Source organism: Streptomyces sp. NPDC048258 (genome assembly GCF_043201995.1).
Taxonomy (GTDB): Bacteria; Actinomycetota; Actinomycetes; order Streptomycetales; family Streptomycetaceae; genus Streptomyces.
In genome coordinates this window covers 230,086-275,019 of sequence record NZ_JBICZH010000013.1, presented here as the reverse complement: position 1 = coordinate 275,019, position 44,934 = coordinate 230,086, and the positions used below count along the sequence as shown (strand labels likewise).

The following is a 44,934-nucleotide window of genomic DNA, read 5'->3' as shown; positions in this document are numbered from 1 at the left end:
AGCGGAGCAGACGCACGCCGCGCGCATCGAGCACGTCTCGAAGTCCTTCTCCGGCCCGGCCGGATCGCAGCTCGTCCTGGACGACATCAGCCTCGCTGTCGCTCCCGGAGAGTTCGTCACCATCCTGGGGGCCTCGGGGTGCGGCAAGTCCACCCTGCTGAACCTGGTCGCGGGCCTGGACAAGCCGTCCGCGGGGTCCATCGAGACCCCCGGCGGCCGTCCGGCGCTCATGTTCCAGGAGCACGCCCTCTTCCCGTGGCTCACCGCGGGCAAGAACATCGAACTCGCCCTGCGCCTGCGCGGGGTGGCCAAGGCCGACCGCAAGCCGGAGGCCGAGCGGCTGCTGGAGCTGGTCCGGCTCGGCGGCGCGTACGGCAAGCGCGTGCACGAGCTGTCGGGCGGTATGCGCCAGCGCGTGGCCCTGGCCCGGGCGCTCGCCCAGGACAGCCAGCTGCTGCTGATGGACGAGCCGTTCGCCGCGCTCGACGCCATCACCCGGGACGTGCTGCACGGCGAGCTCACCCGCATCTGGGAGGAGACGTCGCTGTCCGTCCTCTTCGTCACGCACAACGTGCGCGAGGCCGTGCGCCTCGCGCAGCGCGTGGTCCTGCTCTCGTCGCGGCCCGGCCGGGTCGCGAAGGAATGGACCGTGGGCATCCCGCAGCCGCGCCGCATCGAGGACGCGGACGTCGCGGAGCTGTCCCTTGAGATCACTGAACACCTGCGTGGGGAGATCCGCCGCCATGGCCAGCACTGACACCGCCCCGAAGATCACGGCCAACGGCAAGCAGGACGACCTGGCGGGCCTGGAGGCCGGCCTGGACGCCCTGGACGCGGTCCAGACCCACCGCACGCCGGTCCGCGAGATCCTCGTCAAGAAGGTCCTGCCGCCGTTCCTGGCCGTCGGTCTCGTGCTCCTGGTCTGGCAGATCCTCGTCTCGGCGAAGGTCACCGAGGAGACCAAGCTCCCCGCCCTGTCCGCGGTGTGGGACAGCCTGGCCGACATGTGGCTCAAGGGCACGCTCCTGGAGGTCGTCTGGACCAGCGTGTCGCGCGGTCTGCTCGGCTTCCTTCTGGCCCTGGCCATCGGCACCCCGCTCGGCCTGCTCGTCGCCCGGGTGAAGTTCGTCCGCGCCGCGATCGGCCCGATCCTCCAGGGCCTGCAGTCCCTGCCGTCGGTCGCCTGGGTGCCCCCGGCGGTGCTCTGGTTCGGCCTCAACGACGCCATGATGTACACGGTGATCCTGCTGGGCGCGGTCCCGTCCATCGCCAACGGCCTCGTGTCCGGCATCGACCAGATCCCGCCCCTCTACCTGCGGGCCGGCCGCACCCTGGGCGCCACCGGCCTGAGCGGGGCGCGGCACGTCGTCATGCCGGCCGCGCTGCCGGGCTACCTGGCCGGCCTCAAGCAGGGCTGGGCCTTCTCCTGGCGCTCCCTGATGGCCGCCGAGATCATCGCCAGCTCCCCCGACCTGGGCCTGGGCCTGGGCCAGTTGCTGGAGAACGGCCGCAACAACATCGACCTGCCGGGCGTGTTCCTCGCGATCATCCTGATCCTGGTGGTCGGCATCGCCATCGACCTGCTGATCTTCAGCCCGGTCGAGCGCTGGGTGCTGCGCAGCCGCGGCCTGCTGGTCAAGTGAGTCCCGTGTCCCCCGCACCGGCCCTTCTGGTCATGGCCCACGGCAGCCGCGACCCGCGGCACGCGGCGACCGTGCACGCCCTCACCCGGCGGGCCCGGACGCTGCGGCCCGGGCTGCGGGTGGAGACGGCCTTCCTGGACTTCAACACGCCGTCGGTGGGGCAGGCCCTGTCCTCGCTGTACCTGTCGGGCGTACGGGACGTCGTGGCGCTCCCGCTCCTGCTGACGCGGGCGTTCCACGCGAAGTCCGACATCCCGGCGGCGCTGGCCGAGTCGACGGCCCGGCTGCCGGGGCTGTCGGTCCGGGTGTCCGATGTCCTCGGCCCGTCCCCGCTCCTCGTCTCGGCCCTCGAACGCCGGCTGGCCGAGGCCGGACTCACCCCGGCGGACCGCGCCACCACCGCGGTGGTGCTCGCGTCCGCCGGCTCCACAGACCCGGAGGCGATCGCAGCGATCGCTGAAACCGCGCGGGAGTGGCGGCACACCGGTTGGTGCGCCGTGCGGCCTGCGTTCGCCTCCGCTGCCCTTCCCCGTACGGAGGATGCCGTACGGGCCCTGCGCGCGGAGGGCTTCGCGCGGGTGGCGGTGGCGCCGTACGTCATCGCCCCGGGGCGCCTTCCGGACCGCATCGCGGCGGGCGCCGAGGCCGCGGGTGCGGACGTGATCGCCCCGGTCCTGGGCGCGGCCCCGGAACTGGCCCGCCTGCTGCTGCGCCGCTACGACACCGCCGCCGCCGCTCCGTCCAGGCTTCCGGCCCTGACGGCCTGACCCACCAGGCCCAGCTGCGGCGCCGCCTCCCGGGGCTCCGCCCCAGCCCCTCCCCCAGACTCCGTCCGGGGGGACCCCCCACGCCTCAAACGCCGGCGAGGCTGGAATTGCCCTGCGGGCAACCCAGCCCCAGCCAGGCACACGGCACCCAGCCCTACGACGTTCGAGCCGCACCCACCCACCCCGCCGAGCACCCCCAGCCCCACCGGCGTTCGAGGCGCACCCACCCAGCCCCGCCGGCGTTTGAGGCGCACCCACCCAGCCCCGCCGGCGTTTGAGGCGCGGGGCGCGGGGCAGAGCCCCGGTCCTTGAGCCGCGCCTCCCAAACCAGGCGCACCACCCCAGCCCCGCCGGCGTTTGAGGCGCGGGGCGCGGGGCGGAGCCCCGGGCTTTGGGCCGCGGCTCGCGAACCAGGGGGCCCACCCCAGCCCCGCCGGCGATTGAGGCGCGGGTTCGGGCAGCGCCCGGGGAGCCCCGCGCAGCGGCTCCGGCGGGCTACACCCGGGCCGCGGCCTCGTCCGCCAGGGACGTCAGGTCCGTGATGGACATCGCGCCCGGCGGCAGGGCCTCGCGGGCGAAGATGTTCGCCGCGTGCCGCAGGACGTCGTTGACCGGGGTGGGCACTCCGTGCAGACGGCCCAGCAGAGAGATCTCCCCGTTGAGATAGTCGGCCTCCACCGAGCCCGTGCCCCGCGCCAGGCTCTGCCACGACGACCCGCCCCGAACCCCCGGCGGCTGGTTCACCTTGCCGTCGCGCGCCTCCGCCTGCTCGGCCTCCGAGGCGTAGGCGATGCCCGCGGCCGCGAAGGCGGCCTTCGCCTCGGCGACGGCCCGCCCCAGCAGCGCCGTCTTCGCGGCGTCCGGCTCAGGCCCCGTCGTGGCCTGGATCGCGTTGCCCAGGTTCCCCAGCAGCTTCGCGTACTTCCACCGCATCACGTCCTCGACCACCGGCGCCTCGAAGCCGGCCTTCCCGAGGTCCGCCGCGACCGCGCGGGACACATCGTCCGTGCCGCCCGCCGCCAGGCCCACGTGCAGGATGCCGGTCAGCGGCGCGCACAGCGCCGAGACCACGCCCGGCTCCAGGAAGGTGGAGGGCAGCCATACGCACACCCCGTACACCCGCGCGAAGCGCCGTAGCGCCAGCCGCTCGCTCTCCACGCCGTTCTGCGCGCACAGCACCGGCAGCCGCTGCGCCGCCGTCCCGCCGCCCGCGACCTCCGCGTCGCCCCACGCGTCGAGCGCGGCGATGGCGTCCTGGGTCTTCACGGCCAGCAACAGCACGTCGTCCGGCCGCAGTTCGCCCAGTTCGGCCGGCCCGGTGACCACGGGCAGCCGGTGCACCCGGGCCCCGTCGGCCGTCGTGAGCCGCAGACCGTCCGCCCGCAGGGCCTCCGCGTGCGCGCCGCGCGCGACGAGGACGACCTCGCCGCCCGCCTCCGCGAGCCGTCCGCCGATGGTGGCGCCTACCGCGCCCGCGCCGATGATGATGTAACGCATGCCCCCGAGCCTGGCACATCCGGCGTCCCGCGTTACGGTCGGGGCATGGTGAACGAGGTATTCGCTCTCGGTGGGGACCTGCCCGTGCGGCGGCTCGGTTTCGGTACGGGCGGCCTGGTCGGCCCCGGCTACTGGGGCCCGCGCGGCGGACGCGCCGAGGCCCGGGAGCTGCTGCGCACGGCGGTGGAGCGCGGGGTCACCCTCATCGACACCGCCGACAACTACGGCCCCGACCTGGCCGAGGAGCTGATCGCCGAGGCCCTGCACCCGTACGGGGAGCAGCTCGTCGTCGCCACCAAGGGCGGGGTGGTGCGCACCGGCCCCGACCAGTGGCATGTGGCGGGCCGCCCCGAGCAGTTGCGGGCGATGTGCGAGGCGAGTCTGCGGCGGCTGCGCGTGGAGCGCATCGACCTGTACCAGCTGCACCGCTTCGACCCGGCGGTGCCGATGGCCGAACAGCTCGGCGCGCTGGCCCAGTTGCGGGCGGAGGGCAAGATCCGGCACATCGGACTGGACACGGTCACCGCCGAGCAGCTGCGCTCGGCCCTGGAGTCGGTCCCGGTCGCCTCGGTTCAGAACGCGTACAACCTGCTGGACCGCGGCTCGGCCGAGGTGCTCGCGCTGTGCGAGGCGCGCGGGATCGCCTTCCTCCCGTACTACCCCCTGGGCAGCGGCTCCCTGACCCGCGCCGGCGCGGCCGCCGTCGGCTCGGTGGCTTCCGCGCACGGCGCGACCCCGGGCCAGGTGGCGCTGGCGTGGCTGCTGCACCGCTCGCCCGTGCTGTGTCCCGCTCCGGGTACGGGTTCGCCCGTACACCTGGCGGAGAACCTGGACGCGGCGACGGTCCGGCTCACCGCGCGCGAGCTGGAGTTGCTGGACGCGCCGGCCGTCTGACGGCACCCCTAGGGTGTCGGGCACACCTGCCAGGCGAGGTGGTAGAGGGTGCTCACGCTGGCGTCCGTGGAGTCCATGGCCATGAAGCTGGTGGACGTCTGCGGGTTGGAAGTGCCCGCATTCACGCGCAGTTCGGTGTTGATGTTGAAGTTGCGTTTTTCTCCGCACGGCGCCCAGACCAGATCGGCGTACTCCGTCTTGTCGGTCGATTGCCAGTTGTCGTTGAGCGGCCCGTTGAACTGATGGGTCCGCTGGGAGGTCTGGGGCATTCCCTGGAAGTAGTAATTCGCCCGTTCCTGACCCCAGGCGCCGGGCTGCAGAAATGCGAATCCGCGGTAGTCCGCCTGGACGATGGCGTATGTGAAGCCCGAAGGTACGTGAACCCGGAGATTGAGCTGGCAGTTCTTGCGGAATGCCGTGGGCGGGGCGCCGGGGCCGACTTGCGCGAGGTATTCACTGTAGGTGACCGTGAAAGCGGTGTTGTCCGGTGCGACGGCGACCTCGGCGGTGCCTTCCGGGCAGCCGGATCCGTTCACCGTGGCGAGCTCGATCACGATCTTGTCCGGCGGCGCCGTGATCAGCGGGCCGTGGCCGGCGGCTCCGGCCGGCGTCGCCGTGGCGATCAGCGCGGCGGCCGCGCCGATGGTGAGCAGGGTACGAGACAGGGAATGAGACATCGTTGTCACTCCTGACCATGAGTCGGGTTCCTGCACTCAGTCGGTGGCGGACTGCCGGTGTCAGACCGCGGTGCATTCCTTCCACGCGAAGTGGTAGACCGTGCTGACGCTGCCGTCCGTCGAGTCCATGCTCATGAAGCTCAGGGCCTGCGGGTTCGACGTCCCCGCGTAGACGCGCAGTTCGGTGTTGACGTTGAGATTGCGCACCTCGCCGCACGGCGCCCAGACCAGGTCGGCGTACTCCGTCCGGTCGCTCGCCTGCCAGTTGTCCGTATACGGGCCGTCGAACCGGTGGGTGGTCCGGGCCGTCTGCGCGGAGCCCTGGAAGTAGTAGTTCGCGCGCTCCTGGCCGAAGGCCCCGCGCTGGAGGTGGGCGAAGCCGCGGTAGTCGGCGCGGGCGATGGCGTAGGTGAACCCCTGGGGCACGTGGATCTGGAGGGCGAGCTGGCAGTTCTTGCGGAACTCGGTACCGCCCGCGCCGGCTCCCGTCTGGGCGAGGTAGTTGCTGTACGTGACGGTGAAGGCGGTGTTGTCGGAGGCCGCGGCCACGTCCGCGGTCCCCTGCGGACATCCCGAGCCGTTGACTCCGACCACGTCGACCGTAATTACGCCGGGCGGCGTGTATGCGGCACCGGATGCGACATCGGCGTGCGCGGGTGCGGCCACGGCCGATAACGCCACCACCGCCGCACCGGCGGTCAGTCTGCGGAGCGACATTTCGAATTCTCCATTCGTGCGGACCGCCTTGAATTAGGCATGCACATGTCACCACGGACGGATGGGATCGGGAAGGGCGCGATACGGCCAACGGCCCCCGGCCGCATTCCCTGGCCGATTCCGCGCGCGGCGTCGCCCCCTCCCCGGCTCCCCCATCAGCCGCTCCCCCGCTACCGGCGGCCGCCGCCGACCGGCCGCGGACCGGGAGAATGACGAGAACCACCCGGTCGCGCCCCGGCCGTGCGGAGCGCCCCCGCTCAATCCCGCGTCAGCTCCACGAGCTTGGTGACGGTGTTCCAGTTGCGGCTGGTGGCGTCGATGCCCTTGAGGGCGGAGGGCTTGAGCAGGGCCGGGGCCAGTTCGGAGCGGCCCAGGCCGTTCGGGGCGTAGAGGTAGATGACACGGTCGCCGATCCGGTACTCCTCCGGGAGGTACGCCGCCTCGTCGATCGCGGCGAACCGTTCCGGGCCAGGCTGCGCCGAGAGGAAGGTGGCGTGCAGCTGCTTGCCCTCCAGCTCGGCGGCCGGGAAGGGGCAGGCCTCGGCCACGGCGCGCAGGTACGCGCCGTCCGTCACCAGGCACGGCACCGGGAAGCCGAAGTGGGCCTCGATGGCCGCCTCCAGCTCCCGGGCGAGCGCCGTCGGGTCCTTCTTCGCGCTGCTGAAGACGGCGTTCCCGCTCTGCAGGTACGTCTGCACGTCGCCGTGGCCGAGCCCCTCCAGCACGGAGCGCAGCTCCGCCATCGGGACCTTCTTGCTCCCGCCGACATTGATGCCGCGCAACAGTGCCGCGTATTTCTTCGCCATGAGGTCACCCTAGGGGCCCCCTACGACAGTTCGGCCTCGATGAGGTCGGCGGCCTGGCGCGTCCCGCCCTCGCCGGCCATCTTCGCGCGGACGGCTTCTGCGCGCCGGGCGACTTCGGGGTCGTTCTCGAGGGCGAGCACCGCCTCCCGCAGGGTCGTGGCGTCCGCCTGGTCCATCGGGACGTGCCGGGCCACGCCGAGTGCGGCCAGCATGTCGGCGTTGCCGAACTGGTCGACGGCCTGCGGGACGGCGACCATCGGGGTGCCGGTGGCGAGGCCCTCCTGGCTCCCGCCGGCGCCCGCGTGGGTGATGAAGGCGTCGGCCTGGCGCAGGATGTCGAGCTGGGGAACCCAGCGGTGGACCTCGACGTTGGCGGGGATCGAGCCGAGCTCGGCCTCGTCGGTGAACTTGCCGATCTGCAGGACGACGTGCCAGTCGGGCAGGTCCCCGAAGGCGTCCACGCAGGCGCGGTAGAAGGCGGGTTGCCTGGTGAAGGCGGAGCCGAGCGAGACCAGCAGCACCTTCTTGCCCTCGGCCGACTTCGGGCGCTGCCAGCGCCCCTGGCTCGCACGGTCCCCCTGGCAGGCCCCGACGAAGGTGTACACGGACTCGTCGACGCGGTCGGCGTTCGGCTGGAGCGCCCGGGGGATCAGGACGAGGCTGCGGCGCGGGCGGCCCTGGAACCGGTCGACATCGCCGCCGAGGCCGTTCTCGGTCAGCCAGGCGGCGAACCGGGCGTAGTACGCCTGTCCGCGCTCCGACGCCTTCAGCTCGGCGAACATCGGCTCGGCCACCTCCTCCTCGTACCCCTCCCAGGCGACCAGGTTCGGCGAGAGGGAGACGGCGGGGACTCCCCAGCGGTGGGCGAGCACCGGTGCCGGGTAGGCGGTGATGTCGTGGATGACGAGGTCCGGTTCGTCGCCCTCGAAGGCGGCCGCGAGCTGCGGGAGCGCCTGGACGGCGTCGTTCAGGAAGGGCTCCAGGTTGTCGATGAGCTCGGTGCCCCACGCCTCGGGATCGTCGTCGGTGGGGAGCGTGGAGGTCCAGATCACCGGCGTGGCACCGGTCTCCGCGATCTTCTCGGCGAAGGCGGCGGGGATCGCGTAGCTGACGCGGTGGCCCCTGGCGACGAGCTCCCGGATCACTTCGATGCTCGGGTTCACGTGCCCGTGGGCGGCGATGGAGAACATGGCGATGTGTGCGGGCTCGGCTGAAGTCATGCCCGCAACTGTAACGAGACGAGACGTCTCGTGCAATGTGAATTTATCTCTGGTACCTCGCGAGGACCCGGTTCCCCTCCCCCACCAGGCGTTTCTCCAGCTCCGCGAGGTCGATGGCCCCGCTGTAGAACTCCTGGAGCGCCGGGGTCGCGACCTTGTCCTTCCACTCGGGGTAGCCGCGCACCGACTGGGCGGGCGCGGGACGCAGCCCGCCCGCCAGAGCCGCGCCGGTGGCCCAGCCGAGCTCGGGTGTGCGCAGGGCGGGGTCGGCCAGCGCCTGCGTGCCGGTCGGCAGCATCCAGTCGCCGCGCGCGAGGCGGACCATGTTGGCCGGGCTCAGCAGGAAGTCGACGAAGGCCGCCGCCTCCTTCTTGTACGGGCTGTCCCGCGCGATGGACAGGGTCTGCGGGCTCACCCCCTGCATCGGCCCGCCGGCACCGTCCACCCCGGCCGGGGGCGGCAGCACCTGCCACGCGAAGCCGGGCGGCGCCTGCCGCGCGATCTGCTGGCGGTACGAGAACCCGAGCGGCACCATCGCGTACCGCCCGCCGAAGAACCCGGGCAGGGTGTCGGACCCGCCCATGCCGAGGGTGGCCCGGGAGGCGCTGTGGTCGGTCTCGGCCTGGGCTCGAATGGTGGCGGGGACGACGGCGTCGCCCTCGGCCCAGCGGAGGACGGCCTTCCCGTCGGCGTCGCGGTGGAAGAGCCGGCCGCCCGCGGACAGGCCGAGGTTGAGGGTGGCGGAGACCGGGTCCTTGAGCGGCCAGGCCACCCCGTACCGGCCCTCGCCGGTGAGCTGCCTCGCGGCCGTACGGAACTCCTCCCAGCTCCAGGGTTCTTCGGGGGTGGGGATGCGGACCCCCGACGCGCGCAGGAGCTCGGTGTTGGCCATCAGCACCCGGGGTTCCTGGAGGAAGGGGACCCCGTACACGCCGCCGTCGGCTCCGAACGTCACGGACTCCCAGGAGGCGGCCGGGATATCTGCCTTGAGCCGGTCGGAGAGCAGGGGCCGCAGGTCGGCGAGGTAGCCGCCGTAGGCGAAGTCGGCGAGGTCGTCGGAGGCGTCGTGGATGACGTCGGGGGCCTCGCCGCCCTCGAAGGAGGTCAGCAGCTGGTCGTGGACGCTGCTCCAGCTGCCCTGGACGTACCGGACCTGGACCTCGGGATGGGCGGCGTTCCACTCCGCGACCAGGGCCTTGTTGGCATCGACGGACTCCTTCTGCCAGGCGAGCGACTGGAAGCGCAGCCGTACCACCCCGTCGGGGCCGCCCCCTGGCGCGGAGCAGCCGCCGAGGAGCGCGGCCACCAGGGCGAGCGCGCCGGCCGCGGCCAGCCACCTGCGGATCCTCATCAGCTCTTCACCGCCCCGGCCAGCATGCCGCCGGTGATCCGCTTCTGGATGACGGCGAAGATCACCAGGGAGGGCAGGGTCGCGAGGAAGGCCGCGGCGGCGAGCGGGCCGAGGTCGGCGGTGCCCTCGGCGCCCAGGAAGTGGGTCAGGACGACCGGCAAGGTCTGCTTCTCCGGGGTCTTGAGGAGGACGAGGGCGAAGAAGAACTCGTTCCAGGCGGTGATGAAGGCGAAGAGCGCGGTGGCCACGATCCCCGGCGCCAGCAGGGGCGCGACCACCGAGACGAGCGTGCGCAGCCGCCCGGCCCCGTCCATCGCCGCCGCCTCCTCCAGCTCCGGCGGGACGGCCCGGACGTAGCCGACCAGCATCCACAGCGCGAACGGCAGCGACCAGACGACGTAGACGAGGATCAGGCCCGGCACGGAGTTGACCAGGTGCAGGTTCTTCAGCACCAGGAACAGCGGAATGATCACCAGTACGAAGGGGAACGCCTGGCTGACCACGACCCAGCCGGTGGCGGCGGTGGCCAGCCGCCCGCGCCGGCGGGCGAGGACGAAGGCCGTGGGGGTGGCGAGGACTACCGCGATCACGGCGGCGCACAGCGCGGCGATCAGGCTGTTCAGCGCGGCGTGCAGCAGGGGCTGTTCGGCGAAGGCCTGGCGGAAGTTGCCGAGGGTCGGCTCCTCGGGGATCCAGGTGGGGTGCAGACTGCCGAGCTCGCGCGCCGGCTTGAAGGCGGTGGAGACCAGCCACAGGAACGGGAAGGCGAGGAAGACCAGGTAGGCGGCGAGCGCTGCGTACTGGGCGGCGCGTGAAGCCCGGACGGCCCGGGAGGCCCGGGAGGCCGGGACGGCCCGGGAGGCCCGCACCCCGCGGCGCGGCCCCATCAGGCGTCCCCTCCCCTGAGCCGCCCGGCCAGGTACACGGCGAGCAGGACCGAGATCACCGCGACCATCACACAGCCCATGGCGGCGGCGTACCCGAACTGGCCGTAGCGGAAGGCCTCTTCGTACGCGAAGAGCATGGGCAGCCGGGTGCGGCCGCCGGGCCCGCCGTTGGTCAGTACGTAGACCAGGGCGAAGGAGTTGAAGTTCCAGATGAAGTTCAGCGCGGAGATGGACAGCGCCACCGGCCGGATCGCGGGCCAGGTCACCGTCAGGAAGCGGCGCCACGCCCCGGCGCCGTCGAGCGCGGCGGCCTCGTGGAGTTCGTGCGGGGTGTTCTGGAGCCCGGCCAGCAGCGCGACCGTGGTCTGCGGCATGCCCGCCCAGATGCCGACCACGACCACGGCGGGCAGGGCGGTGGCGAGGCCGCTGAGCCAGTCGGTGTCCCCGGCGAGGCCGAGGCCGGAGAGGGTCTCGTTGAGCACCCCCGCGTCGGGGTGGTAGACGAGCCGCCACATGATGCCGACGACCACCTCGGGCATGGCCCACGGAATGATCGCGAGCGAGCGCGCCAGCCAGCGGAACCGAAGGTTCTGGTTGAGCAGCAGGGCGAGGCCGAGGGCCAGCAGGAACTGCGGAACGGTGACTCCGACCGCCCACACCAGGCCGATCCGGAACGACTCCCAGAACAGCCGGTCGTGGAGCAGGTCCTGGAAGCCCCGGAGCCCGACCCACTGGGTGGGGGCGGTCCGGCCGGACTGGGAGTCGGTGAAGGCGAGGGCGATGCCGTAGAGCAGCGGGCCGACGCTGAGCAGCAGGATGGGTATGAGGGCGGGCAGGACCAGGAACCAGGCTCCGTGGTCGGCCCGGCGGCCCGTGCGTACGGGGGCGGCGGCGGTCACCTTCACCCCCTTCCCGGCGGATCGTCCGGGTCGTTCCCGTGCGGACGGCCGGGTTGCGGTCATCGTGCGCAGGGCCTGATGCCGCGTCAAGGCACCGCACACCCGGATGGGAGACTTGGCGCATTCACGACGATCCGGATCCGGAGAACGACATGGACGAGGCGCGGGCCAGGGACGTACTGGCGGCCGCCGGCCTGGGCGGTGACGCCGGCGCCGCACTGCTGGCCCTGGGCGAGAACGCGGTCTTCCAGGTCCGGGACCTGGTGGTGAAGGTGGGGCGCGCGGACCCGGCGCTGCTCGGCCGGGCCGAGCGCGAACTGGCCGTCGCGCACTGGCTGGCCGGGGCCGGGATCCCGGCGGTCCGCGCGGCCGAGCCGGAGCCCCGGCTGGTGGCCGGGCACCCGGTGACGCTGTGGCACCGGCTCCCGGACGCGGTGCGCCCCGCGGGCCCCGAGGACCTCGCCGTACTGCTGCGGCAGGTCCACGCCCTGCCCGCGCCGCCGTTCCCGCTGGCCGGGCGGGATCTGCTGGGCGGCGTCGAACGCTGGCTCCGGCTGGCCGCGGACGCCGTCGACCCGGCGGACGCGGCGTACCTGCGGGCCCGCCGCGACGCCTACGCCGGCGAGGTGGCCGGGCTCGCGCCGCACCTGCCCCCGGGCCCGATCCACGGCGACGCCCTGCCCCGCAACGTGCACGTCGGCCCCGACGGCCCGGTCCTGGTCGACCTGGAGACCGTATCGGCCGACCTGCGCGAACACGACCTGGTGGTGATGGCCCTCTCCCTCGACCGGTACGGCCTGCCCGCCGAGTCCTACGAGGCGTTCGTGCGGGCGTACGGCTGGGACGTCCGTGACTGGGAGGGCTGCGCGGTGCTGCGCGGGGCCCGTGAGACGGCCAGCTGCGCCTGGGTCGCCCAGCACGCCCCGGCCAACCCGAACGCCCTGGCCGAATTCCGCCGCCGCGTGGCGTCTCTGCGGGAGGGCGACCGGGAGGCGCGCTGGCGCGCGTTCTGATGACGCTGCCCCTGGCCGTCCACCGGGCGTGATCCGCCCCGGCCCGGCCGCCGGACTGTGGCGGGTGCGGCGCCGCTGCTGGGGCTTCGCCCCAGACCCCACGCCTCAAACGCCGGCGGGGCTGGTTTTGGCTGATGCCGACCGCCCGGAGTAGGCCCGCCGGACCCGGTCAGCCCGCGGAACCCGCGGCCCTTTCGCCCGCGCGCGACTGCCACTCGCGTCCGATCCCGCGGATCAGCGCCGGATAGACCCCCAGGTACCGGAAGGGCTTGATGCCCAACATGTACAGGGCGCCGAGCCGTCCGTTGGGCTTCACCAGGACGGTCATCTGGCCGCGGTAGCCGCCCGCCCCGTCCGGGACCCAGCCGATGTGCATCAGCCCGTGCACGGTCCGGTTGCCCATCTCCGCCACCCACTCGTCGTGCGTCTGGTAGACGGAGGTGAACGGAACGGCCGTCAGGTCCGGCCCACTGGGACCCTCGCGGAGGTCCGCCGGGAGCCGGTCCCGCAGCGTGGGCAGCCGCCCGCCTACGCCGTCCTCGGCCTTGTCCCAGCCGAGCAGTGCCCCGAGCTTCCAGCGGATCGCGAAGAGCGCGCGCCCCACCGGGGAGGGGACGGGATCCCCCTCGCCGTGCGCGAACTGGTCCACGAGTCGCGCGAGGTCGTCGGGACCGCCCGGTGTCGGCAGGGCCCACACGTCCTCGACCTGGAAGTCGCCTGCGATCTCGTGGATCCGCCAGGGACGGGAGGTGTGCGCGGTTACGGGGAGTCTCATCGGCAAGCCCCTATCTATACGATGCCGTATAGAAGAAGGCTAGCACCCGTCTATACGGCACCGTATAGACGGGTGGAGACGTGAGCGGAGACACATCATGGGCACGACCCGCACGCCTCGCGGCACATGGATCGAGGAGGGGCTGCGGGCGCTCGCCGCCGGGGGCCCGGAGGCCGTCCGGATCGAGTCGCTCGCGCAGGCGCTCGGTGTCAGCAAGGGCGGCTTCTACGGTTACTTCGGCAATCGGGGCGCGCTGCTCACCGAGATGCTCGACACCTGGGAGCGCGAGGTCACCGACGCGGTGATCGAGCTGGTCGAGAGCGGCGGCGGGGACGCGCGGGCCAAGCTGGACCGGCTGTTCACGATCGTCGCCTCGTACGGGGACAAGCCGATGACGGGCGTGGCGGTCGACCTCGCGATCCGCGACTGGGCCCGGCGCGACGAGGCCGTCGCGCAGCGGCTGCGGCGCGCCGACAACCGGCGGATGGACTACCTGCGTTCGCTGTTCGGCGAGTTCTGCCCCGACGAGGACGACGTCGAGGTCCGCTGCATGCTCACCTTCTCGGTGCGGATCGGCAGCTACGTCGTCGCAGCCGACCACGGCGGTCGCAGCCGCGCGGAGGTCATGGAGTTGACGCGGAACTGGCTCCTGCGCTAGGCCCTGGTCAGGCGCCCGCCGGGACCGGACCCCGCAGCGGCCAGGCCGTGTCGATCACCGCGTCCGGGGTGCCCTGGCGGCGCAGGTAGGACTGGAAGTCCCGGGCCCAGCGGGCGTGCCAGGTGCCCTGGCGGGCGTGCAGGTCGGCCGGGGTGAGCGCGGCCACCTCGGGATGGCGCGCGGCTATCGCGCGGGCCACCTCCACCGCGGCCAGCGCGTCCGCCCCGGCGTCGTGCGCGTCGTCGAGGGTGACCCCGTACACCCCGCAGACCGCCTCCAGCGTCCGCTTGCCGCGCCGGTAGCGGTCGACGGCCCGGTCGATGGTCAGCGGGTCCACCACCGGCCCGGTCTCCACCCCGCCCAGCCGGTCGGCCAGCGACGGCAGCCCGTGCCGCGCCAGTTCCGCGGAGAGCAGGCTGAGGTCGAAGGCCGCGTTGTACGCGACGACCACCGCCCCGCCGCGCCAGTGCCCGACCAGCGCCTGCGCAACCTCGTCCGCGACCTCCCGCACCGGCCGGCCCTCGGCGACCGCCCGCTCGGTGCTGATCCCGTGGATCGCCGCCGCCTCGTCCGGGATCGGTATCCCCGGGTCCGCGAGCCAGCCGCGCCGTCCGCGCACCTCACCGCCCCGCACCTCGACCACCGCCGCCGTCACGATCCGCGACTCCCCCGGCTCCGTGCCGGTCGTCTCCAGGTCGAACCCGATCAGCACGCCGCCGTACCAGTCCCCCATCACGCGCCCTTCCCCCCGTACACCTCGGTCAACGGCTTTCAGCCTGCCACGGGCCACTGACAAGCCGTCCGCCGGGGCCGCGGCCGGGGCGCGGACGCCCCCGCGTCACGACACCGGCCGGGAGTCCTCCCACACCGATTCGAATTCCTCCCGGTACGTCGTGAACAGCCCGTGATCGGCGTCCTTCGGGACGCCGCGGCCGCCGCCGCGCAGGACCAGGACCGGGGACTCCATGCCGCGCGCCCGGCGCAGGTAGGACTGGACGACCGCGATGCCCGAGGACTGCCCCTCCACCAGATAGGCGGTGAAGCGCGGGGTCTCGTCGAACACGTGGATCTCGAAGCGCGAGGGATCGCGCAGGCCCGCCCGGACCCGGCGGACGTGCAGGATGTTCATCTCCACCGAGCGGCTCAGCTCGCCCTTGCGCAGCCCGAGCTCCCGCTCGCGCCGCTTGACGGCGCTGCTCGCCGGGTTCAGGAACAGCAGCCGCACCCGGCAGCCGGCCTCCGTGAGCCGGACGAGTCTTCGGCCCGAGAAGTTCTGGACCAGCAGGTTGAGACCTATGCCGATGGCGTCGAGCCGCCGCGCGCCCCCGAAGAGGTCCTCCGCCGGCAGCTGGCGCTGCAGCCGCACCCGGTCGGGGTGGACCGAGATGACGTCCGCGTACCGGTCGCCCACCAGGTCCTCGACCGCGTCGATCGGCAGCCGGTCCGCCGACGGGCTGCCCGCGCCCCCGCCCAGCACCTCCAGCAGCCGCGCCGAGGCCCGCTCCGCCTGCTCCAGTACCGCCCGGGACAGCGCCCGGTTGCGGGAGACGACGTTGCGGGTGACCTCCAGCTCGTCCAGCGCCAGCTCGATCTCGCGCCGGTCGTCGAAGTACGGTTCGAAGCAGGGCCAGTGCTGGACCATCAGCTCCCGCAGCTGCGGCAGGGTCAGGAAGCTGAGCACGTTGTCGTCGGCCGAGTCGAGCAGATAGCCCTTGCGCCGGCTGACCTCGCGCACGGCCACGGCCCGCTGCACCCACTCCTGCCCGGCGGGCCCGGCGGCGGCGACGACCCAGTCGTCCCCGCCGTGCACCGGCTCGTAGACCGGCCGCAGCACCGCGCCGACCACCGACCGCAGCCGCTGTTCGATGAGATTCAGCCAGATGTACGCCCGACCCGCCCGCTGTGCCCGCGTACGGACCTCGCTCCAGGCCTCCGCGCTCCAGTCCAGCTCGGCGCCGGCCCGCACGCTCCCGGTCGCCTGCGGGGCCAGCGACACCGCCCCGGCCGGCACCCCTCCGGGTGCGGCGCCTGCGGCGTCCGCCGGGCCGCCCTCGTGACCGCTGTCACCAGGGGGCAGCTCCAGACCTCCCGAGCTCACCCGTGCACCGCCTTCTGCGTCTGGACGCCCGTCTCCAGTGATCACGGAAGGGTACTCCGCGCGCGCGGCCCGGTGCAGCCCGATGGCCCGTACACCGGCTGTCCGTTGACCCATTATCCGATGCCCACACAGTCCGCCGAGCCGGATATCAGCCCTTCGGGTCACCCGGAGGGACCAACCCAAGTCCACGCGTGAGGACCCTCTTTCGGGGAAGATCTGGCAGTGACGTGGTCCAGCCGGATCAGCCGGAGCAGGATGGGAAGAGTCGTTATCTATGCAGGTCTGGCCGGGACAGGCGTATCCGCTCGGCGCCACTTACGACGGCGTCGGCACCAACTTCGCGGTCTACTCCGAGGCCGCCCGACGCATCGAGCTGTGCCTCCTCCACGACGACGGCTCGGAGACCGCCGTCGAGCTGCGCGAGACGGACGCCTTCGTCCGGCACGCGTACCTGCCCGGCATCATGCCGGGCCAGCGCTACGGGTTCCGCGTGCACGGCCCGTACGCGCCGGAGCGCGGCCAGCGCTGCAACGCGGCGAAGCTGCTGCTGGACCCGTACGCGCGGGCGATCAGCGGCAGCGTGGACTGGGGCGAGGCGGTGTACGGCTACCACTTCGGCCGGCCCGACTCCCGCAACGACCTGGACTCGGCCCCGCACACCATGAGCTCGGTCGTGGTGAACCCGTACTTCGACTGGGCCAACGACCGGCCGCCGCGCCACGAGTACCACCACACCGTGCTGTACGAGGCCCACGTCAAGGGCCTGACGATGAACCATCCGGACCTCCCGGAGGAGCTGCGCGGCACGTACGGGGCGCTCGCGCACCCGGCGGTCATCGGGCACCTGACCAAGCTCGGGGTGACGGCGCTGGAGCTGATGCCGGTGCACCAGTTCGTCAACGACCACCGGCTGGTCAACGACGGGCTGAGCAACTACTGGGGCTACAACACCATCGGCTTCTTCGCCCCCCACAACGGCTACGCCTCGGGCGACCGCGGCCAGCAGGTGCTGGAGTTCAAGTCGGCGGTCCGGGCCCTGCACGAGGCGGGGATCGAGGTGATCCTGGACGTGGTCTACAACCACACCGCCGAGGGGAACCACCTGGGCCCGACCCTGTCCTTCCGCGGGCTGGACAACGCCTCGTACTACCGGCTGGCGGACGATCCCCGGCACTACACGGACACCACCGGGACCGGGAACTCGCTCCTGATGCGCTCCCCCCACGTGCTCCAGCTGATCATGGACTCGCTGCGGTACTGGGTCACCGAGATGCACGTGGACGGCTTCCGCTTCGACCTGGCGGCGACGCTGGCTCGCCAGTTCCACGAGGTGGACCGGCTGTCCTCGTTCTTCGACCTGGTCCAGCAGGATCCGGTGGTCAGCCAGGTGAAGCTGATCGCCGAGCCCTGGGACCTGGGCGAGGGCGGCTACCAGGTGGGCAACTTCCCGCCGCTGTGGACCGAGTGGAACGGCAAGTACCGGGACACCGTACGGGATTTGTGGCGCGGGCAGCCGCGCACGCTGGCGGAGTTCGCGGGGCGGCTGACCGGATCCTCGGACCTCTACCAGGACGACGGCCGGCGCCCGCTGGCCTCCATCAACTTCACCACCTGCCACGACGGTTTCACCCTGAACGACCTGGTCTCGTACAACGAGAAGCACAACGAGGCCAATCGGGAGGGCAATCGGGACGGCGAGACACACAACCGCTCATGGAACTGCGGGATGGAGGGGCCGACCGAGGACCCGGAGGTCCTGGAGCTGCGCGAGCGCCAGATGCGCAACTTCACGGCGACCCTCATGCTGTCCCAGGGCGTGCCGATGCTCAGCCACGGCGACGAGTTCGCGCGTTCGCAGGGCGGCAACAACAACGCGTACTGCCAGGACAACGCCTTGTCCTGGGTGCGCTGGCCGGAGCCCGGCAAACCTGCGCCCGCGCTGCTGGAGTTCACCCGGCGGATGGTGTGGCTGCGCCGTGACCACCCGGTCTTCCGGCGGCGCCGGTTCTTCCATGGGCGGCCGGTGGAGGGCACGCACGACGAGCTCTCCGACATCGCCTGGTTCACGCCGCACGGCGAGGAGATGCGGGCCCGCGACTGGCAGGCGCAGCACGCGCGGGCGCTGACGGTGTTCCTGAACGGGGAGGCGATCTCCGAACCGGGCAGCCGCGGGGAGCGGATCACCGACGACTCGTTCCTGCTGATGTTCAACGCGGGGGCCGATCAGCAGGACTTCACCATTCCGGCGGGGCACGGGGCGCAGTGGCGGCTGGTGGTGGACACAGCCCGGCCGGACGTACTGCCACCCGGCACCGGGCCGCAGTATGCGGCCGGGGACCGGGTGGCGCTGGCGGGACGGTGCCTGGTGGTGCTTCAGCGCCCGGCGTAGGCACCGTTCCCGTCGGCGGCGGGCGCCGCCCCCGGCTCCCCGGTCTCCCCCGCGGCCGGGGAGGCGGCCTGCCGCGCGGGGACGAAGGCGTCGGCGCGGGTGCGGGCGGACGGCACGCGGGTGACGAGGGCGAGGGTCAGGGCCAGCGCGGCCGCCCCCACGGCCACGGAGAAGGCCCCGGCGGGCCCGTACCACTCGGCGAGCCGCCCGGAGACGGCGAGGGCGAGGGCCTGCCCGGCGACCAGCGAGCTGGCGGCGAAGGCCATCGACTCGGCGAGCCGGGCCGGTTCCACGACGCGCTCGGTGAGCGCGAAGGCCGTGATCAGGTGCGGTGCGTAGGCCGCGCCGAGCACGGTGACGACCACGTACAGCGGCCACAGGGTGTCGGTGAACAGCAGCGGCACGGACAGGACCAGCGCGGCGCCCGTGGCGGCCCGCCAGCGCAGCCGCAGCCCGAACCGGGCGGGCAGCGCGCCGAGTGCGAGGCCCACGGCCGCGCTGACGACGCCCATGGCCGCGTAGACGATGCCGGCCTGGCCGGGGACGCCCAACCGGGCGGTGAGCGCCGCGATTCCGGCCTGGCAGGCGCCGAACATGGCGCCCTGGAGGGCGAGCGAGCCGCGGACGGCGTGGACCACGCGCGGCTGCCCGGCCCGGCGGCCCTTGGTACGTGCCCGCGCGCCCCGGTCCCCCGGACCCCGTCCGGGGGTGCCCCCGGTGACGGCGGCGGTCGGGTGCAGCGCGTAGGCGGTGCCGAAGACGGCGACGAGGCCGGCCGCGCCGCCGAGGGCGACGGCCGGGTGCGCGACGAGCGCGGCGAGGCCGACGAGGGCGGGTCCGAAGACGAACGACACCTCGTCCAGGGTGCCTTCGAGCGAGTGGACGGCGCCCACCACGCTCTCGTCGGACCGGGCGCGGTGCGCCAGGGCCACGGAGCGGGTCCGGGCGAGCGGTCCGATCAGCGGTACGGAGGCGCCGGTGACGGCGCCGATCGCGGCGAGCGGGACGGTGCCGAGGCCCCCCAGGGCGCCGGCGACGAGGGCGGCGGTCGCCACGGCGTTGACGGCCGCGGCGCCGAGTACGACGGGCCGCTGCCCGTAGCGGTCGGCGAGCCGGCCCAGGACGGGTCCGAAGACCACCTGGCCGGCGGAGAGGGTGCCTCCGACGATGCCGGCGGTGGCGAGGGATCCGCTGGTCTGGGCGACCAGCAGGACGCTTCCGAACTGGGACATCGCGACGGGCAGTCGCGCGAGGAACGAGACGAGGGGGAGTAGGGGCCCGGTCAGGGCGATGACTCTTCGATAGGTGTTGACGGTTCCAACCACTTGCGCAACGTTAACCCGGTGCAGTCACTCGGATGCATTGGGTAATGGCACGGAATCCGGCAGGCTGGGTACGTACGTTCTCATGAGCCAGCCGCAGTCAAGCATCCAAGCGGAATCTGATGTTCCGACACCTGTCACTCCGGCGTCGACCTACCGTCTCCAGCTGCGTCCGGAGTTCCCCTTCGCGGCGGCCGAGGCAGCCGTACCGTACCTCGCCTCGCTCGGCGTGTCACACCTGCACCTGTCCCCCGTACTGGAGGCGGTGCCCGGCTCGGCGCACGGGTACGACGTCACCGACCACTCCCGGATCCGCGAGGAGCTGGGCGGCGAGCCGGGGCTGCGTTCGCTCGGCGCGGCCGCCCGGGCGCACGGGCTGGGCCTGGTGCTCGACATCGTGCCGAACCACATGGCGGTGCCCGCGCCCCTGCGGCTGAACCGGCCGCTGTGGGAGGTTCTGCGGGACGGGCCGGAATCCCCGTTCGCGCGCTGGTTCGACATCGACTGGGAGGCGGGCGGCGGCCAGGTGCTGCTGCCGGTGCTCGCCGGGCCGGCGGAATCCTGCGACCTGGAGGCCGACGGGGAGGTCCTGCGCTACGGGGAGCAGGAGTTCCCACTGCGGGAGGGCACCGCCGGGCTGGGTCTGCCCGAGCTGCTGGCCGCCCAGTGGTACCGGCCGGCCTGGTGGCGGGAGGCCCGAACCTCCCTCAACTACCGGCGCTTCTTCACCATTTCGGAGCTGATCGGGGTCCGGGTGGAGGACCCGGAGGTCTTCACGGCCACCCACGCGAAGGTGCTGGAGCTGGTCCGCGACGGGGTGGCCGAGGGGCTGCGGATCGACCACGTGGACGGACTCGCCGACCCTGAGGGGTACTTGCGGCGACTACGGGCGGCGGCGGGACCGCACTGCTGGGTGGTGGTGGAGAAGATCCTGGCCCGTCACGAGCGGCTGCCGCCCGGCTGGCCGGTGGCGGGGACCACCGGGTACGACGCGCTGCACCGGGTGGACGGGGTGTTCACCGATCCGGCGGGCGCGGCCGAACTGGCCCGCCGGTACGAGGAGTCGACGGGGTCACCGGAGTGGGAGCGGACGGCGGAGGCGTGCGCACGGGAGGTGCTGACCGGTGACCTGGCCGCCGAGCTGGGGACGCTGGAACGTCAGGCCGGGGCGGAACTGGCCGACGCCGTGAGGGAGTTGCTGATCGCCTACCCGGTCTACCGGCCGTACCCCGGCGATCCCGGGCCGGATCCGCAGGCCTTGGAGCGGGCGGCCTCGGCGGCCGGTCCGGCCGCGGTGGCCGGCGTACGGGAGCTGCTGCTGCGCGATCCCGCCTTCGCCGCCCGCTTCGCCCAGACCTCGGCCGCGCTGCGCGCCAAGTCGCTGGAGGACCGGGCCTTCTACCGGTACGCGCCGCTGCTGTCGGCCACCGAGGTCGGCGGGGATCCGGGGCGGCCGGCGGTGCCGGCCGCGGAGTTCCACGCGTACTGCGCCCGCCTGGACCTGGAGTGGCCCGGGTCCGGGACGGTGCTGTCCACGCACGACACCAAGCGCAGCGCGGACGTGCGGGCTCGGATCTCCGTGCTGTCGCAGGCGCCGGAGCCCATGGACGGGGTCACCGGCCCGGACGCCCAGCTGGCGTGGACCGCCCGGCAGACCGCGCTGGGCCTCGGGGAGGTCCCGCAGGCCGTGCCCCGGCTGGCCGAGGCACTGCTCAAGGGGGTCCGCGAGGCCGCGCTGCACACCAGCTGGACCGACGGGGACGAGGCCTACGAGGCGACCGTGGCCGGGTACGCCCCGCGCCCGCTCGACCTGCCGCCGGACCTCGCGGAGGCGGCCCGCGCCAATCTCCTCGGCATGACGCTGCTGCACCTGGCGATGCCCGGGGTCCCGGAGGTCTACCAGGGCGCCGAGACCGAGTACCGGGCTCTGGTGGACCCCGACAACCGGCGCCCCGCCCGCTTCCCCCGGGAGGCGCTGGCCCGGCTGGACGCGGGGGCCGCCCCGCACGGCCCTGCCGAGGAGAAGCTGGCGCTGACGGCCGCCCTGCTGCGGCTTCGCCGGGCCCGGCCCGGGCTGTTCACCGGCTACGTCGCGCTGCCGGCCCGGGGCGCGGCGGCGGAGCACTGCCTTGCCTTCGCCCGCTCGCCCGGCCTGGTGGCGGTGGCCACCCGGCTCTCGCACCGGCTGGCGGGGGCGGGCGGCTGGCGCGGGACCGTCCTGCCGCTGCCGCCGGGCCGGTGGACACCACTGCCGGGCCTGCGCGGCGCGCGGGGGGACACGTACGAGAAGGCGTACGAGAACACGTCCGGGAACACGTCCGGGCCCGTGTACGAGGGCGAGGCGGACCTGGCGGGCCTACTGGACCTCTCGCCCGTGGCGGTCCTGCTCCGCGACGACTAGCTCGGCGAAGGCCGCCGCCGCACCGGTCAGCGGGACCCGGGAGAAGACGGCCAGGGGCCGGTGCCACGGCGGGTCGAGGGAGAGCAGTACGCAGTCCTCGCCGACGGCGCCGCGGACCATGTGGGCCGGGGCCATGACGATGCCCACCCCGGCGGCCGCCATCCGCACGGCCGTCGAGGTGTGTTCCGTACGCAGCACCGTGCGCGGGGTGAAGCCCACCGTGCCGCACGCCCGGTCGAGGACGAGCCGGCCCTCGACGACCGGTTCCATCGCGCAGCGGATCCAGTCGCGGTCGGCCAGCTCGCCGAGGCGGACGGCGGCACGCCCGGCGAGGGGGTCGTCGAAGGGGACGACGATGACCAGTTCCTCCCGGCCGACCGGGAGCAGCGGTCCGGTCCACTCCTTGGGCTCGGGTCCCACGGCGACGTCGGCGACGCCCCGTTCGAGCTGCTCCTCCAGGGCCTCGGTGGAACCGTACTCACGCAGCACCAGCGACACCCCGGGGTGCGTGGCGCGCCAGCGCGCGGCGATGCCCGGCAGCAGGCCGACGGCCACCGCGTGGACGGTCGCGACGTGCAGTTCGCCGCCGGCCACGCCCGCGGCGGCGCGGGCGGCCCGCTCGGCCTGGCGGGCGCTGTGCACGGCGAGTTGCGCGTGCGGCAGGAAGGCGCGGCCCATGGAGGTGAGCCGGACCCCGCGCGGCATCCGCTCCAGCAGGGCGCCGCCCACGGTCCGCTCCAGGGCCTTGACCTGGTGGGACAGGGCGGGCTGGGTGACGTGGAGGGAGTCGGCGGCCCGGGTGAAGGAGGACTCCTCCACGACGGCGAGGAAGTACTCCATCTGGCGCAGGCTCATGACCGGGAAGCATAGAGAACGTGCATGGAGTCCAGAAGATCATTTCCTTGGACTCGCGGGGAACGGGCCGGTCAGGCTGGGCACATGACCAACGACGACAGCACTGTGGACGTGATCGTGATCGGCGGCGGTACGGGCGGCTACAGCACCGCCCTGCGCGCCTCGGCCCTCGGCCTGAGCGTTCTGCTCGCCGAGCGGGACAAGGTCGGCGGGACCTGCCTGCACCGCGGCTGCATCCCGAGCAAGGCGATGCTGCACGCGGCCGAACTCGTCGACGGCATAGCCGAGGCGCGCGAACGCTGGGGGGTGCGGGCGAGCGTGGAGTCCGTGGACTGGGCGGCGCTGACCGCCACTCGCGACGACATCGTCTCGCGCAACCACAAGGGTGTGGAAGGGCACTTGGAGCACGCCGGGGTGCGTGTGGTGTGCAGCGGCGCCAGGTTGACGGGGCCGCGGTCCGTACGGACGGACGACGGACGGGAGTTCACCGCCGTCCGGGGGATCGTGCTGGCCACCGGGTCCCGGCCGCGCACCCTGCCCGGTCTGGAGCCCGACGGGCGCACGGTGGTGACCAGTGACGACGCGCTGTTCGCCCCCGGGCTGCCGGCGTCGGTGGTGGTGCTGGGCGGTGGGGCGATCGGGGTGGAGTACGCCTCCTTCCACCGTTCCATGGGCGCGGAGGTGACCCTGGTCGAGGCCGCGGACCGGCTGGTTCCGCTGGAGGACGCGGACGTGTCCCGGCATCTGGCACGGGGCCTGAAGAAGCGTGGCGTCGACGTGCAGACCGGGGCCCGGCTGGAAGGGGCCGTCGTGGAGGGCGGGGTCGTACGGGCAGCCGTGCGCACCGCGCGCGGGGAGCTGCGGGAGCTGACGGCCGAGCGGCTGCTCGTGGCGGTGGGCCGGGTCCCGGTCACCGACGGGCTGGACCTCGCGGCGGCCGGACTGGTCACCGACGGGCGGGGGTTCGTGGAGCCGGCCGACTGGTCCCGGCTGGAGACGGCCGTTCCGGGGATCCACGTGGTGGGCGACCTGCTGCCGCCGCCGTCGCCGGGGCTGGCGCACGCGTCGTTCGCGGAGGGGCTGCTGGTGGCGGAGACCTTGGCGGGGGTCTCGACCGTGCCGGTGGATTACGCGGCGGTGCCGCGGGTGACGTACTCGGCGCCGCAGACCGCGGCCGTCGGCCTGACGGAGGAGCAGGCCCGGGCGTCGGCGTACGACGTGGTGGTGAACTCGATGCCGCTGACGGCGGTGGCCAAGGGGATGGTGCACGGGCAGGGCGGCACGGTGAAGGTGGTCGCGGAGCGGGGCGGACGGGTGCTCGGCGTGCACCTGGTCGGGCCGCACGTCTCGGAGATGATCGCGGAGAGCCAGCTGATCGTGGGCTGGGACGCCGAGCCGGGCGATGTGGCCCGGCACGTCCACGCCCACCCGACGCTGTCGGAGGCGGTGGGCGAAGCCTTCCTGACTCTGTCGGGCCGCGGCTTGCACCAGCAGTAGCCCTCCTCCGCCGCCGCCGCGCGGGGCCGGGCCGTCTGCGGCGCCGCCGCGCGGGGCCGGGCTCCGCCCGGGCCCCTGGGGCTCCGCCCCAGACCCCGCGCCTCAAACGCCGGCGGGGCTGAAATTGCCTGCGGGCAATCCAGCCCCGCCTGCTCCCAGCCTCGCCGGCGATTGAGGCGGTCGGGGGCGGGGCCGGGGGAAGTGCGGGGGCCGCGGAGCAGTAGGCGGGGGGTGCGGCGGGCATGGCATCCCTTGTGACCCTCCTCCGTGACATGTGCTACCCCACACCGCGCGAACTCGCCCTGGCCGCCCGCGCACTCGCGGACGAACACCCCCGCGAGGTACGGCTCCGTCAGGCCGGCACCTCGCGGGCCGGGCAGCCCCTCTGGCTGCTCACCATCGAAGCCGTCGGCCCGGCAGGGGCCAGGCCCGGGGCCGGACGGAACGTCCTCGTCGTCGCCGGGGCCCACGCCAACGAGCCCGTCGGCGGCGCCACCGCCCTCGCCCTCGCCCGTCGCCTCCTGCACGAGCCGGCCCCCCGCGCGGGCTGCGGCTGGCACTTCCTGCTCTGCGCCGACCCGGACGGCGCTGACCTGCACCGCACGCCCCGCCCGTACTCGCTCCTCGACTACCACCGGCACTTCTTCCGGCCCCCAGGGCCCGAACAGCCCGAGTGGGCGCCGTCCATACTGGCCGCGGACCGGCTGCCGCCCGAGACCCTGGCCCTGACCGCCCTCATCGACGAACTCCGGCCCGTCCTCCAGGTCTCCCTGCACGCCACCGACCTCGGCGGCTCCTGGGTCCAGCTCACCCGGGACGTACCCGGCCTCGCCGAGCCCTTCGGCAAATCGGCCGCGGAGCTGCGCATCCCGGTGGAGAACGGGGCCTCGGACGCCGCCGGCTGGCCCTCCCCCGGGCCCGGGATCTTCGTGATCCCGCAGCCGGGGAGCGAGGCCGCCGGGGCCTTCCACCCCGAGGACACCCGGCTCAGCACCTGGTACCACGCCCACCGGTACGCCGGAACCACCGCGATCGTCGAAGTCCCCATGTGGGCCTCCGACCTGGTGGACGACCCGGCCCCGCACCCCGACCCGCGCCGCGCCCTGCGGATGCTGGCCGCGCGGCTCGACGGCGACACCGCGCTCGTCGCCGGTGTCCGGGCCGGGATCCCGCCCGGGCCGCCGCCGTACGCGGACCCGGCCGCGGCGGCCCTGCTGCGCGCGGTCGACTGGACGCTCGCGCTGATCCCCCGGATCATCACGGAGTGGACCGGCGACGCGGCTCCCACCGAGGCCACGGCGGCGTACATCGCCAGCATCGACGCCTTCGGGCGGCGCATGTCGCTGCGCGCCGCCGCGATGCTGCTGCGGGTGATGCGCGCGCAGGGCCACCCGGCGGCGCCCGGGCTGGACCGGCTGGTCACGGGGTGGTGCGAGGACTTCGCGGCCCGCTTCCAGGCCCGCTGGGTCCCGGTGGCCACCCAGGTGGAACACCAGTCCCGTACCGTCCTCGCCACGTACGAACGCCTCACGGCGGCCGAGCGGGCCGGCTAGTAGTGCTTTGTCGGGTTCCGCTGACCAGGGGCGATGCGACGGGGCTGGCGCTTTGGCAGCGGCGGGCCGACGCCCTCAGCCGCAGGTCGCAGGCATAGCCCGGCGCCGCCGAGTGAGGGTGCCGGGGGCCGAAGCCCAGACCCGACAAAGCACTACTAGGTCCTGTCCGGGCGATGTTCGTAGGTCGGCCCGCGTGGTCTGGTGCGGTGCATCGCAAGGCGGTGGGGGCACCTCCCAGCGGTAGCTGGGGGACCTCGCAGCTCGTACTTGGTCGTACTTGCGCGATGCGACAACGCGGCGAGGTGCCGTGCCAGGCCGCGCGGGCCCGCGAAGATCGCCCGGACAGGACCTAACGCACGGGCAGGCCGTACCGGCGCTTGGGCAGGCCGGTGGCGCCGAGCCGGTCGTAGAACCGGATCGCGCCCTCGTTCCAGTCGGGGGTCTGCCACTGCACCTGGTCGAGGCCGAGCTCGCGGGCGAGGTCCCGTACGCCGTCCATCAGGGCGGCGCCGAGCCCGTGGCCGCGGGCGTCCTCGGCCAGGTAGAGGCAGTCCATGTGGAGGTAGTGCCGGGCGTCCCAGAAGGCGAACTCGGCCGAACAGGCGGCGTATCCGGCGACCGCGCCGTCCGGGGTCTCGGCGAGCAGCACCCACAGCCGGGAGTTCTCGGCGAACAGCTGCGGCCCGAGCCGCTCGGCGAGGTCCGGCGGCCGCGGGGCCGACTTCTCGTACGCGACGTGCTCGTGGATGAGTTCGACCAGGCGGGGCAGGTCCCCGACGCGTGCGCGGCGCACGACAGGTATCTGTTCCGTACGGTGCTCCGGCCGGTGTTCCGAGCTGCGTCCCATGCTGTGTTCCATGCCCGCCATCCTGGGCCACGGCGCGGCGCACCGGCCGGCCGCCCTGGGGCCTCAGCTCGACGAGAGCCGGAAGGACATCTTCCCGAAGCTGACCTGGTCGCCGTCCCGGACCACCGCGGAGCCCGTCACGCGACGCCCGTTGACCGTGGTGCCGTTGGTGGAGCCGAGGTCCTTGAGCACCCACATCCCGCCCTGCAGGCTGAGCTCCGCGTGCGCGCGCGAGACGGTCTCGTGGCTGAGCCTCAGCCCGTTGCCGGGGTCGCGGCCGATCCGCAGGGCCGCCGCGCTGGGGTGCGGCAGCAACAGCTTGGGCAGCTTCTCGGCGGCCCAGGCGCGCCGGACGCCCACCGAGACGGCGGAGACCCGCCCCACCCAGCCGAACAGCCGACGGGTCCACGGGCTTTCGGCGCCCTCGCGCGCTTGGAGGTCGGCGGTGAGGACGGCCAGGTCCTCGGAGCGGCGGGCGACCAGGGCGAGTTCCATCCGGCGCAGGAACGTGTCATGGGACAGCTTTCCGAGGGCAGCGCCCTCGCGGAGCTGGCCCAGCGCCCGGTCGCGCTCGGCGTCGGACAGCCGCGGCGCGGGGAAGGGTGGGAACTCAAAACTCGACGTCACAGGGTGATTGTCGGCCCGTCGGGGCCGGAGTGTCCAGAACTCCCCCGCCACGCCCGGAATGATGGGCAGGATACGCATGCTGGACACCGCCGGAGACGAGGGGAACGTCCGTGCAGTTCGAGGTGTGGGCACCGCTGACAGGTCATGTCGCCTTGCGACTCGACGACGCGACGTACGAGATGGCGCGCGATCCGGAGCGGGACGGCTGGTGGACCGCGCAGGCCCCGGCCGCCGACGGGAGCCGGTACGGGTTCCTGCTGGACGGCGACGCCGCTCCACGCCCGGACCCGCGCGGCCGACGGCTCCCGGACGGGCCCGACGGCCTGTCGGCGGTGGTCGACTTCGAAGCCTTCCCCGCGCCGGGGGCCGGCGTGCCGCGCACCCCGCTCCAGGACGCCGTCCTGTACGAGCTGCACATCGGCACCTTCACCCCCGAGGGGACCTTCGACGCCGCGGCCGCCCGCCTCGGGCACCTCACCGCCCTCGGTGTCACGCACGTGGAGCTGATGCCCGTCTGTCCCTTCCCCGGCCGGCACGGCTGGGGGTACGACGGGGTCGCCCCCTGGGCGGTGCACGAACCGTACGGCGGCCCGGCCGGGCTGGCCCGCTTCACGGCGGCCGCGCACGCCGCGGGGCTGGGGGTGGTGCTGGACGTGGTCCACAACCACCTCGGCCCCTCCGGCAACCACCTGCCCGCCTACGGCCCGTACTTCACCGACACCCACCACACCCCCTGGGGTGCGGCGGTGAACCTGGACGCGCCCGGCTCCGACGAGGTGCGCGCGTACCTCCTGGGCAGCGCGCTGGCCTGGCTGCGCGACTACGGCATCGACGGGCTGCGGCTGGACGCCGTGCACGCGCTGGCCGACGGGCGGGCCCTGACCTTCCTGGAGGAGCTGGCCGCGGCTGTGGACGAACTGGCGGCCGAGACGGGGCGGCCGCTGTTCCTGATCGCCGAGTCCGACCGGTGCGACCCGCGCACCACCGCCCCGCGCGCGGACGGGGGCCTGGGCCTGCACGCCCAGTGGAACGACGACTTCCACCACGCCCTGCACTGTGCGCTGACCGGTGAGTCCCAGGCGTACTACGCCGACTTCGCCGAGGCCCCGCTGGCCGCCCTCGCCAAGACCCTGACCCGGGCCTTCTTCCACGACGGGACCTGGTCCTCGTTCCGCGGCCGCACCCACGGCAGGCCGGTGGACCGGCGCCGGACCCCGGCCCACCGCTTCCTCGGCTACGCCCAGACCCACGACCAGATCGGCAACCGGGCGCTCGGCGACCGGCTCGCCGCCTCCCTCTCCCCCGGGCTGCTGGCGTGCGCCGCGACGGTGGCGCTGACCGGTCCGTTCGTGCCGATGCTGTTCATGGGCGAGGAGTGGGGCGCGGGCACCCCGTGGCAGTACTTCACGGACCACCCCGATCCGGAGCTGGCCGAGGCGGTACGGACCGGCCGGCGCCGGGAGTTCGCGGCGCACGGCTGGAAGGCCGAAGAGATCCCCGACCCGCAGGACCCGGCCACCCGGGACCGCTCCTGCCTGGACTGGGCGGAGCCCGAGCAGGCCGGGCACGCCCGCCTGCTGGCCTGGTACCGCACCCTCGTCACGCTGCGCCGCGGCCATCCGGACCTGCGCGACCCGGACCTGGCCGCGGTCCGGGTCGCCCACGACGAGGAGCGGCGCTGGCTCACCTTCCGGCGGGGCGACGTACGGGTGGCCGTGAACCTCTCCCCGGAGCCGGCCACGATCGCGCTCGGCCGCAACGGGGTGCGGGTGCTGGCCGCCTGGGAGCCGCTCGAACACCCGGGCCCGGACGGGCGGATCCACCTGCCGGGCGAGTCGGCGGTCGTGCTGGGCCCGTGACCGCTCGACGCCGCCCCCGCTACTCGACGACCGCCAGCTCGCGCGGCGCGTTGTTGAAGCGCCGCACGCCGTCCCCGGTGACGGTCACGATGTCCTCGATGCGGACGCCGAACCGGCCGGGCAGGTAGATGCCCGGCTCCACGGAGAAGCACATGCCGGGGACGAGGGGCTGTTCCTCGCCCTCGACCATGTAGGGCGGCTCGTGGGTGGTGACGCCGATGCCGTGGCCGGTACGGTGGATGAAGCGGTCGCCGTAGCCGAACTCGGTGATCACGGCGCGGGCCGCACGGTCGACCTCTTGGCAGGTGACGCCCGGCCGGGCCGCCGCCACGCCCGCCTGCTGGGCCTCGCGGACGATGTCGTGGACGCGCTGCTCCTCGGCGCTCGGCTCGCCCACGTGCACGGTGCGGGAGATGTCGGAGCCATAGCCGTAGCGCAGCCCGCCGAAGTCGAGGACCACCATGTCACCGTGCTGGATGACCCGTTCGCCCGCCTCGTGGTGCGGGTTGGCCCCGTTGGGTCCGGACCCGACGACCGTGAAGTCGACCTGGCCGTGGCCGTGCACGCGCAGCAGGGCGGCCAGTTCGGCGGCGACCTCGGTCTCCCTCCGCCCGGCGAAGGGGAGATGGAGGATCTGCGCGTAGGCGGCGTCGGCGGCCGCGCCCGCCGCCGCGAGGCGCTCCAGCTCCCGCTCGTCCTTCACGGCGCGCAGCATGGGCAGGGCGTCGGTGAGCGGGACGTAGGACGTGGTGGGCAACTCCCTTTGCAGTCCGAGGAGATGGAGGGCCCAGGTGTTGTCGCTCACCCCGAAGCGACCCACCGCGTCCAGCAGCGGGGCGGTCACCGTGTACGGGTTCTTCCCGTCGGTCCAGTCCCGCAGGGTCAGCGCGGCGGCGCCGGGGGCCTTGGCCGCGTCGGGGGCTTCCAGGGTGGGCACGACGAGCACCGGTTCCTGCCCGGCGGACAGCACGAGCAGGGTGAGCCGCTCGGTCTCGGCGGTGGGGCGGTAGCCGGTGAGGTGCGTGAGGTCGGGCCCGGGGGCGATCAGTAGTCCGGCGAGGCCCGCGTCGGCGGCGGTCTCGGCGGCCGCGGCCATCCGGGCGGCGTAGTCGTCGGCGGTGAAGGGGGCGGGGCCGGCGGTGGAGGAGGAGGCGCCGGCGGCGTGGTCCGTGTCATCGGTCATACGGGTGATCCTGCCGTGAGCCGCGCGGCGAGCGCAGCGGCCGCGCCGGTCGGGGCGCCGGGCGAGAGCAGTTCCGTACGGTGCACCAGGCGGGGCGCGGACAGCGGTACGGCGTGCCCTGCCGCGGCGGCTTCGGCGACGCGGCGCGGCAGCAGCACCAGGCCGTGCCCGGCGGCGGCGAGGGCGCACAGGGCGAGCACGTCGGTGCCGTCGTAGCGGGCGCCGGTGCGGGCGGCGGTCAGCGGCAGGCCGACCCCGGGGGCGTCGAGCCAGCGGGCGTCGGCCAGGTCGTCCAGCCGGACGCCGGCCCGCCCCGCGAAGGGGTGCCCGTCGGGCAGCAGGACGGCCAGTTCCTCCTCGCCGACGCCCGTCACGGTGAGCGGGGCCACGTCGGGCAGCCGCAGCGGATCGCTGGGCGCGGCCGGGCCGTCGACGAGGCCGAGGTCGCAGCCCCCGGTGGCGACGGCGGCGGGCACCTCGGCCGGGGGCAGCACCCGCAGGGTGACCCCGGTGGCGGGCAGGGCCGCGAGCAGCCGGGGGCCGACGGCGAGCGGGGACGCGGCGAGGGTGATCCGCCCGGGCGGCGCGGCGGCCAGCCGCAGGACGTCGGCCCTGGCGGCGTCGAGCCGCAGCAGCAGCGGTCCGGCGTGCTCCAGCAGGCGCGCCCCGGCCGGGGTGGGTGCCACGGGCCGGCGCGTGAGCAGCTCGGTCCGCAGGTCTCCCTCCAGCGCGGCGATGTGCTGGGACACGGCGGACTGGGTGTAGCCGAGCTCGCGGGCGGCGGCGGAGAAGGAGGCGAGGCGGGCCACGGCGACGAAGGTGCGGAGCAGGTGCGGGTCCATACGTCCAGGGTCCCATCAGGACGGCTTATCGATCCAGCAGGAACAATCGTTGGCGCTGAAGTGGGTCCCGGGATCAGGATGAACGGCATGACCACCGCATCGATCGCCCGGATCGCCCTCGTCGGCGACCGCTCCGCGCATGTGAAGTCCCACACCCGCATCCCGCTCCTCCTCGACGCCCTCGCCTCCCGGGACGGGCTCGTCCTCGACGCCTGCTGGATCCCCACCGGCGACGCCGGGGCCGGGGCCGCCGCCGGGACACTGGCCCGCTTCGACGCGGTGTGGGTGCTGCCCGGCAGCCCGTACGTCAGCGAGGCCGGGGTGCTGGCCGCGATCCGGGTGGCCCGGGAGGAGGGCATCCCCTTCCTCGGGACCTGCGGCGGCTTCCAGCACGCCCTGCTGGAGTACGCCCGTACGGTCTGCGGGCTCGACGGGGCCGCGCACGCCGAGAACGCCCCGGGGGCGGCCGACCCGGTGATCACACCGCTGGCCTGCTCGCTCGTCGGGCACGAGGGCCTCGTACGGGCCGAGCCGGGCTCGCTCGCCGAGTCCGCGCTGGGCGCGGAGCGTTCGATGGAGCGATACCACTGCAATTACGGACCCTCGCCCCGCCACCTGCCGGCGCTCGCCGCGCACGGGCTGCGGCTCTCGGGCCACGACGAGGACGGGCAGGTGCGGATCGCCGAGCTGCCCGGCCACCCCTTCTTCCTCGCCACGCTCTTCCAGCCGGAACTGCACGGGGACGGGACGAGGCCGCACCCGATCGTCCGGACCTTCGCCGCGGCCGCCGTCGCGCACGCCACCCGCCGCACGGGCGGAGTCACCGGCCGGCTCGCCGCCACCCTGGCCGGCAGCCGGTCCGCCGGATAACGCGTCGCGGGACCACCCCTCTGATCGGCTATGCTGTGCTTGCACATCGAACGGGTGGTCCGCCGCCCTTCGTGGTGGGTGTAGCTCAGTTGGTAGAGCACCTGGTTGTGGTCCAGGTGGCCGCGGGTTCAAGTCCCGTCACTCACCCTTTCGGTCCCGTGGGGGGTACGAGGTTTTCCTCGTACCCCCCACGGGCTTTTCGTGCGCCCGCCCGGCCTACGATCACCCCGTGGAACCGACATCGCGCACAGAGCCGCTGATCATGGGTGGTTCGTTCCCGCGGGCCGACGGCGCCGTGCACCCGCACCATCCCCGGTCGTACGAGATCGGCGACCCGGCGGAGGCCTCCGAGGTCCGGGCCCTGCAGCCGCCCCACCGCGAGGACGGCGCCGACGAGTTCGAGTGCATGTGCTGGGAGGACTCGGGGCGGGTGGTCGTCACCCCAGAGTGGATCCGGCTGCTCGACCCGCTGTCCCCGGACGGCATCCCGGCCCGGCACCGGGCCCGGTGGGCGGCCGCGGCGCCCGAGGGGCTGCGGGCGTACGCCGAAGCCCTCGCCGCGGGCGAGGAGGAACCGGACCTGCCGCGCGGGGTGCCGCTCGGCGTGGTGTTCAGCTGGCTGGGCGCCGTACGGAAGGAACCCCGGGACGCGGCGTGGCTGCTCGCCGAGCGGGGTCCGTGGCGGCTGCTGGCCGGGGCGGCCACCGGGGAACTGGCGTGGGCCGTACGGGAGACGGACCGGGCCGGGCTGGAGGGCGCCGTGCGGTTCTTCGCGAGCGAGGAGTTCACCACCCGCCACCCGAAGCGGCGCCGGGTCGCGGACACCGCCCGCGACCTGCTGCTCCGGCACGCCCGCAGCCACCGCCCCAAGGACCTCCCGGTCCTGGAACGGCGGCTGCTGCGCGCACCGGAGGACCGGGTCAGACGGTCTTGATCGCCGGGTCGGAGATGCCCGGGGCGCCCGTCTCCACGTGGCCGGCGAACCGGCGCAGGAAGGTGGCGTCCGCGTCGGAGACGACCTTGACGTCGTACCAGCGGCCCGTCGTGCGCAGGTCCACCGTGTGGGAGACCGTGGCGCCGGGGTTGACCCTGAAGGTCTGGGCCGCGCCGCCGTAGGCGTTGGTCACCGTGAGGTTGACCGCCGCCGCGCCGGGGTTGGTCAGGGTCAGGGCCAGGTTGCCGGTGGCGTCCACGTGGCGGGCCGTGACCTCGGGGCCGGCCTTCTTCGCCGGGCCCTTCCAGGTGCGCAGGAAGCCGTTCGGGCCCCACACGGTGAGGTTGATCTGGTTGCCGGTGGAGCTGCTGGTGCTCCAGGTGTCCGAGAGGGTCTTGCCCGCCTCGACCGAGTAGGGCCAGGGGCCGTCCGTACGGTTGCCCGAGGTGCTGTGGAAGTGGGCGCCGAGGGCGGGACCGCTGGCGAAGGTCAGGGTGAACTTGCCGGTGGAGAAAGTGGCCTTGCCGTCCACGTACGGGCTGTAGCCCAGGGCGCGGGTCGGCTTGGAGCCGGCCTCCTGCTTGGGCAGGGTGCCCGTGGCCGGCGGGGTCGGGTGGTAGGACGGGTGGCGGTCCTTGTCCGGCGGGACGTACCCGGCCGTGGAGGGCAGGGCGGCGGGCGCGGTGTCCGCCTGGGTGAAGTCGAACGCCGAGGTCAGGTCTCCGCAGACCGCGCGGCGCCAGGGGGAGATGTTGGGCTCCTGCACGCCGAAGCGCTTCTCCATGAAGCGGATCACCGAGGTGTGGTCGAAGGTCTCGGAGCAGACGTAGCCGCCCTTGCTCCACGGGGAGACCACGATCATCGGGACGCGCGGGCCGAGCCCGTACGGGCCGGCCGCGTAGCCGCCGCCACCGGCGTACAGGTCCTTGGACACGTCCGCCGTGGACAGGCCCCAGGCCGAGGAGGTGGGCGGGTACGGCGGGACGACGTGGTCGAAGAAGCCGTCGTTCTCGTCGTAGGTGATGAACAGGGCGGTCTTCGCCCACACCGCCGGGTTCGCGGTCAGCGCGTCCAGGACCTGCGAGATGTACCAGGCGCCGAAGTTCGTCGGCCAGTTGGAGTGCTCGCTGAACGCCTCGGGGGCGGCGATGTAGGAGACCTGGGGCAGGGCGCCGTTCACCACGTCGGCGCGCAGCTTGTCGAAGTACCCTTCGCCCGCCTTGGCGTTGGTGCCGGTACGCGCCTTCTCGTACAGCGCGCTGCCGGGCTGGGCGTTGCGGTAGGTGTTGAAGTACAGCAGCGAGTTGTCGCCGTAGTTGCCGCGGAACGCGTCGTTGATCCAGCCCCAGGAGCCGGCCGCGTTCAGGCCGTCGCCTATGTCCTGGTAGACCTTCCAGGAGACGCCTGCCGACTCCAGGCGCTCGGGGTAGGTCTTCCAGCCGTAGCCGGCCTCCTGGTTGCCCAGGACCGGGCCGCCGCCGGTGCCGTCGTTGCCCGTGTAGCCCGTCCACATGTAGTAGCGGTTGGGGTCGGTGGCGCCGATGAAGGAGCAGTGGTAGGCGTCGCACACGGTGAAGGCGTCGGCGAGGGCGTAGTGGAACGGGATGTCGTTCCGGGTCATGTACGACATGGTCGTGGCCGTCTTGGCCGGGACCCATTTGTCGTACTTGCCGTTGTTGTACGCCTGGTGGCCGCCGGCCCAGTCGTGGTTCAGGCCCTCGAGGAACTGCATCCCGAGGTCCGCCACCTGCGGGTTGAAGGGCAGGATGTCCTTCGTCCCGTTGGACTGGTAGAAGACGGACTTGCCGTTGTCCTGGACGACCGGCCGCGGGTCGCCGAAGCCGCGTACGCCCTTCATCGCCCCGAAGTAGTGGTCGAAGGACCGGTTCTCCTGCATGAGGACGACGATGTGCTCGATGTCCTGGATCGTGCCGGTGGTGCCCTGCGCCGAGATGGCGGCGGCCCGCGCGATGCTGTCGTTCAGCATCGCCATGGCGGCGGTGCCGCCGGCGATCTGCAGGAACCTGCGACGGTTGAGCTCTGTCATGGGAGACGACCTCTGGGGGTGAGGGGGAGTCGAGGGGCGCCCCAAGGACAGCGGTCCCGGGGTACCGGACGGAGATCCTTGTCTGACACCTGGCCGTACAGCCGGAGAACGGAAGGATCGCTCCCGGACGGGCCGCGCGGCTGGCGAAGACGGTAGGGGAACCACCCGTCACACAACAGCCCCCGGAGTCGGTCCACTTCGGGGGCGGTGCACTGGCCGTGGTACTCATTCCGGCCCGTGCACCGATCTGAGCATCCGTACTCAGGCCCGGGAGATGGCGGCTTGTCATCGTGTGGGCATGTCCTTTCAGCCAAGTGACCCAGGGCCGCGCGCCGGGATAACCGCCGTCGGCAGCCTGCTGCCCGAGACGGTCCTGTCCTCGGACTCCCTCCAGCGGGAGGTGGCCCGCCGCAGCGGCCTCACCCTGCCGCCGACGCTGCTGACGCAGGCCACCGGAATCGTCTCCCGCCGCGTCGCGGGCGAGGGGGTGTACGCCTCCACGCTCGCCGTGGGCGCCGCGCGCCGGGCCCTGGACGCCGCCGGCCTGTGCCCCCTCGACATCGACCTGCTGGTCTTCGCGTCCGCCTCCCGCGACATGGTGGAGCCCGCCACCGCGCACATCGTGCAGGCGGAGCTGGGATCGCGGGCGCACGCGGTGGACGTCACCAACGCCTGCAACAGCTTCGTGAACGGGGTCGACCTCGCCCGGTCGATGGTCCTGGCCGGGCGGGCCCGGCGGGCCCTGGTGGTCACCGGGGAGACCCCGAGCCGGGCGGTGCGGAAGGATCCCGCCGACTTCGCCGAGTTCCGCAGCGGCTTCGCCGGCTACACCTTCGGCGACGCGGGGGCGGCGGTGGTCGTGGAGGCCGTGGAGCGCGGCGGGATCCTCGACGTGGACACCGAGACCCACTCCGGGCACTGGGAGGTCGGGGGCATCCCGGGCGGCGGTTCACGGCACCCGCGCGGGGACGCGTACACCTACTTCCGCGGCGACGGGCACGAACTGCGCGGTGTCTTCGAGAAGGTGGGCACCGCCGTCATCGACCGGACGCTGCACCGGACGGGGATGGACTGGGACGGCTTCGCCAAGGTGCTGGTGCACCAGGTGACGGTGCCGTACCTGGAGCGGTTCGCGGAGCTGACCGGGGTACCGGCCGGGAAGCTGGTGGTGACGGTGCCCGAGCTCGGCAACATCGCGAGCGCGGGCATCGGGGTGCAGCTGGACCGGGTGTTCGGGGAACTGGAGCCGGGGGAAAGGGTGTTGTTCGTCGGCCTCGGCGGCGGGATCAGCATCATGACCATGGTCTGGGAGAAGTCGTGAGCGGCCCGATGTGGGTGGTCGTGCCCGCGCACGAGGAGGAGGTCCGCCTCGCGCAGACGCTGCGGGCCCTCGCCGCGCAGCGGGACCGGGACTTCACCCTGCTGGTCGTCGACAACGCCTCGGCGGACCGGACGGGCGCCATCGCCCGGGAGTTCGCGGCGGGCGCGCCGTTCCCGGTGGAGGTGATCGAGGAGCCGGAGAAGGGGGTCGGCTCCGCCGTGGACACCGGTTTCCGGTACGCGATCGGGCGGGGCGCGGCCCTGCTCGCGCGCACGGACGCCGACTGCCTGCCCCGCCCCGGCTGGACGGGCGCCGCCCGCGCCGCCCTCACGGTGAGCCCCGGGCTGGTGTGCGGGCGGATCACCGCCCGGCGCGACGAGCACGGCCCGCTGGGCCGGGCCGGTTTCGGCCTGCTCGTGGCGCTCGCCGCGCTCTTCGGGCGGCTGCGGCCCCAGCACTCCCGCAAGAACGGCTTCCGGGCCCCGTACCGCATGCACGCCGGGAACAACATGGCGATCACCGCCGAGCTGTACCTGGCGGTCGGCGGCATGCCCCGGCGCCCCTCGCCGACCGACCGGCTCTTCCTCAACGCCGTACGCCGCCACACCGACCGGATCGTCCACTGCCGGCACATGGTCGTGGAGAACTCCACGCGACGCCTCCGGGCCTACGGGATCGCGGGCACGGCCCGCTGGTACCTCGACCAGGGCAGCGGCTGCCACGGAACGGACCCCCGCTGATGCTCGACCGTCTCGACCACGCACTGCGCGGCCGCCCCGAGCGGCCCGCCGTACTCGCCTCCACCCGTACCGGCTCGCCCCGGGTCCGGGCCACCCGCGGCGAACTCGCCGAGCTGTCCGACGCGTTCGCCGCCGCCCTGCACGCCCGCGGACTGCGCTCCGGGGACACCGTGGGCGTCGCCGTACGGCCCGGGCCGCGGGCCCTGGCCGTGCTGCTCGCGCTGTGGCGGCTCGGGCTGCGCGGGGCCGTGCTCGACCCGGGCGCGGGGCCCGACGTGCTGCGCGCCCGGCTCGCCCTGGCCCGGCCCTCGCTGGTGCTGGCCGACGCGGCCGCGCAAGCGGTGGCGGGCTGGGCCCGGCCGCTGGCCCGCCGGGCGCGGCTCGCGCTGCCGGACCTGGCCGAGCTGGGCCCGGTGGCCACCGTCGGGCGCCGGCTGCCGGGCTGCGCGCCCGCGCTGGACCTGGCGGCGCCCCGATCGGGCGTGCCCGCGTACGGGGACCACGACGGCGACGCGGTGATCGTGTTCACCTCGGGGACCACCTCCCGGCCGCGCGCCGTGGTCCACACCCGGTCGAGCCTGGCCGCCGGGATGGACACGGTCTGCGCCCTGTTCGACGCGGCCCCGGACCGGCCCGTGCTCGGCGGTACGTTCTTCGTCCTCGTCCCCTCCCTCACGCGCGGCGCCCCCGTCGCCCTGCCGGCCCGGGACCCCCGGGTACTGGCCCGCCAGCTGCACCGGCTGCGCCCCCAGGACACCTATCTGACCCCACCCGCGCTGCGGGACGCGCTGGGCGCGGGCGCCCGCTTCCACGGCCGGGTCTGGACGGGCTCGGCCCCGGCCTCGGCCGGGCTGCTGGAACGGGTGCGGGCGGCGGGCGCGGCGCAGGCGTGGGGGGTGTACGCGCTCACCGAGCTGTTTCCGGCCGCCGCGGTCGAAGCGCGGGAGAAGTCCGCCTTCGACGGCCCGGGCGACCTGGTGGGCGCCCCGCTGCCCGGCGTCACCGCGAAGCCCGACGCGGACGGGCAGCTGCTCCTGTCCGGGGCCGCGGCCCGTCACCGCTACCTGGGCGAGGAGCCCGACGCGTGGGTCCGTACGGGCGACCGGGCGCGGCTGGACGGCTCGGGCCGGATCGTCCTCGAGGGCAGGGCCAAGGACATGGTGCTGCGCCGGGCGGAGAACATCTACCCGGGTCTGTACGAACCCGCCCTGCACGTACCGGGGGTGGAGCTGGCCCTGCTCGTCGGGATCCCGGCGGGCGAGGGTGACGAACGGGTCGTCGCCGTCGTGCAGCCGGGGCGGGGCGTACGTGAACCCGCGCTGCGCGCCGCGCTGTCGGGCCCGCTGCGGCGGATGGGCACCGCCCGACCCGACGCGCTGCTGTTCGCCCGGATCCCGCTGTCGGGGCGTTCGCGCAAACCGGACCGGGCGGCGACGGCGGCCCTGGCGGCCCGACGCCTGGGCGGATCGTCATGAGGGGGCAGGTGCGGGCCCGCAGGCGCGACCGGCGGGTCTACCTCGGCGCGCATCCGCTGCTGTTCGCCCTGCTCGCCGCCACGCGCGGGCGGCCCGTGCGCCGGCTCGGCCGGACCGTGCTGGTGCACGACGCGGACGCCTACCGCCAGGCGCTGACCCGGCTCCCGCTCGACCGTACGGCGGCGGGGACGACGGGCGGTGCGGCGCGCTCAGCGCTGCGGGGCGGTCAGGGCGTGCTGTTCGACCAGGAGGGCGGGGAGCACCGGGCGGAGCGGCGCGGGCTCGCGGGCGGGCTCGGCGCGGATGGGGTGGAGGAACTGCGCGCGGTGTGGCGGCCGTTGCTCGTACGCCGCCTCGCGCCGCTCGCTCACGGCGCCGAGGTGGACCTCGTCGGGCTGGCGCGGGAGCTGGCCGGGTCGGTGGTGTGCGCCCTGCTGGGCTGCGACGCCGATCCGCGGGTGCTGGCGGAGGCGGCCGGCGAGGCCGCGGCCGCCTCCGTACGCAGTCACCTGCCGGGCCCGCGCCGCCCGGGCGCCGAGGCCGAGGCCGCGCGCTGCGCGGAGCGGCTGCGACGGCTGCTCGGCGTGGGTGACGACGCCCTGTCCGCGATGGTGGCGGTCGCCGCCGTCAACACCACCGTCGCCGCGCTCCCCCGGGCCGTGGCCTGGTGTGCCGACGCGGGCCTGTGGGACCAGGCCGCCGACGAGGCGCTGCGCCCGGTGCTGGCCGACGAGTTGCTGCGGGTCACCGCGGCCTCGCCGCTGCTGCCCAGGGTGGCCGCGGCGGACGGGACGGTCGGGGGCTGCCCGGTGCGCGGCGGCGACCGGCTCCTGCTGGTGACCCGGCACGCCGCCCGGGCGCACCGGCGCGACCCGGACGCCCTCCGGCCGGCCGGTCCGGGTACCGCCCGGCTGGTGTTCGGAGCCGGACCGCACGCCTGTCCCGGGGCCCGGCTGGCCCGCGTACAGCTGGCCGATGTCCTCGGGGCGCTGGCCCCGTACCGGCCGGTGGTGACCCGGGCCCGGGTGGACCGGCGGGCGGCCCTGCCCGGCTGGCGTTCGCTGACCGTACGGGCGGGGTCGTGATCGCGGGCGGGGCCGTGATCGCGGTCACGGGTGCCAGTGGCTTCTGCGGCGGGCACGTCGCGCGCGCGGCCGCGGCGGGCGGGGCGCAGGTGGTGTGCCTGGGCCGCAGACCGGGCCCCGTGGGCGAACACCGCTTCTGGGACGCCGCGTCGGGCGGACCGGATCTCTCGGGTGTGGACGTGGTGGTGCACTGTGCGGCGGCGGTGGGTGATCCGGCGCCCGGCTCGCGGGCCGAGGCGTCGATGCGCGCGGTCAACGTGGACGGTACGGAGCGGCTGCTCCGGGCGGCGGGCGGGCGTCCGGTGGTCTGGGTGAGCAGCGCCAGCGTCTACGACCCGCGCCGCGACCGGAGTCTGGTGGCCGAGGACCATCCGCGCGGCGGGCAGCTCAACGCGTACGGGCGGACCAAGGCGGCGGGCGAGGCCCTGGCGCTGGCCGCGGGCGCGGTGGTGCTGCGGCCGCGGGCCGTCTACGGGCCCGGGGACACTCAGTTGCTGCCCCGGCTGCTCTCGCGGGTCCGGGCCGGGACCCTGCTGCTGCCGGGGCCGGACGTCCGGCTGAGCCTGACGGCGGTGGAGAACCTCGCCGACGCCGCTCTGGCGGCGGCGCTCTGGCCCCCGGGCGCCTACAACGTGGCGGACGCCGAGCCGTACGGCCGCGACGAGGCCGTACGGGAGGTCCTGCGGGCCCACGGCGTGCGGGCCCGGATCCGGCACCTGCCGCTGGGGGTGGCCCGTACGGCGGCCCGGGTCGCGGAGGCCCTGGCGAGGGCGGGCGCGGGCGCCGAACCGGCGCTGAGCCGCTACGCGGTGGACCAGCTCGCCCACTCGGTGGTCCTGGACACGGGCAGGGCCCGGTCCCGGGGCTGGAGCCCGGGCCGGACCCTGGAGGACCACCTCCGGTCGGTGCGGAGGTGAGCGGGCCCGCCGGACGGGCGGCCCGGGACGCGGGGGTCAGACCGCGAGCGGGGCGTCCTTGCGCAGCAGGAGTCCGGCGGTGTTCTCGATGGTGCCGGCCGCCTCGATCTCCCAGTCGCTCACCTGGACCCCGTACCGCTGGGTGAGGGACACCGCGAGCTCGACGAGGACCAGGGAGTCCAGGTCCATCGCCGCGAACTCGGCGGTGGGGCCGACCTCTTCGGCGGGAACGAGGAACTTCTCGCTCAGGACCTCGCACATGTACTGGACTACGGCGTTCATGAAAGCTCTCTCCGTGGTGTGGGTGAGACGGGTGCGTGAGGTGGCTCAGGCGGCCGGGACGTCCGGCCAGACGAGGGCGGTCGACCCCCAGGTGAGTCCGCCGCCGAAGGCGGTCATCAGCACCCGGTCGCCGGGCCGCAGCGTCTTGGCGTCGCAGCCGTCGGCGAGGGCCAGCGGGATGGAGGCGGCCGAGGTGTTGCCCACCCGGTCCAGGTGCACGGCGACGCGGTCCCGGTCGATCCCGATCCCGTCGGCGAGGGCGTACAGGATGCGGACGTTCGCCTGGTGGCCGACGAACCGGTCGACGGACGCGGCCGACCAGCCGACACGGTCGAGCAGCGTCGCGGCCGACTCCCCCATCCTGGTCACCGCGTGGGCGAAGACCTGCCGGCCCCGCATGGTGAACCAGGTGTCCGCGGGCTCGCTCCCGGGTCGTGCCGAGCGCTGCCGCGAGCCGCCGGCCGCCATGCTGATCAGGTCCTCGTGCCGGCCGTCGCTGCCGAGGTCGAAGCCGAGGAGCGCGCCGGGCTCGGCCGGGTCCCCGGCCTCCAGGACCACTGCGCCCGCGCCGTCGCCGAAGATCACCGAGGTGCTCGGGTCGGTCGGGTCGAGGATGGTCGAGTAGGTCTCCGCGCCGATGACCAGGACGCGCCGGGCCGTGCCCGTGGCGATCAGTCCGGCTCCGTTGGCCAGGGCGTAGACGAAGCCGGAGCAGACGGCGGACACGTCGAAGGCGGCCACGACCCCGAGTCCGAGACGGGCCGCGACGGCCGGGGCGGTCCCCGGGATCGGGTGGTCGGGCGTACTGGTCGCCAGGATCACCGCGTCCACCCGGTCGAGTCCGGCGGACCGCAACGCGCGGGCGCCCGCCTCGACGGCGAGTTCCGAGGTGGCCGTGCCCGGGTCGGCCCAGAACCGCTGCCGGATACCGGTGCGGGTGCGGATCCAGTCGTCCGTGGTGCCGAGGCGCAGGGCCAGTTCCTCGTTGCCGACGGCGCGTGGGGGGAGGAAGGCTCCCAGGCCCTTGAGGACCGCCGCACGGCCGGCCGGTGCGTGCATGCTGTGCATGTCAGCGCCTCTCATGTGCGGGGCAGCCGGTGGGCGACCGAGCAGCGCAGCCGCAGGCCCCCGAGGGTGCCCACGACGTCCGCGCGCCGCCAGACGTCGCCGCTGGACGTGCGCAGCAGCGCGCTGTCTGCGAGGTGGGCGGCGGCGTCCACGGCCCTCCCGTCCACCAGCGGTGGCGGCGGCCCGTGGGCCTCCAGCACGGCCGTGCGCATCCACAGCGTGCCGCTCTCCGCACGGCTGCCGCCGTCGAGTCGGTAGAGCAGCACCTGGCCCAGCTGGAGACCCACCACGAAGCTGTCGATCAGCGACAGGGCGGGCTGCCGGCGGCCTTCGATGCCGTGTCCCGCGGCGGTCGCGGCGGCCTCGGCGGAGCGGGACACGAGGCGCACCCGCGCCCGGGCCACCGGGCAGGCCGCGTACTCGCCTTTGCCTTCACCCTCGCCCTCGCCTGGGGACACGGACACGTCCTCTATGCGCTGGCTCCTGTGCTTGTATCCGGCGCCGAAGGGCCCCTGGCCGTCCTCGCCGCGCAGGTCGGCGAGCGGGCCCGCGAAGGGGGCGCCGGGCGCGCGGCCGGCCGGGTGGTCGATCTCGATCCGGGCCGTCAGCGTGCCGATGCGGCAGTCCATGGCCGTCACCAGCCGGTCCGCGGCGTCGGGCGAGGGCCGGACCTCGGCCGCGTGGGCACGGACCCCGAAGTCCGCGAGTTCCTCCTCTACGGGGGCCGATCCCGCCCTGATCCGGACCCGGCGCAGCCACGATCCGGCGCACTGCCCGGCGTCCAGGCCCCTGGCGTGCGCCAGGTACGTCTCCGTGAGGCGCACGCCGAGGACGAGGATGTCGACGGTGCTCAGGTGCGGCCGCTGGTCGGTGTCGCCCTTGCGGGACCAGTCGGCCGGGTAGGCGACCGAGGCGCGGCCGGTGATGTGGCCGGCGCCCTCGGCGTCGTACTCCGCGGCGATCTCCCGGATCCGGTGGACACCGCGCTTGAAGCCTTCGCCGAAGAACCTCCGGTCCCCCGGTCCCAGGTGGTCCTCGATGGAACCGGACTTCTCGTGACCGCGTCGTGCGGTGGTCGTGCTCATGGGTCATCCCCCTCCGATGACACGGGGCCTCCCTCCTGGTGTGTGGAGGGGCGGCCCACGTGTTGCTGGTGCTTCCCGCCGGTCGGGCGGGAGCGCCGGCCGAAGCCGAAGCCGAAGCCGACCGGAGCGCGTCAGCGCGCGGCCGGGACGCGGGCGGTGTCGACGCGGGCGGTTTCGACGCGTGCGGTTTCGATCCGGAAGTCCTGTCGGTCGTAGTCCAGCCGGGCCAGCTCGACCGCCTCGTCGGCGCTCATCACGGGATCGAGTCCGAAGAGCCCGGCGATGGTCCGCACGCGTTCGGGCAGGGTGCCGCCTACGACGTGGTACGGGATCTCCAGCTCGACCAGGGTGTCCAGGAGCATCCTGTCGATGTCGCCCCGGAAGCCGTCGTTCATCGGCCGGTGCCCGTCCGCCGCGATCGGCAGCTCGTGCCGCAGGTGCACGTACGCGTCGAAGGTGTCCTTCACGTGCTGCTTGAAGCACTGGCCGAACTGGTCGACGACGTCGGCGAAGAAACGCATCTCGGGGGTAGGGCGGGCCGCCGCGCCGGGCTCACGGTCCGCGGTGTCGTTCGGGTTCATCCCGTGGGTCACCCGGGCCGCACCGTAGAGCCACTCCTGCAGGGAGGAGCCGTCGGAAATGAAATGCTCGCCGAGCAAAGCCTCCTGGACGGCGCGGCCGGTGTGCCGGCGAATCATCAGCTGCAGGAATTCGGGCGGGGTCACTTCGGCCAGCGGTTTGCCGGGAAATGTCTCCGGCAGAATCTCCCTGATGGTTCGCGCCAATGTGCGCGGTATTCCCGTGTAGTGCGACAGCGCCATGACCGTCGACGTCTTGCCGGCCGAATAGGTGCCGGAAATGGCGATTCTCACCCTGTGCTGCCAACCTTAAGTATTGTCGTGCAATCCCCTGAGGCTCCGAGATGTGGTGCGGATACCGGGAGTTGAGCATGTCTGGACGCAGTGGCCGAATCACGAGGACCGGCGGTGAACGGATAGCGTCTCCCATTACAAGATTCAGCCAAGCATGCGGACCGAGCGATGTCAACAATCTGTTGAACTGACCCCGGGGCTCGCTTCGGCCGGCCAACTGATCCGAGGGACAAGGAGATTCACAACGTGATCAACCGGACAACTCTCAGCGTTCCGGAGCTTGAGGAAGCGGCACGCGACCGACTGGATTCCGCCGCCTACGACTTCTATTCGGCGGGTTCGGGCGAGGAGATCAGCCGCGACGAGGCCCATCGGGCCTGGCAGGAATACCGGCTGAAGCCGCGCATACTGCGCGATGTCTCCGAGCCGGACACGTCGGTCGGGATATTCGGCACGGAGCTGGCCTCCCCGGTGATCGCCGCCCCCACCGCCTTCCACTCCATGGCGGACCCGGAGGGCGAGGTGGCGACCGCCCGGGGCGTGGCCGGGGCCGGTTCGCTCCTGGTCCTGTCGTCCCGCGCCACGCGCGAGGTGGAGGACGTGGCGGCCGCGGCGGGACCGTGGTGGTTCCAGGTGTACGCCTTGCGCGACCGGGAGCTGACCCGCGAGCAGGTCGAGCGGGCCGCGGCGGCGGGCGCCCGGGCCCTGGTGCTGACCGTCGATGCCCCCTACGTGGCCGCCAAACCCCGCGTCCGGCGGCCGCTGCCGCTGTCCGCGCAGGACCGGCTCAGCCGCGACGTGGGCCTGGACACGCGCAGCAGCGCATGGGAACAGGACCCCTCGATCGGCCCGGAGACCATCGCCCGGCTCGCCCGGGAGTCCGGCCTTCCCGTGCTGGTCAAGGGCGTTCTGCGGCCGGACGACGCCACCGCGTGCGTCGAAGCGGGAGCGTCGGGCGTGA

General features: G+C 73.9%; 41 protein-coding genes and 1 tRNA gene (1 of these 42 only partly in view). 20 read left to right on the top strand and 22 right to left on the bottom strand.

Annotated features, from left to right (window positions below; all coding sequences use genetic code 11):
- Positions 1-25: 25 nt before the first annotated feature.
- From ACGFYQ_RS28070 to ACGFYQ_RS28060, 3 genes are read left to right on the top strand one after another with little or no spacing between them, the layout of a single operon-like run.
- Positions 26-757: an ABC transporter ATP-binding protein gene (locus ACGFYQ_RS28070; RefSeq protein WP_393748571.1), complete on the top strand. Its 732-nt coding sequence runs from the start codon at positions 26-28 to the stop codon at positions 755-757.
- Entirely contained in the window at positions 744-1,643 is a 900-nt protein-coding gene (locus tag ACGFYQ_RS28065; protein ID WP_393748549.1) for an ABC transporter permease, read from the top strand. The genes ACGFYQ_RS28070 and ACGFYQ_RS28065 overlap by 14 nt, the downstream gene beginning before the upstream one ends.
- 32 nt (positions 1,644-1,675) lie before the next feature.
- Entirely contained in the window at positions 1,676-2,410 is a 735-nt protein-coding gene (locus ACGFYQ_RS28060) for a sirohydrochlorin chelatase (protein WP_393748569.1), read from the top strand.
- A gap of 495 nt (positions 2,411-2,905) precedes the next feature.
- Here ACGFYQ_RS28060 and ACGFYQ_RS28055 read toward each other — a convergent pair whose 3' ends face one another.
- On the bottom strand, positions 2,906-3,907 hold the full coding sequence (locus ACGFYQ_RS28055) for a ketopantoate reductase family protein (RefSeq protein ID WP_393748547.1): 1,002 nt from the start codon (positions 3,905-3,907) through the stop codon (positions 2,906-2,908).
- A 45-nt stretch (positions 3,908-3,952) separates the two neighbouring features.
- On the opposite strand from ACGFYQ_RS28055, the gene ACGFYQ_RS28050 reads away from it, so the two are divergent.
- Complete coding sequence (locus ACGFYQ_RS28050) at positions 3,953-4,801, top strand: aldo/keto reductase (protein WP_393748545.1); 849 nt, start codon at positions 3,953-3,955, stop codon at positions 4,799-4,801.
- Between the two features lie 8 nt (positions 4,802-4,809).
- Here ACGFYQ_RS28050 and ACGFYQ_RS28045 read toward each other — a convergent pair whose 3' ends face one another.
- The 7 genes from ACGFYQ_RS28045 to ACGFYQ_RS28015 all read right to left on the bottom strand — a co-directional run bounded on the left by ACGFYQ_RS28045 (position 4,810) and on the right by ACGFYQ_RS28015 (position 11,421).
- Complete coding sequence (locus tag ACGFYQ_RS28045; protein ID WP_393748543.1) at positions 4,810-5,478, bottom strand: DUF4360 domain-containing protein; 669 nt, start codon at positions 5,476-5,478, stop codon at positions 4,810-4,812.
- A gap of 60 nt (positions 5,479-5,538) precedes the next feature.
- Positions 5,539-6,195, bottom strand: a complete 657-nt coding sequence (locus tag ACGFYQ_RS28040) for a DUF4360 domain-containing protein (protein WP_393748541.1) — start codon at positions 6,193-6,195, stop codon at positions 5,539-5,541.
- 257 nt (positions 6,196-6,452) lie between these two features.
- Positions 6,453-7,001 carry a DUF1697 domain-containing protein gene (locus ACGFYQ_RS28035; protein WP_393748539.1) on the bottom strand — a complete coding sequence of 183 codons (549 nt, stop codon included), beginning with the start codon at positions 6,999-7,001 and terminating at the stop codon, positions 6,453-6,455.
- A 20-nt stretch (positions 7,002-7,021) separates the two neighbouring features.
- Positions 7,022-8,221, bottom strand: a complete 1,200-nt coding sequence (mgt, locus tag ACGFYQ_RS28030) for a macrolide-inactivating glycosyltransferase (RefSeq protein WP_393748537.1) — start codon at positions 8,219-8,221, stop codon at positions 7,022-7,024.
- A gap of 43 nt (positions 8,222-8,264) precedes the next feature.
- Positions 8,265-9,572, bottom strand: a complete 1,308-nt coding sequence (locus ACGFYQ_RS28025) for an ABC transporter substrate-binding protein (RefSeq protein WP_393748535.1) — start codon at positions 9,570-9,572, stop codon at positions 8,265-8,267.
- Positions 9,572-10,459, bottom strand: a complete 888-nt coding sequence (locus ACGFYQ_RS28020; RefSeq protein WP_393748533.1) for a carbohydrate ABC transporter permease — start codon at positions 10,457-10,459, stop codon at positions 9,572-9,574. Before ACGFYQ_RS28020 ends, ACGFYQ_RS28025 begins: the two co-directional genes overlap by 1 nt.
- Positions 10,459-11,421 carry a carbohydrate ABC transporter permease gene (locus tag ACGFYQ_RS28015; RefSeq protein WP_393748531.1) on the bottom strand — a complete coding sequence of 321 codons (963 nt, stop codon included), beginning with the start codon at positions 11,419-11,421 and terminating at the stop codon, positions 10,459-10,461. Before ACGFYQ_RS28015 ends, ACGFYQ_RS28020 begins: the two co-directional genes overlap by 1 nt.
- Positions 11,422-11,510: 89 nt before the next feature.
- Here ACGFYQ_RS28015 and ACGFYQ_RS28010 point away from each other — a divergent pair, with 89 nt between their 5' ends.
- Positions 11,511-12,371, top strand: coding sequence for a phosphotransferase enzyme family protein (locus tag ACGFYQ_RS28010; protein WP_393748529.1), 861 nt, complete (start codon positions 11,511-11,513; stop codon positions 12,369-12,371).
- A 169-nt stretch (positions 12,372-12,540) separates the two neighbouring features.
- Here ACGFYQ_RS28010 and ACGFYQ_RS28005 read toward each other — a convergent pair whose 3' ends face one another.
- A complete protein-coding gene (locus tag ACGFYQ_RS28005) occupies positions 12,541-13,146 on the bottom strand; it encodes a DUF2867 domain-containing protein (RefSeq protein ID WP_393748527.1) in 606 nt (201 codons plus the stop codon).
- A gap of 97 nt (positions 13,147-13,243) precedes the next feature.
- Between ACGFYQ_RS28005 and ACGFYQ_RS28000 the strand changes: the two genes are divergently transcribed.
- Complete coding sequence (locus ACGFYQ_RS28000) at positions 13,244-13,804, top strand: TetR/AcrR family transcriptional regulator (protein WP_393748525.1); 561 nt, start codon at positions 13,244-13,246, stop codon at positions 13,802-13,804.
- 7 nt (positions 13,805-13,811) lie between these two features.
- On the opposite strand, the gene ACGFYQ_RS27995 is transcribed toward ACGFYQ_RS28000, so the two are convergent.
- Positions 13,812-14,537 (bottom strand): exonuclease domain-containing protein, encoded by a 726-nt coding sequence (locus ACGFYQ_RS27995; RefSeq protein WP_393748567.1) that lies wholly within the window; start codon positions 14,535-14,537, stop codon positions 13,812-13,814.
- Positions 14,538-14,642: 105 nt separating this feature from the next.
- Positions 14,643-15,902, bottom strand: a complete 1,260-nt coding sequence (locus ACGFYQ_RS27990; RefSeq protein WP_393748523.1) for an SAV2148 family HEPN domain-containing protein — start codon at positions 15,900-15,902, stop codon at positions 14,643-14,645.
- Between the two features lie 274 nt (positions 15,903-16,176).
- Here ACGFYQ_RS27990 and glgX point away from each other — a divergent pair, with 274 nt between their 5' ends.
- Positions 16,177-18,291 carry a glycogen debranching protein GlgX gene (glgX, locus tag ACGFYQ_RS27985; RefSeq protein WP_393748521.1) on the top strand — a complete coding sequence of 705 codons (2,115 nt, stop codon included), beginning with the start codon at positions 16,177-16,179 and terminating at the stop codon, positions 18,289-18,291.
- Here glgX and ACGFYQ_RS27980 read toward each other — a convergent pair.
- Positions 18,276-19,616 (bottom strand): MFS transporter, encoded by a 1,341-nt coding sequence (locus ACGFYQ_RS27980; RefSeq protein WP_393748519.1) that lies wholly within the window; start codon positions 19,614-19,616, stop codon positions 18,276-18,278. The genes glgX and ACGFYQ_RS27980 overlap by 16 nt on opposite strands.
- Before the next feature lie 82 nt (positions 19,617-19,698).
- Here ACGFYQ_RS27980 and treY point away from each other — a divergent pair, with 82 nt between their 5' ends.
- Complete coding sequence (treY, locus tag ACGFYQ_RS27975) at positions 19,699-22,014, top strand: malto-oligosyltrehalose synthase (RefSeq protein WP_393748517.1); 2,316 nt, start codon at positions 19,699-19,701, stop codon at positions 22,012-22,014.
- Here treY and ACGFYQ_RS27970 read toward each other — a convergent pair.
- Positions 21,970-22,869, bottom strand: coding sequence for a LysR family transcriptional regulator (locus ACGFYQ_RS27970; protein WP_393748515.1), 900 nt, complete (start codon positions 22,867-22,869; stop codon positions 21,970-21,972). The two genes, treY and ACGFYQ_RS27970, sit on opposite strands and share 45 nt — an antisense overlap.
- An 84-nt stretch (positions 22,870-22,953) precedes the next feature.
- Between ACGFYQ_RS27970 and lpdA the strand changes: the two genes are divergently transcribed.
- Both lpdA and ACGFYQ_RS27960 read left to right on the top strand, forming a co-directional pair.
- Entirely contained in the window at positions 22,954-24,366 is a 1,413-nt protein-coding gene (lpdA, locus tag ACGFYQ_RS27965) for a dihydrolipoyl dehydrogenase (RefSeq protein WP_393748513.1), read from the top strand.
- A gap of 242 nt (positions 24,367-24,608) precedes the next feature.
- Positions 24,609-25,919 (top strand): M14 family zinc carboxypeptidase, encoded by a 1,311-nt coding sequence (locus ACGFYQ_RS27960; protein ID WP_393748511.1) that lies wholly within the window; start codon positions 24,609-24,611, stop codon positions 25,917-25,919.
- Positions 25,920-26,268: 349 nt separating this feature from the next.
- Here the strand turns inward: ACGFYQ_RS27960 and ACGFYQ_RS27955 are convergent, their stop codons facing one another.
- Both ACGFYQ_RS27955 and ACGFYQ_RS27950 read right to left on the bottom strand, forming a co-directional pair.
- Complete coding sequence (locus ACGFYQ_RS27955) at positions 26,269-26,778, bottom strand: GNAT family N-acetyltransferase (protein ID WP_393748509.1); 510 nt, start codon at positions 26,776-26,778, stop codon at positions 26,269-26,271.
- Positions 26,779-26,829: 51 nt separating this feature from the next.
- A complete protein-coding gene (locus ACGFYQ_RS27950) occupies positions 26,830-27,393 on the bottom strand; it encodes an FHA domain-containing protein (RefSeq protein ID WP_393748507.1) in 564 nt (187 codons plus the stop codon).
- Positions 27,394-27,503: 110 nt separating this feature from the next.
- On the opposite strand from ACGFYQ_RS27950, the gene treZ reads away from it, so the two are divergent.
- On the top strand, positions 27,504-29,252 hold the full coding sequence (gene treZ / locus ACGFYQ_RS27945; RefSeq protein ID WP_393748505.1) for a malto-oligosyltrehalose trehalohydrolase: 1,749 nt from the start codon (positions 27,504-27,506) through the stop codon (positions 29,250-29,252).
- 19 nt (positions 29,253-29,271) lie between these two features.
- Here the strand turns inward: treZ and ACGFYQ_RS27940 are convergent, their stop codons facing one another.
- The gene (locus ACGFYQ_RS27940; RefSeq protein WP_393748503.1) at positions 29,272-30,435 is read right to left on the bottom strand and encodes a M24 family metallopeptidase; all 1,164 of its coding nucleotides are present in this window, start codon (positions 30,433-30,435) and stop codon (positions 29,272-29,274) included.
- Positions 30,432-31,277, bottom strand: coding sequence for a LysR family transcriptional regulator (locus ACGFYQ_RS27935; protein ID WP_393748501.1), 846 nt, complete (start codon positions 31,275-31,277; stop codon positions 30,432-30,434). The genes ACGFYQ_RS27940 and ACGFYQ_RS27935 overlap by 4 nt, the downstream gene beginning before the upstream one ends.
- Positions 31,278-31,364: 87 nt before the next feature.
- Between ACGFYQ_RS27935 and ACGFYQ_RS27930 the strand changes: the two genes are divergently transcribed.
- From ACGFYQ_RS27930 to ACGFYQ_RS27920, 3 genes are all read left to right on the top strand, one after another.
- Positions 31,365-32,147: a hypothetical protein gene (locus ACGFYQ_RS27930; RefSeq protein ID WP_393748499.1), complete on the top strand. Its 783-nt coding sequence runs from the start codon at positions 31,365-31,367 to the stop codon at positions 32,145-32,147.
- Positions 32,148-32,221: 74 nt separating this feature from the next.
- Positions 32,222-32,294: transfer RNA gene (locus ACGFYQ_RS27925), tRNA-His, on the top strand.
- Positions 32,295-32,376: 82 nt separating this feature from the next.
- Entirely contained in the window at positions 32,377-33,081 is a 705-nt protein-coding gene (locus ACGFYQ_RS27920; protein WP_393748497.1) for a hypothetical protein, read from the top strand.
- On the opposite strand, the gene ACGFYQ_RS27915 is transcribed toward ACGFYQ_RS27920, so the two are convergent.
- Positions 33,068-35,128: a phosphocholine-specific phospholipase C gene (locus ACGFYQ_RS27915; RefSeq protein WP_393748495.1), complete on the bottom strand. Its 2,061-nt coding sequence runs from the start codon at positions 35,126-35,128 to the stop codon at positions 33,068-33,070. The genes ACGFYQ_RS27920 and ACGFYQ_RS27915 overlap by 14 nt on opposite strands.
- A 298-nt stretch (positions 35,129-35,426) precedes the next feature.
- On the opposite strand from ACGFYQ_RS27915, the gene ACGFYQ_RS27910 reads away from it, so the two are divergent.
- Genes ACGFYQ_RS27910 through ACGFYQ_RS27890 form a run of 5 tightly spaced genes read left to right on the top strand, consistent with a single transcriptional unit; the run spans position 35,427 to position 40,666 of the window.
- On the top strand, positions 35,427-36,449 hold the full coding sequence (locus ACGFYQ_RS27910; RefSeq protein ID WP_393748493.1) for a 3-oxoacyl-ACP synthase III family protein: 1,023 nt from the start codon (positions 35,427-35,429) through the stop codon (positions 36,447-36,449).
- The gene (locus ACGFYQ_RS27905; RefSeq protein ID WP_393748491.1) at positions 36,446-37,189 is read left to right on the top strand and encodes a glycosyltransferase; all 744 of its coding nucleotides are present in this window, start codon (positions 36,446-36,448) and stop codon (positions 37,187-37,189) included. Before ACGFYQ_RS27910 ends, ACGFYQ_RS27905 begins: the two co-directional genes overlap by 4 nt.
- Positions 37,189-38,664 (top strand): class I adenylate-forming enzyme family protein, encoded by a 1,476-nt coding sequence (locus ACGFYQ_RS27900; protein WP_393748489.1) that lies wholly within the window; start codon positions 37,189-37,191, stop codon positions 38,662-38,664. The genes ACGFYQ_RS27905 and ACGFYQ_RS27900 overlap by 1 nt, the downstream gene beginning before the upstream one ends.
- Positions 38,661-39,749, top strand: coding sequence for a cytochrome P450 (locus ACGFYQ_RS27895; protein ID WP_393748487.1), 1,089 nt, complete (start codon positions 38,661-38,663; stop codon positions 39,747-39,749). Before ACGFYQ_RS27900 ends, ACGFYQ_RS27895 begins: the two co-directional genes overlap by 4 nt.
- On the top strand, positions 39,746-40,666 hold the full coding sequence (locus tag ACGFYQ_RS27890) for an NAD-dependent epimerase/dehydratase family protein (protein WP_393748485.1): 921 nt from the start codon (positions 39,746-39,748) through the stop codon (positions 40,664-40,666). The genes ACGFYQ_RS27895 and ACGFYQ_RS27890 overlap by 4 nt, the downstream gene beginning before the upstream one ends.
- A gap of 36 nt (positions 40,667-40,702) precedes the next feature.
- Here ACGFYQ_RS27890 and ACGFYQ_RS27885 read toward each other — a convergent pair whose 3' ends face one another.
- From ACGFYQ_RS27885 to ACGFYQ_RS27870, 4 genes are all read right to left on the bottom strand, one after another.
- Complete coding sequence (locus ACGFYQ_RS27885; protein WP_393748483.1) at positions 40,703-40,948, bottom strand: acyl carrier protein; 246 nt, start codon at positions 40,946-40,948, stop codon at positions 40,703-40,705.
- Between the two features lie 45 nt (positions 40,949-40,993).
- The gene (locus ACGFYQ_RS27880; RefSeq protein WP_393748481.1) at positions 40,994-42,016 is read right to left on the bottom strand and encodes a beta-ketoacyl-ACP synthase III; all 1,023 of its coding nucleotides are present in this window, start codon (positions 42,014-42,016) and stop codon (positions 40,994-40,996) included.
- 11 nt (positions 42,017-42,027) lie between these two features.
- Positions 42,028-43,101: an AvrD family protein gene (locus tag ACGFYQ_RS27875; RefSeq protein ID WP_393748479.1), complete on the bottom strand. Its 1,074-nt coding sequence runs from the start codon at positions 43,099-43,101 to the stop codon at positions 42,028-42,030.
- Between the two features lie 131 nt (positions 43,102-43,232).
- Positions 43,233-43,973, bottom strand: coding sequence for an AAA family ATPase (locus ACGFYQ_RS27870; protein WP_393748477.1), 741 nt, complete (start codon positions 43,971-43,973; stop codon positions 43,233-43,235).
- Positions 43,974-44,219: 246 nt separating this feature from the next.
- Between ACGFYQ_RS27870 and ACGFYQ_RS27865 the strand changes: the two genes are divergently transcribed.
- Positions 44,220-44,934, top strand: the 5' portion of a protein-coding gene (locus tag ACGFYQ_RS27865) for an alpha-hydroxy acid oxidase (RefSeq protein WP_393748475.1). Its footprint extends 338 nt past the window's final position; only the first 715 of its 1,053 coding nucleotides appear in the window; its start codon is at positions 44,220-44,222; the stop codon falls past the right edge of the window.

What these genes read in the sequence shown, in the direction of transcription:
- ACGFYQ_RS28000 (WP_393748525.1), top strand. Translation starts at nt 13,244, where the DNA reads ATGGGCACGACCCGCACGCCTCGCGGCACATGGATCGAGGAGGGGCTG.
- glgX (WP_393748521.1), top strand. Translation starts at nt 16,177, where the DNA reads ATGCAGGTCTGGCCGGGACAGGCGTATCCGCTCGGCGCCACTTACGAC.
- ACGFYQ_RS27895 (WP_393748487.1), top strand. Translation starts at nt 38,661, where the DNA reads ATGAGGGGGCAGGTGCGGGCCCGCAGGCGCGACCGGCGGGTCTACCTC.
- lpdA (WP_393748513.1), top strand. Translation starts at nt 22,954, where the DNA reads ATGACCAACGACGACAGCACTGTGGACGTGATCGTGATCGGCGGCGGT.
- ACGFYQ_RS28005 (WP_393748527.1), bottom strand. Translation starts at nt 13,146, where the DNA reads ATGAGACTCCCCGTAACCGCGCACACCTCCCGTCCCTGGCGGATCCAC.
- ACGFYQ_RS28035 (WP_393748539.1), bottom strand. Translation starts at nt 7,001, where the DNA reads ATGGCGAAGAAATACGCGGCACTGTTGCGCGGCATCAATGTCGGCGGG.
- ACGFYQ_RS28065 (WP_393748549.1), top strand. Translation starts at nt 744, where the DNA reads ATGGCCAGCACTGACACCGCCCCGAAGATCACGGCCAACGGCAAGCAG.
- ACGFYQ_RS27885 (WP_393748483.1), bottom strand. Translation starts at nt 40,948, where the DNA reads ATGAACGCCGTAGTCCAGTACATGTGCGAGGTCCTGAGCGAGAAGTTC.
- ACGFYQ_RS28050 (WP_393748545.1), top strand. Translation starts at nt 3,953, where the DNA reads ATGGTGAACGAGGTATTCGCTCTCGGTGGGGACCTGCCCGTGCGGCGG.
- ACGFYQ_RS27875 (WP_393748479.1), bottom strand. Translation starts at nt 43,101, where the DNA reads ATGAGCACGACCACCGCACGACGCGGTCACGAGAAGTCCGGTTCCATC.
- ACGFYQ_RS27910 (WP_393748493.1), top strand. Translation starts at nt 35,427, where the DNA reads ATGTCCTTTCAGCCAAGTGACCCAGGGCCGCGCGCCGGGATAACCGCC.
- ACGFYQ_RS28045 (WP_393748543.1), bottom strand. Translation starts at nt 5,478, where the DNA reads ATGTCTCATTCCCTGTCTCGTACCCTGCTCACCATCGGCGCGGCCGCC.
- mgt (WP_393748537.1), bottom strand. Translation starts at nt 8,221, where the DNA reads ATGACTTCAGCCGAGCCCGCACACATCGCCATGTTCTCCATCGCCGCC.
- ACGFYQ_RS27880 (WP_393748481.1), bottom strand. Translation starts at nt 42,016, where the DNA reads ATGCACAGCATGCACGCACCGGCCGGCCGTGCGGCGGTCCTCAAGGGC.
- ACGFYQ_RS27935 (WP_393748501.1), bottom strand. Translation starts at nt 31,277, where the DNA reads ATGGACCCGCACCTGCTCCGCACCTTCGTCGCCGTGGCCCGCCTCGCC.
- ACGFYQ_RS28055 (WP_393748547.1), bottom strand. Translation starts at nt 3,907, where the DNA reads ATGCGTTACATCATCATCGGCGCGGGCGCGGTAGGCGCCACCATCGGC.
- ACGFYQ_RS28060 (WP_393748569.1), top strand. Translation starts at nt 1,676, where the DNA reads ATGGCCCACGGCAGCCGCGACCCGCGGCACGCGGCGACCGTGCACGCC.
- ACGFYQ_RS27900 (WP_393748489.1), top strand. Translation starts at nt 37,189, where the DNA reads ATGCTCGACCGTCTCGACCACGCACTGCGCGGCCGCCCCGAGCGGCCC.
- ACGFYQ_RS27955 (WP_393748509.1), bottom strand. Translation starts at nt 26,778, where the DNA reads ATGGAACACAGCATGGGACGCAGCTCGGAACACCGGCCGGAGCACCGT.
- ACGFYQ_RS27940 (WP_393748503.1), bottom strand. Translation starts at nt 30,435, where the DNA reads ATGACCGATGACACGGACCACGCCGCCGGCGCCTCCTCCTCCACCGCC.
- ACGFYQ_RS27915 (WP_393748495.1), bottom strand. Translation starts at nt 35,128, where the DNA reads ATGACAGAGCTCAACCGTCGCAGGTTCCTGCAGATCGCCGGCGGCACC.
- ACGFYQ_RS27995 (WP_393748567.1), bottom strand. Translation starts at nt 14,537, where the DNA reads ATGGGGGACTGGTACGGCGGCGTGCTGATCGGGTTCGACCTGGAGACG.
- ACGFYQ_RS28025 (WP_393748535.1), bottom strand. Translation starts at nt 9,572, where the DNA reads ATGAGGATCCGCAGGTGGCTGGCCGCGGCCGGCGCGCTCGCCCTGGTG.
- ACGFYQ_RS28020 (WP_393748533.1), bottom strand. Translation starts at nt 10,459, where the DNA reads ATGGGGCCGCGCCGCGGGGTGCGGGCCTCCCGGGCCGTCCCGGCCTCC.
- ACGFYQ_RS27930 (WP_393748499.1), top strand. Translation starts at nt 31,365, where the DNA reads ATGACCACCGCATCGATCGCCCGGATCGCCCTCGTCGGCGACCGCTCC.
- ACGFYQ_RS28010 (WP_393748529.1), top strand. Translation starts at nt 11,511, where the DNA reads ATGGACGAGGCGCGGGCCAGGGACGTACTGGCGGCCGCCGGCCTGGGC.
- treY (WP_393748517.1), top strand. Translation starts at nt 19,699, where the DNA reads ATGAGCCAGCCGCAGTCAAGCATCCAAGCGGAATCTGATGTTCCGACA.
- ACGFYQ_RS28040 (WP_393748541.1), bottom strand. Translation starts at nt 6,195, where the DNA reads ATGTCGCTCCGCAGACTGACCGCCGGTGCGGCGGTGGTGGCGTTATCG.
- ACGFYQ_RS28015 (WP_393748531.1), bottom strand. Translation starts at nt 11,421, where the DNA reads ATGACCGCAACCCGGCCGTCCGCACGGGAACGACCCGGACGATCCGCC.
- ACGFYQ_RS27970 (WP_393748515.1), bottom strand. Translation starts at nt 22,869, where the DNA reads ATGAGCCTGCGCCAGATGGAGTACTTCCTCGCCGTCGTGGAGGAGTCC.
- ACGFYQ_RS27960 (WP_393748511.1), top strand. Translation starts at nt 24,609, where the DNA reads ATGGCATCCCTTGTGACCCTCCTCCGTGACATGTGCTACCCCACACCG.